Raw genomic sequence first — 46,355 nt, 5'->3', positions numbered from 1 at the left:
GTAGAGCACTGTTAAGGCTAGGGGGTCATCCCGACTTACCAACCCTTTGCAAACTCCGAATACCAATGAGTACTACTCGGGAGACAGACGGCGGGTGCTAACGTCCGTCGTCAAAAGGGAAACAACCCAGACCGTCAGCTAAGGTCCCAAAGTTATTGCTAAGTGGGAAACGATGTGGGAAGGCTTAGACAGCTAGGATGTTGGCTTAGAAGCAGCCATCATTTAAAGAAAGCGTAATAGCTCACTAGTCGAGTCGGCCTGCGCGGAAGATGTAACGGGGCTAAGCAATACACCGAAGCTACGGGTTTGCACTTAGGTGCAAGCGGTAGAGGAGCGTTCTGTAAGCCGTTGAAGGTGAAGGGGTAACCCACGCTGGAGGTATCAGAAGTGCGAATGCTGACATGAGTAACGATAAAGGGAGTGAAAAACTCCCTCGCCGAAAGACCAAGGGTTCCTGTCCAACGTTAATCGGGGCAGGGTGAGTCGACCCCTAAGGTGAGGCCGAAAGGCGTAATCGATGGGAAACAGATTAATATTTCTGTACTTCCGCTAACTGCGATGGAGAGACGGAGAAGGCTAGGCTAGCGCGGCGTTGGTAGTCCGCGTTTAAGGTAGTAGGCGGTGTTCTTAGGCAAATCCGGGAACACATAACGCTGAGAGCTGATGACGAGTCACTAAGGTGATGAAGTAGTTGATGCCATGCTTCCAGGAAAATCTTCTAAGCTTCAGGTTAGCGGGAATCGTACCCCAAACCGACACAGGTGGTCGGGTAGAGAATACCAAGGCGCTTGAGAGAACTCGGCTGAAGGAACTAGGCAAAATGGTACCGTAACTTCGGGAGAAGGTACGCTCCTGGTGGTGATGAGACTTGCTCTCTAAGCTGCTGGGAGTCGCAGATACCAGGTGGCTGCAACTGTTTATCAAAAACACAGCACTGTGCAAAATCGCAAGATGACGTATACGGTGTGACGCCTGCCCGGTGCCGGAAGGTTAATTGATTGGGTTATCGCAAGAGAAGCTCATGATCGAAGCCCCGGTAAACGGCGGCCGTAACTATAACGGTCCTAAGGTAGCGAAATTCCTTGTCGGGTAAGTTCCGACCTGCACGAATGGCGTAATGATGGCCACGCTGTCTCCAGCCGAGACTCAGTGAAGTTGAAATTGCGGTGAAGATGCCGTATACCCGCGGCTAGACGGAAAGACCCCGTGAACCTTTACTATAGCTTGGCACTGAACATTGACCCTACATGTGTAGGATAGGTGGGAGACTTTGAAGCATGAACGCTAGTTTGTGTGGAGTCGTCCTTGAAATACCACCCTTGTAGTGTTGATGTTCTAACTCTGGCCCCTAATCGGGGTTGAGGACAGTGCCTGGTGGGTAGTTTGACTGGGGCGGTCTCCTCCCAAAGAGTAACGGAGGAGCACGAAGGTTGGCTAAGTACGGTCGGACATCGTACGGTTAGTGCAATGGCATAAGCCAGCTTAACTGCGAGACATACACGTCGAGCAGGTACGAAAGTAGGTCATAGTGATCCGGTGGTTCTGAATGGAAGGGCCATCGCTCAACGGATAAAAGGTACTCCGGGGATAACAGGCTGATACCGCCCAAGAGTTCATATCGACGGCGGTGTTTGGCACCTCGATGTCGGCTCATCACATCCTGGGGCTGAAGTCGGTCCCAAGGGTATGGCTGTTCGCCATTTAAAGTGGTACGCGAGCTGGGTTCAGAACGTCGTGAGACAGTTCGGTCCCTATCTGCCGTGGGCGTTGGATGATTGAAGGGAGCTGCTCCTAGTACGAGAGGACCGGAGTGGACGAACCGCTGGTGTTCGGGTTGTTATGCCAATAGCATTGCCCGGTAGCTACGTTCGGAATCGATAACCGCTGAAAGCATCTAAGCGGGAAGCGAGCCCTAAGATGAGTCATCCCTAGGTCTTTAAGACCTCTAAAGAGCCGTTCGAGACTAGGACGTTGATAGGCATGGTGTGTAAGCGTTGTGAGGCGTTGAGCTAACATGTACTAATGACTCGTGAGGCTTAACCATACAACCCAGATGGGTTTTACTTAAAACGTTCCAGACGTTTAAAGCACTTCCTCCTTCCGTGGAGGTCGTACTGATACTTAGTATTAGGATAAAGCACTTAAGCAGTGTGAACTCAAATCAGCTTTCCGAATTATTATTTAATGCCAAGGCGTTAAATAGACAAATTTGTCTGGAAACCATAGAGCTGTGGTCCCACCTGATCCCATTCCGAACTCAGAAGTGAAACACAGTATCGCCGATGGTAGTGTGGGGTCTCCCCATGTGAGAGTAGGTCATTTCCAGGCGTCAAATAAAGCAAAAAGCCCGTTACTAGCGTAACGGGCTTTTTGCATTTTGATTTTTCATATCGAATAGTGCTTATCAAATGGTAAGTGTCTGGGCAACTACACCTATCGTTTAAAATTCTAGGGTAACAAGCTGTCGATATCCGATGCTGGTTGACACAGTTCATTAAGGTAAGCCAAGATGTAGTCAAATGACGCTAGACTATTTAGCTTTGCGGTTTCTCCTATGTATAAAGTGATCTTCCAGCAAACTATGCACACCATTAATATAAGCAAGTCTCAAATTTTGGCTCATTTTTAATGCTCTGTTTATCGCATCATTCTAGATATTTATCAGGTGAAGCTTTCGTTTTCGCTGGTGCATAATGTTATCTGTGTTTGGGCCTTCTCAGATGTCGTAATGAATATGTCGGGGGTATGCTCCTAGGGTTTTGACCTAAGATTTTAAGTTGCCATTTCCTGTATTTTTGATTTGATATTTTTCCGAGGTTTTTATGAACTGTCGTTTGGGATGTGGTGCTTGTTGTATTGCGCCTTCAATTACCAGTGTGATTCCAGGGATGCCAAATGGTAAACCTGCTGGCATTCGTTGTGTTCAGTTGAGTGATAAAAATTTATGCTTATTATTTGGTTCACCATCACGGCCAGATGTGTGTAGTGAGTTCACTCCCAGTATTGATGTATGTGGAACTTCTGATGAGCAAGCTTTATGGTTGATCACTGAATTAGAATCTTCTACATGTTAATCTAGCATGTCTTTTAGCTATATATGGCTTTGTTATGCAACTAACTCGCTACACAGATTATGGTATTCGTATATTGATGTATCTCGCTGTTCAGCCTGAGCGGGAGGAATTATTTCGTATTTCGGAAATAACGGAAGTATTTAATTTATCATCAAACCATGTGGCAAAAATTATTCATCAACTCGGCAAGCTTGGTTATATAGAAACCTTGCGCGGAAAGAGTGGTGGCTTCAAGTTAGCAATGAGTCCAAATGTGATCTGCATTGGTCAGCTTGTTAGACAGTTAGAGCATTCTTTGTCGCCGGTAAATTGTCAGGAACCGGTATGCCACTTTACGCCTGTTTGCAATTTAAAAGGTGTACTAACTAGGGCTGTAGCGGCTTATTTAGCGGTACTTGATGAGTATAATCTTATTGACATAGTAGGTAATAAAACAGAGTTAATTAGTACTCTTCCTAACCTGTCTATCTCAGTACTTGATTTGAGCTAGTTGGATAAATTCTCGCTATATCAACAGCAAGTAGCTCTGATGTATGCACTAACTCTATACCGTTTGCTTTGAGTCTGGGTAGGTTTGCTGTTAAAAATGCGACAGTCTCAGGGTAAGGATGAGCAATGGCGACTAGGTTACCTTCTTGCTTAGCAAATTGGATTATTTGCTTAAATTGTTTTTCAAGAGCTTGGTGATGAACATCATTGTCTAAAAACACCTGTCTTTGCAGTAATGGAACACCCACATCTCTGGCTGCTGTACTTGCTTTACTGTAGCTGGTTGTCACGCTATCAACAAAGTAGGCTTGCTGTATTTTTAAACTCTGCATAACCCATTGCATTGGCTCTGTTAATTGGGTTAACAAACTGCCCATATGATTATTAGCTCCACGAGCAAAGGGTATGTTGTTAAATGCTGATGTTATCTCACTTTTAACTTGCTCCTCGCTCATATCGTTAGTCAGTCCCCCTGGTCCAAGTTCATTACCGCTTAACGCTTGCATTGGAATATGCAGCATTATTTCGTGGCCTTTTTGATGTCCAGCTAATGCTAATCTTTGGCCTAGTGGGGTATGTGGTAATACTGATAAAGTGATGCTGGGTGGGAGAGACAGCACAGCTTCATCGGTTTGACGATACCCAATATCGTCAATGATGATCGCTAAGTTGGCTGCATATAATGGAGATAAACAGACTAATTGTAATATTATAAATAAGAAAAATCGCACGATGTTATTAGATTTATATGTCTATTCTTGTTGAGGTTCTCGGTGATTAAACCACTTTATAGCTGAGTCTATTTGTTGGTCGTAATCTTGTTCAAGCATATTATGTGAATCGATTATAGACATATTGTTGTCTTCTGTGACAGCAGAAATTGCAATTTTTATGTCTGGCTCGATACCTATGCTGTTAATGTTGTTACCATTAGGGGTGTTACATTGGGCTATAGTCAGCTTTATTGCATTGCTTTGCCCTAACATGGGGATAAGGCTTTGTACTGTGCCTTTACCGAAGCTAGTTTCACCTATTAATATTGCGCGCTGGTTTTCTTGTAGGGCGGCGGCCAATACTTCTGAGGCAGAGGCTGATCCCTTATTAATTAGTACTACCATAGGCAGGCCAGTGAATATGTTGGCTGCCGATGCATAATAATCTTCATTGGCATCAAAAAATCGCCCTGATGTAGACACAATTCTACCTTTGGATAAAAATAGGTCTGCAATTTGAACGGCTTGATCTAATAAACCGCCTGGATTATTTCGGATATCTAAAATAATTCCTTTTAAGGGTAAGTGTTGCCATGCTGCGGCTTGTTGTGCAATGGCTTCAGTTGCATCTTCTTGAAAATTTGTGAGGTGAATATAGCCAATATTGTCTGCGATGATTTCACTATTAATTGATTCAATATGAATGGTATCTGGCTGTAAAAAAACCTCTTTAATTACATCAGTGTTAGCTGGCTTTAAGGTCAAGCTAATAGCTTGGTTGTTGATACTGTGTCGCCGAATGTCAGTTAAAATACCTTGTAAGTTTTGCGCATTTACTTGGGTGTGATTAAAGCTGAGAATTGTATCACCAGGTTTGATATTCGCTCGCTCTGCTGGGGAGTTTTTAAAAGGTGTAATAATGGTAATTTGGCCATTATCTGATGCAACCTCAAAGCCAAAGCCAAAATACTCCCCTTGGCTGGATTCTGTGATAGCTTGAAAATCTTGCTGATTTAAAAACACGGAGTAGGGATCTAGTTCGGTAAATATGCCATTAATTGCAGCATGAATAAGTTGTTGCCTGTCGACCTTATCGACATAGTAGGTTTCGATTGTATCAATCACATCCATCAGTAAAGGGTAGTCATAATCTTGATATAGTGGTCGAATTTGTTGTGTGTGCTCTGAGCTAGATAAGCTGATAGAAAGTGCCGTACAAACACCAAGGACAAAACAGCCAATATTACGGATAGTATGATGCATAACTGCCCCTTCATTTATGGGCAGTTGGCTCGATAATCAGCGGCAGTATTTCGCCGGATCGACAGCTTGCCCTTTATGTCTTATCTCAAAGTATAGGCTAGGTTCTGTCTGTCCACCCGAGCGACCGACTAAAGCGATAGATTCGCCATCTTTTACCGTGTCACCGGCTTCTTTAAATAGCGTTTGTGCGTGACCATATAAACTCATATAGCCTTCACCATGGTCGACAACCATTAACATGCCAAAACCACGCAACCAATCAGAATAAATGACTTTGCCAGCTGCAACCGCTTTAATATTTTGGCCTTCAGGGGCGTTTAATATTGTTCCGTTCCATGTAATTTTACCTGAACGAGTGCTGCCAAAACGGGCACTAACTTTACCTTTGGTTGGCCACTTTAGTTTACCGCGCAAATTGGCTAATCCATTCATGCTTGGGTTAGATTTAGCGGCAATGACAGCTTGATCAACAATATGCTTTAAACTGGCTTCTTCTATTTGTAATTGTTCAAGTTGGGCACCTTTATCTGATAGGGTGCGTTGAATTTGGGTTAAGGTTTTTTGGCGTTGTTCTTGCTCATTGGTAAGCTGTTTTGCTTGTTGCTGCTGGTTAATCATCACAGCGTTCAGTTCTTGCTGCTTGGTGAGTTGCTGTTGCTGAATTTTTTCTAGTTGTTCGCTGGTATGCTTGAGCTCAGTGATGGCTTTGATACGTGCATTATTCAAATATTGGTAATAGGCCAGCATACGTTCGATGGTTGACGGTGTCTGCTGATTTAACAGCATTTTGCTGTAATCATGATTTCCTGCCAAATAGGCGCTTGATAGCTGTTTGGATAACGTTTGTTGTTGGCCTGTTTTGCGTTTGTTTAGTTCAATTTGTTGCTTATCAAGTTCGGCGAGCTGTTTATTAATCTGCTGAAGAGATGCTTTTGATTCGGTAACTTTTTGAGCTGCCTTAGCAATGGCTTGCTCATCTTTCTTGAGTAAAGCGATTAACTTTTCACGTTGTTTGGATGTATTTTTTAAATCATTTTGCTGCGCACTTATTTGAGCTTGAATAGATTTAAGCTCAGATTGACGCTGATTAAGATCGGCCGCAAAGGCTTGGAATGAGATGATTATAAAGCCAGCAAATATGCTGGCTTTAACAAACAAACGTGTACTCACAGGTAATTCATTACTCTTTTAAGTCGATGATGCTGTGGCCTGTCATTTCAGCTGGCACACTGTCACCCATCAAGGTTAACATTGTTGGCGCAATATCACATAAGCGACCGTTATCCTTGATAGTAGCATCACGACCGACATAGATGAAAGGAACTAATTCACTGGTATGTGCGGTATGTGCTTGGCCTGTTATTGGGTCTGTCATTTGTTCGGCATTACCATGGTCGGCAGTAATGATACATTCGCCGCCAACTTTACCTAATGCTTCAACAACACGTCCAATGCACGCATCGACAGCCTCACAGGCTTTAACTGCGGCATCAAACTTACCAGTATGACCAACCATATCACCATTAGGATAATTACAAATAATGACGTCATACTCAGTAGATTCAATGGCGGCAACCAGTTTGTCGGTTAACTCTGTTGAGTTCATTTCTGGTTGTAAGTCATACGTTGCCACTTTTGGAGACTCAATCAAAATACGATCTTCACCTTCAAATGGGGTTTCTTTGCCGCCATTAAAGAAGAAGGTAACGTGAGCATATTTTTCAGTTTCAGAAATGCGTAACTGCTTTTTACCCAGTTTTTGTAGTGTTTCACCTAAAGTGTTAACTAGATTGTCTGAAGGGTAGGCAATGGCAGCATTAATATCGGCTGCATACTCAGTTAACATAACAAAGTTAATTGTAGGGGTTTTAGCCCGAACAAAGCCATCAAAATCAGGGTTAACGAAGCTACGGGTAATTTGACGAGCACGGTCTGCGCGGAAATTCATAAAAATTAGCGCATCATTGTCATTCAATGTCGCAGCATTACCTTGATCATCAATAATCGCTGAAGCGGCAACAAACTCATCATTTTCATCGCGGGCGTAAGCGGCTTCTAGTGCACTAACCGCATCGGTATATTCAAACTTACTTTTACCTTCTGTGATGAGCTCGTATGTTTGGCTAACACGATCCCAGCGATTATCACGATCCATCGCATAATAACGACCAATAAGTGAGGCAACGCGTCCTGTACCTAGATTTTCAAATAGCTCTGTAAAATGAGCCAAACTACCTTTAGCGCTTCTTGGTGGTGTATCGCGGCCATCTAAAAAGGCATGTAAGTATACTTGCTTGGCGCCGCGGGCCACAGCCATACGACACATTGCTTCAATATGCTCTTCATGGCTGTGTACGCCACCAGGTGACAATAAACCCATAATGTGCACCGCGCCATTGGCTGCAATTGCTTTATCAACGGCTTCGCATAGTGCAGGGTTTTTATCAAACTCTTTATCGGCAATCGCTTTGCTGATGCGAGTTAACTCTTGGTAAACAATACGGCCTGAACCAATATTGATATGACCCACTTCAGAATTACCCATTTGGCCATCAGGTAAACCCACATCAAGCCCCGAACCTGAAATTAAGCTGTTGGCGTAAGTGGCGGTTAACTTATCTAAAACCGGTGTATTAGCATGAAAAATCGCATTATCTTGCGTGTTTTCACGATAGCCCCAGCCATCAAGAATAAGTAATGCCAGCGGACGTTTAGTTGTCGTCATGGTAGAACCCTTAAATTATTAAAAGATGAAATTAAAAAACGAAATTGAATGAATATTACTACTTATTGCCTGCGGGAAATAGACCTTGGATAGATATGATATTAGCAGGTGATAAATTTTCATTAATCTAGTCATAATGCATAATGAGCAAGTTGTTATGCATGCCATTGTAAAACATGATGTTCAACATCATGTTAATGGCTGGTTAGACGTTATGAGTTTTGACGGTTAATTTTTCATTATCTTGTGTTAACAGACGTATTCTCGGTGCTGTATCTTGATGTTGTTTGGTATATACTCTTGGCCTAATTTATTTAGCGCAAAGCGTTATGGGCCTTGAATATGCAAGAATATATGGAATTTTTTAAAGCCAACCCAATGTTGTCATTGGCTTGGGTGGGTTTATTTGTAGCTTTGATTGTGACCGTGTTCAAATCAAGTACATCAAAAGTGAAGAATGTGAATCATCAAGAACTCACCTTGATGGTTAACAAGCAAGACGCAAAAGTAGTTGATGTGCGCTCTAAAGAAGAGTTTAAAAAAGGTCACATTGTTGATGCATTAAATGTGACTATGTCTGAAATCAAAAATAATCAGACAACAAGTCTTGAAAAGTATAAAACCAGCCCCATTATAGTAGTATGTAATGCTGGCATGACATCTGCGCAAGCCGCTGAACTTCTTGTTAAACAAGGGTTCGAAAACATCCATAACCTTAAAGGTGGCATGGGTGAGTGGCAATCGGCAAATATGCCCGTAGTGAAAAGCAAAAGGTAGTCAGTTAACGACTTGTAATGATGCAGTTTATTGGCTGCATCATTAACATATTGGTCCTACTTGCGATATCAGCTTTTTAAGTTTTAAGCGGTGAGATCGAATTTAGAGGGGCAGCGAGTTAATCAATCGCTCAAGTTACCCCATCACAGTAATTAGTTTCATAGAAAAACTAAAATAACATTTTATAGGTAGGAAATTATGGCTGAAGAAGTAGCAAACAACGAAGCAAACGTCCCACAATTCAACATTCAGCGCGTATATACAAAGGATTTGTCTTTTGAAACGCCAAACAGCCCTGCAGTTTTCCAAAAAGAATGGACTCCAGAAGTTAAATTAGACTTAGATACTCGTAGTGCTAAATTGTCTGATGACACATATGAAGTGGTTTTATCATTAACTGTTACCGCTAAAAATGGCGAAGAAACAGCTTTCCTTTGTGAAGTGCAGCAAGCCGGTATTTTCTCTATCTCTGGTTTAACTGAACAACAGTTAGCACATTCTTTAGGCGCATACTGTCCTAATGTATTATTCCCATATGCTCGTGAAACAGTTGCAAGCTTAGTGGCTCGTGGTACTTTCCCACAGTTAAACTTAGCGCCAGTTAACTTTGATGCGCTATTTGCACAATATGTTCAGCAACGCCAAGCAGCTGCACAAGCGCCTGCTGAAGCAAACGCATAATATATGAATAGCACTGCCGAAATAACGGTTTTAGGGGCGGGGTCTTATGGCACCGCCCTTGCCATTTCTTTAGCAAGCAATGGCCATAAAACTCTACTTTGGGGCCATGATCCTAAGCACATGCAAGCCCTGACTGAGTCACGAAGCAATCAAGCATATCTGCCAGGGATTCAGTTTCCTGATTGCTTGCAGATTGAAGCAGATCTTAAAGTCGCATTAGCGGCAAGTAAGAACATCTTGGTTGTGGTGCCCAGCCATGTATTTGGTGATGTTCTAAAACAAGCTAAGCCGTTATTACGCAGTGATGCTAGGATTGTTTGGGCAACGAAAGGCTTAGAGCCTGAAACCGGTCGCCTATTGCAAGATGTTGCGCGTGAACAATTGGGTGAGCAATATCCCTTAGCGGTTTTGTCTGGGCCTACATTTGCTAAAGAGCTTGCCGCAGGATTACCAACGGCTATTTCGGTTGCTGGCACTTGCCCGCAGTTTACTCATGATCTAGTTGAGTTATTGCATAGCCCTAAGCGTCTACGAGTTTATGCCAATGATGATTTTACCGGCCTACAGTTAGGCGGAGCCGTTAAAAATGTTATCGCGATTGGTGCGGGTATGTCAGACGGCATTGGCTTTGGCGCCAATGCACGAACAGCATTAATTACCCGAGGTTTAGTTGAGCTTTCTCGCTTAGGCGCAGCATTAGGAGCAGATCCATCCACCTTTATTGGTATGGCTGGCTTAGGGGATTTAGTGTTAACTTGCACCGATAACCAGTCGCGTAATCGCCGCTTTGGTTTGGCTCTTGGTCAAGGTAAAGATGTTAATACCGCCCAAGATGAAATCGGCCAAGTGGTTGAAGGTTATCGTAATACTAAAGAGGTGTTTACTTTAGCCGCTCGCCTAGGGGTAGAAATGCCAATCACTGAGCAAATTTATCAAGTGCTTTACCAAGGTAAAGCTCCGGTTGAAGCCGCTAAAGAGCTTTTAAGTCGCGATAAAAAGTCTGAAACCTTAAAGTAGCTCGACATTATCAAAGTCAAATAAAGGGTGCTAAAATAGCGCCCTTTTTTATGGCTAACATTTAACCTAAATGGTCGATTTGGAGTATTAGCGTGAAACATCATGATGTCATCATTATCGGCGCGGGTGCCGCAGGATTAATGTGTGCCGCCACTGCCGGCTACAGAGGTCGTGATGTATTAGTGCTGGATAATGCCAAACAGGCGGGGCGCAAAATATTAATTAGCGGTGGCGGCCGTTGTAACTTTACTAATCAAAAAGTTGAGCCGCATCAGTTTATCTGCGGCAATCCGCACTTTGTTAAATCAGCCATAGCAAGATACCGTTCAACTGACTTTATTGAGTTAGTTGAGCGACATGGTATTGAATACCATGAGCGAGACCATGGCCAGCTATTCTGTAATGACTCAGCTAAAGAGATAGTGACCATGCTGCTCACTGAATGTGAATGGGCTGGTGTCAGTATTAAACTACGCACAGATATAACCCGTGTTAATAAAACGGATAGTGGCCAATTTACATTGTCGACTTCAAATGGCGATTTAAGTTGTGATTCGTTAGTTATCGCAACCGGTGGATTATCTATGCCCAAATTGGGTGCCACCCCATTTGGTTATCATATTGCCGAACAATTTGGTCTTAAAGTATTGCCAACCTACGCTGGGCTCGTGCCTTTTACATGGCACAGTGAACAAAAACAAAAGTTTGAGTCTTTATCGGGGATTGCGGTGCCGAGTACGATTACCGCCAAAGATGGCACTCAGTTTACTGAGGCATTGCTGTTTACTCATCGTGGCTTATCTGGCCCAGCTGTGCTGCAAATTTCTAACTATTGGAAGCCCGGTGAGACCATTTCAATCAACTTATTACCTTCTGAAAATGCACTAGAAAAAATAGAACTTGCATTGCAGCATCACCCCAAACAAAGTTTACGCAATACCCTAAGTCATTGGTTGCCTAAACGCTTGATTGAAGCATTATTTGAAGCTCCCCAGCTTGATAAAGCGCTCAACCAGCTTGGACATGGCGAGCGTGAACACATCGCCAATGCCTTAAATGATTGGCAACTGATGATGAATGGCACAGAAGGTTATCGTACCGCAGAAGTTACCTTAGGCGGGGTTGACACCAATGAACTGTCATCAAAAACCATGGAAGCTAAAAACGTCTCAGGACTTTATTTTATTGGTGAGGTAATGGACGTAAGTGGTTGGTTAGGAGGGTTTAATTTTCAATGGGCATGGTCATCTGGCGTGGCTGCAGGTATGGCGGTTTAGTGATTTTACCCAAATATATTCGAAATTGTGCCAGCTAATTTGATGTAAAACGGCAGGCTTGAGTGTGTTGATTAAAGGCATCAAGAAACTGCGGGTTTTGTTTTAAAAATTGATCACCAAAGTAAACGCCCAATGGTTTCTCGATGTTATTTACCACGTTAAACTCTGATATGGGTATTCCGGCTCTATCAATGGCGACTTGGAAAAGCAGGGAGTTTTCCATAATTGCGCCAATTCGTTTTTTTTGTAGCAAGGGAATTAATTCATCTAAGTTTGTGGTTTCGTATATTACTTTATAGCCATTTTTATTGAGCCAATAGCTCGTATTTGAATGCAGTCGACTACCAAATTCAACATTGGTTTTTATGGATTCAGCATCTAGTGGCGTGATGAAGTCTTTAGCTAGAAAAAACTGCCACTTTTGTTCAATAAATGTGTTTGATAACTTGGCGTACGTGTCACGATGATTATTTTGTGATGCAGCAAAAAATCCATCATAAACGTTTGTTTTCACATCATGTTGCGCGCGCCCCCAAGGCAAAAATATTATCTTATAAGGTTGCTCTAAGCGTTTCATTACGCAATCAAGTGCTTCAATGGCAAAGCCTGAATGATAATTACCATGATTAATTTGATAAGGCGGCCATTCTTGGGTCGTGATGGTAACGGTTTTGTTTACCACAGCAGCCATAGCGATTTGGATAACAAACAAGCTGGTTAAACATAAACCAATGAATAGCAGTAACACTTGTTGTTGAATGCGAACTTGCCAAGTTGCTAATAGATTCATTTACCACCACATTAATAAGCGTTGTCAGCCCTTGTTAAGGTTAGTCTATGCTAAGGGGAAGTCAAAAACCGCCACCTTAATCCTTGAGTTCGCTATTGTGGTAATTATTTATGTTTGAGTGGGAACTTTAGTCACTATCGACTATCGAACATAATGTATTTAATCGTGCAAAGGTGTCTGTCTGCCAGCGCAACTCGTGCTCACGGGTTAATTCATATTTAAGGAAGAATAATGATGAAAATGAAGTGTCTAGTAAGCGTTGGTTTAGTTGTACTTTTTTGCACGGGTTGCTCACATTTGGCCAGTCGAGGCTTGTGTCACTCGCAAACAGACGCTATTGGAAATGCAGAAAAATCAGAGTGTCGAGCTGATGTCGAACAATCGATACGTGATTATAAAAAAGATAAACAGCGTCGCCATGACGAAGATACCACTGAACAGCTAAATCGAGCGTTAGAGTCATCTCTTAGTAAACAATAGTGTTTGATTGCTCACAATTTTATTCAATAGTTTATCCCTTTAATTCATAGCTTGATTTTGGTCACTTTTTGACACTTTTCTTGTGATATACCAAGGTTTCAAATTATTAAATGTTGATACCAAGCCATGTTTTATATTCATATGCTTTTATTGCTCAGCGTGATTTTTGTCGGGATTAAACACGGCGGAATTGCGTTTGGTTTGCTGGGCGGATTAGGGGTTTCTGTTCTCGCGTTTGTGTTTGGTATTGCGCCAGGCACACCACCAATTAGCGTAATGTTGATTATTCTTGCTGTGGTGGCGGCTTCTGCTACGTTAGAAGCAACTGGCGGCCTAAAGTTACTGGTTAATTATGCTGAGCGCTTATTGCGCAAACACCCGGAACATATCGTATTTCTTGGCCCTTTATGTACATACTCATTAACCGTTTTAGTGGGTACCGGGCACTCGGTATATCCTTTATTACCAGTTATTTACGATGTGGCTTACAAAAAAGGAATTCGTCCTGAACGTCCACTAGCGATAGCCACTGTTGCGTCTCAAATGGGGATTACAGCTAGCCCAATTGCAGCGGCTGCAGCGGTCGTGATTGCGACTGCGGTTGATAATAATCTTGATATTGGCTTAGTGGATGTATTGATGGTAACCATTCCATCAACTTTAATTGGTGTGCTGGTGGGCAGTGCTTGGAGCTTACATCGCGGTAAAGATCTCGATAAGGATGAGGTGTTTCAAGCGCGATTAGCCGATCCAGAGTTTAAGAATTCTTTGATTGATGAAGATATTGAGGGTGGGCAAACACCTGAATCGGCCTCAATGGCTAAAAGAGGCTTAATAGTCTTTTTATTGGGAATTTTGTCAGTCATTTTGATTGCGATGTTTAGCAAGCAAGTCTTACCCGATGGCGTGAAAATGTCGGTGGCGATTCAATTTATGATGTTGTCAGTTGGTGGTATTATTTTGCTGGCGACAAATGTTTCTCCGAAAAAAATTGTTCATAGCAATGTGTTTGTTGCTGGTATGACGGCTGTGATAATTATTTTTGGTATTGCTTGGATGAGCGACACCATTATCGGGCATCATAAAACGTTTTTAGTGGCGGCAGTTAGCGACATTGTTAACGTGTATCCGTGGACCTTTGCGATTGCAATGTTTGTGGTGTCGATTTTTCTTAAAAGTCAGGCCGCGGTATTAACCATTATGTTGCCTTTGGGTTTTTCTTTAGGGATTCCTGCGCCAGTGTTAATTGGTGTTTTACCGGCATGTTACGCTTACTTTTTCTTTCCATTTTACCCAAGCGATCTTGCGGCAATTAGCTTTGATAGAACCGGCACAACGAGTATCGGTAAGTATGTTTTAAATCATAGCTTTATTGTTCCAGGGTTTATTGGTGTGATAACGGCGACTGTGATTGGTTACTTTATTTCAATCACCATTAATTGATAAATAGTGAGTGAAAAAATGGCAACCTATGGGTTGCCATTTTTGTTGCTGTTTAGTAATTCTTTGTACTTTGGGTTTGGTATACAGATATAAAGCCATTTTATTTCATCACTAAAGCGTTTATTGTTTAATCAATACTCTAGAAAGTGATGGCAGTCGCTATAAGTGAGGGCAGATTAATTTGATGAAACAAAGTTGTGTTTTTGGTTTTTGCTTATTTTTGGCAGCTTGTGCAAGTCAGCCACCACTTGTGGTTGATGATGTCGCTAAACCCGCTGTTATGCCCAAATTAATCCCTCAGCTAGAATCATCTAATTGGACAGAATCTAATTTACAAGAATTTCATTCAAAGTGGCAGGGCACGCCTTATCGTTTGGGGGGATCAGTAAGCAGGGCGTCGATTGCTCGGGGTTTGTATATCTTGCTTATTTGGACATAGTGGGTGAAAAATTACCTCGCACCGTGATTGCTCAGCGAGATCTGGGTAAAACCGTGCCAAGAAATCTACTGCAAGTAGGTGATTTGGTGTTCTTTAAAACAACAAATCGCACTCGTCATGTGGGCATTTATATGGGTGATGAAACCTTTCTGCATGCCTCAACTAAAAAAGGGGTGATCATCTCTAGTTTGAATAATCCCTATTGGGCCTCGAAATATAAAATGGCAAAACGTTTGCATTAAAAGTGTTTCTATTGGGATGTAGCGGTAAACTCATCGTTACTTAGATTAAAAGGTAAAAGGGATCTTATCGTGAAAAAAATCATTCTATTTGGCATATTGGCGATTATTTTAGCAATAGGCGCTGGTGTATATTGGTTATTTGCTAATTTAAACGACATTGTTAAAGCGCAGGTTGAAAAGCAAGGCAGTCATTTTTTACAAACGCCCGTCAGTTTAGCCAGTGTGGATTTACAGCCCTTAAAAGGTTATGGCGATTTGAAAGGTTTTGCGATACAAAACCCGGATGGGTATAGCGACAATAGTGCCTTTGCCTTTGATGAGATCAAGCTTGATATTGACGTTAAAAGTGTTAGCCAGCAGCCGTTTGTAATGAATGAGTTATTGGTGTCTGGGCCTAGCGTATTATTTGAATTGAGTGCCGATGGTAAAAATAACTTAACGGTTTTAAAAGATAATCTAAGTGCTCAATTACCTAAATCTTCCCAGCCAGAGCCTGAAGCCTCCTCTGACAAACAAGCTCCATCCAGCTCAACAGAGCCGTTTTTAGTGGCGGTAAACAAAGTCACTATTGAAGGGGTTAAGCTGACTTTAGATATGAGCGCCATGGGGTATGAAGCCTATCAGTTAACTTTACCAGCATTTAATGCCGATCCAGTTGGTATGCCTAATGGATTACCAGCCGAACAAGTGGGCGGAGCGATTGTAAAATCCATGTTGGATAACATTATTAAGCAAGCTAAAAAAGCGGTTGAAGATAAAATAAAGCAACGCGCCAGAGAAGAAGTAAAGCTACGAGCAGATAAAGAACTAGGTGGTTTGCTTGAAAAGCAGGGTAATTAAGTTCGCACGAGAGTAAAACATGCTAGCCGATTGTGGTAAGGGAAAATGATGAGTAATGGAAAAACGTGGACATTAAAAAGTATTGCTCAAGAGTTGGGGGTGTCGAATGCGACTGTTTCCAATGCTTTTAATCGCCCTGATCAGCTATCAGAAAAGCGACGAGTAGAAATTTTGGCTGCCTGCAACAAATTAGGATATTTTGGGCCAAATAAAGCCGCTCAGTCGTTGCGTAAAGGTAAATTTAACACCATCGCGTTAGTGCTTTCTGACAGTGTAGCTTATATGGTGTCAGATCCGGTTGCGAGTCGTTTTATGAAAGGTGTTGCGGCCGAATTAGAGCAGCACAAAGTCAACCTGCTGTTGTTTTCAGGTAGTGCTGAAAGTGTTAATGACGTTATTGATTTTGTTGATGGTTTTATCTGTTATGGCCGCCCTCGCAATAGCGCTTTAGTTGGGCAACTAAAGCAAGTGAAAAAGAAAGTGGTGACAGTTGATTTTAACATTCACCGTAGCGCTTCTGTTGAAGTTGATAATCAAACTAGCGCTTATGATGTCGCTAAGTTAGCAATTCATTCTGAACAAGATCAGTTAGCTATTTTGGGGTTACGGCTACTGGATACCTCACTCATTTGCCGTGTGTATGATATCCATCAGATGGAAATTGATACCTCTGTCGCACATCAACGCTTACAAGGTTATCTAGATGCCATTGCAGATAGCCATGCAACATTAGGCAATGACCGAATTTGGAATATACCTGAAAGTAATGTTGAGCTTGCTGCCATTGCCGCCAAAGAGGCCCTTAGTTGTAATCCTCGTCCCAATGTTTTTTTGTGCATGAGTGATTTGATTGCCTTAACTGTGATGAGCGAAGCACAGCAATTAGGCTTACGAGTACCTGAAGACGTGCGAATTGTTGGTTTTGATGGCATTGATGAAGCATTGCGCTCTGTGCCACCATTAACCACAGTTTATCAACACTCTGAAAGCAAGGGGCGTAAGGCGGCCGAGATGTTTATGGCTGATGCTCATCATGCAGAGGTGTTAGATTATGAACTTATTCGTGGTGGTAGTTGCTAGGGAAGTACAATAGGCGATTATTATAGCAATCGCCAATTTTTATTGCGGTTGGTATTATGGCTTCTCATAACACAAAGCCCCATTTAGCTTAGCTAAATGGGGCTTGATTGTTTTTGGCGGTGCGAATTAACGTATCACGACTAATTTACTAATAAAGAGTCGAGTTCAATACGGCGGTTACTGCCTTGTTCCGTAAGCTCAATAACCGCTTGTTTAGTGGTGAAGTTGACACTTAATGTTGCGGAATCCTGCTGCAATTGCCAGTGTAATTTAAGCTCACTGTGCGCCGCTTGCATTGAAAACTCACCGTTAAACGCTGGGCTGTTATTGCGTAATGCAATTAATTGGCACAGACCTTTAACAAAAGGTTTTTGCATTGCAGCCTGAATATCCTGTTTATTGAGATAAGGACGGTTAATATCTCTGCCGACTTGAGTATCGCTAAGGAGTTTCATGGCATTTGGGGTAGCAAATAAGCCTGCGTAGTAGACTTGTGGGATCCCCGGTGCAAAGAATTGTATTGCTCTGGCAATCAGGTAGTCTAAATCTTGTTGTCCAAGTGCGTCGTAATAAGTGCTGTTAATTTGATATAAATCGACATTATTTGCCGCCGCACCTGTTGCTTGCAGGCTTTCACCTTTGGTGTTGGCGTGAATAGTTTCAACCAGTGAGTCAATTTGCGCTGCAGTTAATAATCCCGCTTTACCATCAATTGGGCCTACATCAATAATGCCAATACCGTCGTGAGTATCAAGCACTGTGACACAGTTGCGCGGTGCAATGGTTAACCAATGCTGTAAAGCGCTGACATCTTTGCTAAATAGGGTGTGCAAGATCAGCGGCGGTAGGGCGAAGTCATAAACCATATCGACTTTTCTGGCCACTTCAACTTGCGTTAGATGGTGGGTATGAATTTCAGCTAAGGTTGTCATGCCTTTAGCATTAGCTTGCTTGGCGAGTTGGTCAATAAAATCGAATGATTCTTTAATCATAAAACAACTGGTGCCAGGTTTTTTTATGGCATAGCCAGCAGCGTCTAAACGGATAAGATTAACTTTACTGTCTTCAAAATGTTGCAGCACATTTGCTAAATAAGCTTGACCCGCTTCCGAGTGGACATTGATATCAATTTGATTCGCGGTGAAGGTTGTCCAAAAGTCGACTTTACTGCCATCAGCTAAGCTGTATTCGGTGAAGAAACTACCAGGGCGAGGGCGGTAAATTTTCTTTCTGTCGCTTTCGCTTAGTCCATTTGGAAATACACTTTCTTTGGTGAGAAATAAATCCCAGTAGGCTGACGCTTTACCCTTAGCAAGGACGTCTTTAAATTCTTTAGATTGAGCCGACATATGGTTAACGATGAGATCTGCCATAATGTCGTAGTCTTCGCCAATATTTTTGACATCGTTCCAGTCGCCTAAGCGTTGATCTACCTGTACATGATCGATTGGGTCAAATCCTGCATCGCTGCCATCGATAGGAAAATAAAAGGGTAACAGATGCACTCCACCAAACAGGGTGTCGAGCTCGTTATCGAGGATTTGTTTTAGCTCTTGCAAGCCCGAGGGCGCAATGCGATCTACATAGGTGATCAACTGAACTTGATTTTTCATATCTGCACTCACTCAAAATAAAAAATTAAAAAAACTTAATCGATTAAGTTGTATATTTAACCAATATGAAACATTATTCAAGGGGTTTGTTGAATTATTAATCGTGTTTTGTGAGCGGTATGATTATTTAAGCGGGGATCATAGCGTGGCATTGGGGTGTTAAAACAAAACAATAAAAAGGAAAATGTTATGTCTAAAGAATTGAATTTAAATAAAAATGCATCTGAATCTAATATCAGAATGCTGACCTATTTGATGTTTTTTATGTTCGCAATGACCTCGGATGCCGTTGGTGTAATTATCCCTGAGTTAATTGAGACTTTTAATTTATCAATGTTACAGGCCAGTGCATTTCACTATATGCCGATGATTTTTATTGCGCTGAGCGGGCTTTTTTTAGGGTATTTAGCAGACAAGTTGGGGCGCAAGTCGACCATTATCATTGGTTTGTTACTTTTTTCCGTTGCTAGCTTTATGTTTGCTTTAGGTGAGTCATTTTATTTTTTCCTCTTTTTACTGGCTGTTATTGGTACTGCAATTGGGGTCTTTAAAACAGGAGCGCTTGCGCTGATTGGTGACATTTCTACTAATGCTAAACAGCATTCAAGCACCATGAACACTGTGGAAGGCTTTTTTGGGGTGGGGGCAATTGTTGGCCCTGCTATTGTTAGCTTTTTACTTGTATCTGGTGTGTCGTGGAAGTTTCTGTACTTTGGGGCGGGTTTATTTTGCTTAATATTATGTTGGTTGGCATACCGTGCTGATTACCCTGCCTTAAAGCGTTCATCTAACCAGAGCATTAATCTAGCTAGTACCTTTAAAATGATGAGAAACCCTTATGCGTTGGGATTTTCATTTGCCATTGGCTTGTATGTGGCAACTGAAGTGGCCATTTATGTGTGGATGCCAACACTGTTACTTGATTACCAAGGTGACTATATTTTTCTGGCCACTTACGCCTTAACCATCTTCTTTACTTTACGCGCGGCAGGTCGCTTTTTAGGGGGGTGGATTTTGCATCGTTTCCCTTGGCAGCAGGTTATGATGTGGTTTAGTTTGGCTATTTTCTTATGTTATTTAGGCACCATGTGGTTTGGCATCGATGCCGCTATTGTATTATTACCCCTTTCTGGTTTGTTCATGTCCATGATGTATCCGACACTTAATTCTAAAGGCATCAGCTGTTTTTCTGTTGACCAACATGGCTCTGTTGCGGGCGTCATATTGTTTTTTACTGCGCTATCCGCGGCTTTAGCACCGTTATTTATGGGCTGGGTGAGTGATATTTTTGGTCATGTTAAATATGGATTTTATTTAGCAACAGGATTTGCTTTTTTATTATTTTTATTAACGCTTTTCAATTTGTTGCGTGATCCAGCGGCGCATTTATTGGCATCTGAGTAATTAATCTAAACCTAAAGGCATTAACGTTAAAATGTGAGCGGGTTAAAAAATATACTTGCATTTTGCTTTTATGTTGCTACATTGTAACTTAATCGATTAAGTATTCGGTTTAAGTGATTTAGATGCTCGGTTGGAACAGTAAGTTGGTGGTGTTGTCTTGGGGGTAATGGGCGACATCGACATTATGATGTGGGGACATAAAAATGATGATAAGCACAACTAAGAAATTTGTATTAAGTTCATTAGCGGTAATGGTGAGTGCCAGTTTGTGGGCAGAAGAAGCTCCGACAGAAGTTGAACCAGCCGATGGTGTAGGTCTTGAGCGCATTGTGGTAACGGGGGTGGCTCGTGGTACGCGAGTGATGGACTCAAGTGTGTCTGTCAGTAGTATTTCACCAGCACAATTAGAGGTAAGTTCGCCTCGTTCATCTGCTGAGGCATTTCGCATTATCCCAGGTGTAAAAGTTGAGTCAACGGGCGGCGAAGGTAATGCTAACATCGCAATCCGCGGTTTGCCTGTCGCATCTGGTGGGGCTAAGTTTTTACAAATTCAAGAAGACGGTTTACCTATTCTGCAGTTTGGCGATATCGCATTTGGTAATGCTGACATCTTCTTACGTATTGACTCAACCGTACAAATTATCGAATCTATTCGTGGTGGTTCCGCATCAACCGCAGCCAGTAATGCACCCGGCGGTATCCTTAATATCATTAGTAAAACAGGTGATACTGATTCAGGTAGCGTGTCTGCAACTGTGGGTTTAGATTACGATACCTATCGCACAGACTTTGAATACGGTACTGATATTAATGACACATTACGTTTTCATATCGGTGGCTTTGTTCGCACTGGTGAAGGCCCTCGTGAGGCGGGCTATACCGCCAATAAAGGTGGACAAATTAAAGCTAACATCACCAAAGAATTTGACTCTGGTTATGTGCGCCTGTATTTCAAACATTTAGATGACAAAAGCATTGGCTATTTACCTATGCCAATGTATTCCGATGGTGGTTCGCTTCCGGGGTTTGACTCAAGTTCTGACACCACTCAGTCAGCTTATTTCCTTTCTACGTTAAGCTTAGGGGCTGACGGACAACCGCGTCGCGGTGACATGCGTGATGGCATGAACCCTGTTGTTAACTCATTTGGTTTTGAAGCGTCATTTGATTTGAGCGATGACTGGACAATCGAAAACCGTTTCCGTTTTTCTGATGTTAGCGGCAACTTTATGTCTCCGTTTCCTGCAGAAGTAGGTAGCAGTTCTGCCATTGCGCAAAGCATAGCCGGCACGGGGGCGAATTTAGTGTATGCCAATGGGCCAAAAGCGGGCGAAGTATTAAGCAGTGATTTAGCCATGCGTATTCACACTTTTGATGTCAGCATGAATGATTTCGGTTCAATTGTTAACGACATCAAGCTTACTAAAACCATTGATGATACTAACATTACTTTTGGTTATTACACCGCTTTACAAAACATCAGTATGTCTTGGATGTGGAATTCATATCTGATGGAAGTTAAAGGTGACAATGCCGCGTTACTTAATGCTGTCGCTGCCGATGGCACATCTTATTCCGATAATGGCTTGTACGCCTATGGTGTTCCATTTTGGGGCAATTGCTGTCAGCGCAATTATGATACGGAATACAAAATTGATGCGCCTTATATTGCCGTAAGCTCTAAGTTGGGTGATTTATCATTGGATGCCAGTGTTCGATATGACTCAGGTGATGCCAGTGGTTACTATGCAGGTAGTGTGCAATCTGCAGTAGATATGAACCGTGATGGCACAATTTCTATTCCTGAACAAAGCGTATCATCAATCGATAACAGTAACCCTCAGCCGGTTAATTATGATTGGGGCTATACCTCTTATTCTGTTGGTGCAAACTACCAAATTAACGATGACTTAGCTGCATTTGCTCGTGTGAGTCATGGTGGCAGAGCTAATGCTGATCGTTTGTTGTTTGGTAAAGTGAGACCTGATGGCTCGGTAGCTGATGAAGATGCAGTTGATAAAGTTGATCAATATGAATTGGGCGTCAAATATCGCTATGACAGCTTATCAGTATTTGCAACGGCATTTTATTCTGAAACTGAAGAGCAAAACTTTGAAGCCACCAGTCAAAAATTCTTTGACCGTAAGTATGAAGCCACAGGTCTTGAGATTGAAACGGCTTATTACATTGGGGATTTTGACTTCAGAGGTAATGTGACTTGGACTGATGCTGAAATTGCAAAAGACGCATTAAATCCTGACGTTGAAGGTAATACACCTCGTCGCCAAGCTGATTTCATCTATTCCTTATCTGGACGTTATAACTACGACAAAGGCTCTGTTGGGGTTAACGTGATTGGTACCACAGACACCTATGCTCAAGACAATAATGATTTAACTTTTGACGGTTATGCGCAAGTTAATGCCTTTGCAAATTATATGATCACTGATGGATTATCGATTGCTGTGAATGTAAACAATCTATTCGACACTGTGGGCATTACTGAGGCAGAAGAAGGCTCTATACCGGACAATAACATTATTCGTGCCAGAGCAATCAATGGCCGTACAACAACGGCAACCTTAAAGTACGAGTTTTAATCCTTTTGGCTTAGCTTCCGCAAGCAACTTAGCCCATGCAAATGGGCTTTTTTTGGAGCGTATTATGAGTAAATTACTTTGTTTTGGTGAAGTGCTTGTCGATTTAATCCCCATTGATCGGCAAGGACTGAGCCACCAAGCTATTGCTGGTGGTGCTCCTGCAAATGTCGCCGTAGGCTTTGCAAAATTAGGTGGTTATAGTGGTTTTGCTGGTGGGGTGAGTACCGATAGTTACGGTGCTATGCTAGAACAAGCGCTAGCTGACTATGGCGTCAATACGCAGTGTTTAGCCAAAATAGACGCGCCAACAGCCACAGTTTTGGTGACCTTAGATGAACAAGGCGAGCGAACCTTTAGCTTTAATCGACATAACACTGCAGATATGAGTTATACCAAGGCGCATGTTGAGCGTCTCGATTGGTCGCAGTGGAACATGTTTCATTTTTGCTCAAACACCTTTACTGACACAGCTATGTTTGAAGTTAGTTTGATTGCTATTAAAAACGCTTTCAGACAACATAAACTGGTGAGTTTTGATGTTAATTTACGTTTGTCATTATGGTCTACTGAGTCGTTAATTAGCGAGCGTGTAGAACGTTGCTTGCCTTATACCCATGTATTAAAAATGAGCCGTGATGAAGCCAAATATCTTGCCGATGCCAAAGGGCTCAGTATCACTCAATATATACAATTTTGTTTGGTTACAGGTGTTGAAACCATCGTGCTCACCGATGGGGGTAATCCGGTTGAATGCATTAATACTCACTATCAATTTAAAGTTGCAGCGCCTGCCATACAGGCTGTGGATACTACCGCAGGCGGTGATAGTTTTATCGCCGGTTTCTTGTATGCTTTGGCTGATTTAGAAGGCAGTCACATTCATCTTATTCAAAGCTTATCGAATGCCAAATGGGTAAAGTCTGCTGTGCAGTTTGCGATTCAATGTGGTGCTTATACTTGCCAACATAAAGGCGCGTTTCCTGCTATGCCCACAATGGCACAGCTTAATTGGGTAGAGGAAAAAGAGTTAGTCATGGCTTTTGCCTAGGCGTAGATTGATTATTGCGCGAGCTTTATCACGTTTTAAATGCTTATCGACACTGAGTTTTATGTTATTTTAGATGCCACTAAAATTGGCGTTTTTGGGATATAAACACTGAAAATAGCTAATATTATTAATCTAAATAGCCTAAAGAGTGGATTATGAGCAAAGCAAAGATTGGTATTGTGACGGTAAGTGATCGAGCAAGCGCTGGCGTGTATGAAGATATTTCTGGTAAAGCGATTATCGATACCTTAAATGACTACCTAACCTCTGAGTGGGAGCCTGTTTACGAGGTGATTCCTGACGAGCAAGATGTGATTGAAGCCACCTTGATAAACATGGCTGATAAGCTCAATTGCAGCTTAATTGTAACCACTGGCGGTACAGGCCCTGCAAAGCGTGATGTTACCCCTGAAGCGACCGAAGCCGTGTGCGACCGTATGATGCCTGGTTTTGGTGAGCTAATGCGCGCTGAATCATTAAAGTTTGTGCCAACCGCTATTTTGTCTCGTCAAACGGCGGGTTTACGTGGCGATTCACTGATTGTTAATTTACCCGGCAAGCCTAAGTCGATTCGCGAGTGTTTAGATGCGGTATTTCCCGCTATTCCTTATTGTATTGACTTAATGGACGGGCCATTTTTAGAGTGTGATGAGGCGGTCATTAAGCCTTTTAGGCCTAAAGCCAAGTAATTCAATTCAGGTTAGCCCTATGGGGTTAACGCAATTAAGAAGCCAATAAACGTTATTATAGGTTTATTGGCTTTGTTATTTTTTGCCTCTCAAGTTCGCTTCAATTGTTCATGTTATTCCATTGTGATCATAATTTAGTACTACACTTAATTTGGTTATGGTGTGGAATGGCGTCTTATGACCTTAAGAAGTTTCTCATTAGCTCTATTGTCATCTTTGCTGTTAAGTTTGATGCTGCTGTTGATGCTGATTTATTACATTGTTTATTTGCCCAACATAGAATCAGAAATTATTGATCAACAGCAGCAAGAATATCAGTTACTGCAATCCGCCTTTGCTTTATCTAAGCAAGGGGTGTCTAGCTTGTCTTTCGATTATGCGGTTTGGGATGAAATGGTGAGTTATGTGCAAAACCCTAACAATGAGTTCATCCATGAAAATATGGTATCGAGTTCATTTGAAGCGACTAATATTCATGCTGTTTTTATTCATAATGTTGATAGACAACTGGTTTGGAAATATCAGAATGAAGTGCTAAAAGGGGTAAAGGCAACTATTCGCCAAGGTGATGTTGATTTGGCCATTTTACCTAGCCAAGCAGACATAGCATTGCAGAAAGTATCAGAAAGAAGTGGATATATTGTGGTAGCTGGGCAGCTGGTTTTTTACAGTAATCATACCATTGTGCCTTCAAGTGGGGTGGGTGAGGTTGCTGGTAGTTTGACTATGGTTAGGTTAGTCACTGAAAAGCTGGTTGACGAGTTAAGTCGGTTTTCTTTGGTTAATTTTTCTTTGTTGCCGGTCGATCCAAATAGCATGGCTACATTTGAAGAGTTTTTTACCGCTAAACCCATCAGTGTTATGGCCAAAAGTCATACATGGGTGCTAGTAGATCCTTTTGACCAACAGCAGCTTTTATTAACCATTTATCACAAAAAGTTTGCCGCTAACCAATTACCTTTGACTACAGTTTTGCTGATCTTCTTGTTTTTGGGTTTGATTGTGGCGTTAGGAATGCAAGTCTTATCGCTTTTGTTAACTGAGCCAATTAATCAATTTAATGAATCGATTAAATCTTTGCCTGAAAATAACTACATTAATAAAGTGCCTTCAGAATATTTTATTAAAGAATTGGTCAGTGTTTCGCATTCGTTTAATCAGCTATTGAATAAATTTAATGCTCAGCAAAATTATTTAGAAACCTTAACCGTGCAAGATGCTTTAACTGGCATTGCTAATCGCCGTGGTTTAGAAGCATTTGGCAATAAAACAATCTCAAATTGGCAAGACTTGGCCGTGGGTTTTAGCGTGATAATGATTGATGTGGATCATTTTAAGCACTTTAACGACACACAAGGACATTTAGCGGGTGATGAAGCGCTTAAAACGGTCGCCAAAAACTTACAGCAAACCGCTACCGAGTTTCAGGATGATCGCGTTTTTGTTGCCCGTTATGGTGGCGAAGAGTTTTGTGTTATTGCACTGTTCGATGACCCATTGCTTGTCGGTAAAATGGCTGAAAGCTTGCGTGCTAAAGTTGAGAGCAATAAAATTGCCAACACCTTGCCAGATAAGCAATGGTTAACGATTAGTGCTGGTGGGGTGATCATTTCAGCTCAAACGAGCGACAAAGCCTATCGTTTTAACGACTTTCTGAAACTGGCAGATGAGCAGCTTTATTTGGCTAAAAAAGCGGGCAGAAATCAGGTTAAGCTAGTTGAATTTAATAAAAAACCTACGGATATGACTCCGTAGGTTTAGCGATTAAGGCGGTTAACTTAGTTATAGTCCAAAGACTACTTTTTCACTTTTAAGTGATTTTTCTAAGCTAAACATCAAGCCTAATGAAATCACGACCGTTGCGACAGATGACACCACTAATTGCAGCATGGGGATGTCTTTACCCTTGATAAAATCCATTAAAGCTTGCTGCTGACCAGAGACTGGCAACCACTGTAATGCTTCGGGAGCAATGTTGTAACTGGCAGCCATTGATAACGCTAATGGCACAAATAACACCATGGTTAAATAAGACTGCGCTTCCTTAAAGGTTTTTGCCATAAATGACACAAACAGCTGTAGTGTTGACGCCAACAATGCCACAGGAATACCGACTAGTAACATGAGCCCCATAAAGTCGGTTGAAATATTGATGCTAAAGCCTAACTCTTGCCAAGGTACAAAGGCGTAAGCAATTTTGGAAATCAATAGAATTAAAACCAACCCCAATAAGGCAAAAGTGGTGACGGCAATCACTTTGCCCAAGACCAACTGACCAGTACTAATGGGATGACTTAGCATTAATGCCAATGAGTTACGCTCTCGCTCACCCGCACTGGTATCAATAGCGAGGTTCATGCCAGAAATAAACACCGAATAAATCATGGTGAAAATGGCAATACCTAAAATCATGCCGCCTTTTGAATCTGGGGTGGCTTGATCTTTCATATTTACTTTAAGAGGTTGCATCACTTGTGGGTTAATACCACGGGCAATGAGACGCAAACTGCCCATTTCGCTGCTGTAGGCCTGTAATTCACGCTGTAAACGGCGAATGGAGTTTTGGAGTTTTTCATCCGAATTATCAGCTTCTACAATAATTTCCGCCGGCTTGGCTTTAGCCATATTTTCGGCATAATCATCGCTGATGGTTAGGCTAATGGCTTTTACATCTTGATTGGGATCACTTGCATCCGCGGCGTTGATACCGTTGCGCCCAAGGTAGCGTACTAAGTCTGGGGCGTTGTGGGCTTTATTGATGGTGATATTGAGATCTTCAGGGCTTGATAGTTGACCAATCAATACCATAAACATGCCGCACATCAACAGTGGGGTGCCGATAGCATAATATAAACCGGCCATTACCGAACGTTTGTCGCGCGCAGCATCTATCAGTTCTTTGCGCACCATGGCGAATATCTTTTTCATTAGGCTGCAATCCCTTCGTCAGTTCCGATTAGTTTTATAAATGCCTCTTCCAATGAGGTTTCACCAGTTTGTTGGCAAAGCTCGTCAGGACTGCCTGTGGCAACCACTTGGCCGTTAGCCATCACTATAACGTGATCACACAGCGCCGCAACTTCCTGCATAACATGGCTTGAAAACAATACACAGTGACCCCGCGCTTTAAGATCGAGCAATATATCGCGTAATAAACGGGTGCTCATAACATCTAGCCCGCGAGTGGGTTCATCTAAAATAATATTGGTTGGTTGATGCACAATGGCCTGGGCTAACGCGGTTTTCATTCGTTGACCTTGTGAAAAACCTTTGCAACGTCGATCACTAATATCGCCTAAATTAAGTTGCGCAATGACATTTTCAGTAGCCTGTTTGGCATTTTTAGCCGACATGCCGCTAAGCTCTGCAAAAAACTGAATGTACTCTCTTGGCGTTAGGCGTTCATATAATCCAAATGGATCAGGAAATAAGCCTAACTGTTGTTTAGCTTCAATCGGTTTTTCAGCAACATTGATGCCGTCAACTTCAGCGATGCCCTCATCGGGCTTAAGTAAACCAAATAAGGTGCGTAAACAGGTGGTTTTGCCCGCACCATTAGGGCCAAGTAGTCCCGTGATATGACCATCTTGAGCGGTGAAACTTAGATCGTTTAGCGCCTGCACTTCACCAATTTTTTTTGATAAATGGGTAACTGATATCATGATTATTCCTTATCTGTGCTGGTGGCACTGTCCGTGGTGTCAACTGGGGTGGCGATAGGTTCAACGGAATTGGCATTTAAATAAAAGCTGCGGCGCACATCTTTTTGTAAGCAACTTGGATCGAGTTTTTTCACGCTGCCACTGTTAACTAAATCTGCAATTAAATCATTGGCGCAAGTCTGCGCCGCTACGCCATGGGTCGCGAACGGTGAAATGAAATGTTTCGCGTTAGTGAGTTCTTTTTCGGCCAGCGCCCCCAGTTAGGTGGGGTGGCAGGATCTAACTCGCCCGATAATAATAAGGTTGGAATATTGCTGCTGATTGGTTGGCTAAAGCTGTCGTCCACAGGTGGCACTTGCCATACCTCACAGGTTTTTTCTAAGCCTTCAATCATATTGGCACTCACGTATGAGTCTTTAGCATCTTGGCGCATTTGATCTGATATGCGGTGAATATCTTCAGCACATACTACTGAAGCATGCATTCCCATGGCTAAACCCGCTCCGTCAGCGGCTAAAGCGTAAATACCTAAAATGGGTTGATAATCGCCTTGAGCGGCTTGATGAATGGCGTGAGGTAATAGTGCTCGTACAACGGGCGTGTATAAGGCCATACGAATGGCACCGGTAAATTTACTACGGGTTAATAAGAAGGTGCTGGGCTGATTAGTTAGAGGATCACGCACACTTTGTTTAACGGGCTTTTTCGCTAATGCGTCATTCACTTGAGTAAAGTCAGCCAATAAATTAGGAAATTGTTGCTGACAGGCTGCATTGTTGCTGCAATCACGCATGAGTAATTCAAAGCCGCGTTCAATGGCGCTACCAATGGCTATAACGCTTTGTTGCATTGGCACTACGCCATCTAGCGTGACGGTTGCTAGCGCTTGTGGATAATGGCGCATATAAAGCTGAGCCATGCGGGTGCCATAAGACACACCATAAACATGTAATTTTTCATAACCTAAATATTGGCGTACGGCTTCGAAATCCGTTAATGCGGTTTGGCTGTCATATTGCGCAATATCAACATCAATTGAGGCGAGACACTTTTCAGTTTCAGCGATGATGTCAATTGAATCATCGTTAAATTCAAGTGGCGATATGAGGCTATCATCCTCGCAATTTAATATATTCGATTGACCGGTTCCGCGTTGGTCAATAAGTAAAATATCTCGTTGTTCACGTACTTTGCTGAGTAACTTATCAAAGCCTGCTGCGTGCTCTATGGCTGATTGACCCGGGCCGCCAGCAATCGCTAATAAGGCTTCTTGAGGATGAGTGTCTTTAATCGCAGGTAAAATTGCAAAGTGAATATCAATCTGTTTCCCTTCGGGCTTTTCAGGGTTTTCAGCCACAGCGATTTTGCCGCATTGAAGTTGCTCTGCCATCCCCTCTAAATAACATGTTTGGGTTTTAGTTACTGGCGCGGTGGCATTAACAGTAGCATTAGTTTGAAGGGCGCTGGCTTGTGTTGGCGCTTCTTTGACTGCTGTAGCTTGTTCCACCTCTGTTGTGGGGGCTGTATCACTTGCCATTGCCGCAGGTGTGATTGCGATGCCAAACACAAGGCTAGCGATTGCACGGAATTTGGTTAAAGCTAAATATGCTTTCAATCGCTTGAGGCGTTTTTCGCCGCGCATTGAAGATAACTTCCTGTTGTTCATGTTATCGGTTCCTTGTTGCATTTGTCTTTGTATAAGCATGAGGGCATCAATGTCTTTAGCGTGTTAATGCTCTGTGGGCCATGGTTTAACTGTTTGCATTATCATGCATTTTTATCAATATCGAAAGGTTAACATGATTATCCACCTAGCGGTTCAAAGTGGTCGAACAGAACAGGATCTTATGAAGTGCAAGCAAGCATTTTGACCATTATCGATATCGGGTTGTTAATGTAGAGTAAAAAACGTTTGTGTAATGAAGGTGTTGTTGATCGCTAATTGTGTTTATCACCGTGTAAAAAGTGATCTAAAGCACAGGGATAGAGCAAAAACTCTTATGGTTTGATATTGCTTCAGGTAGAATGCGATAAAAAGCAGTACACCTGTAAGCTAAAAGGTATTAAGCCATGTCCCTAGAAAATTATCATATCGTTAGACTTTTGCAGCAGCAAAGCCATGTTTTGGGCGAAAAAGTTGCCCTTGAAGGTTTTGAAATGGCTGCGCCATGGAATACCGTTTCTTGGAAGCAGTTTGATGCTATAACCAACAAAGTCGCACAGCTGTTAATTGACTTTGGTTTGCAGGTGCAAGATAAAGTGGTGATTGTGGCGCAAAATAGCCCGCAATGGAGCTGCGCAGATATTGGCGCTTTAAAAGCTCGTAGTGTTGTTGTGCCGGTTTATCCGACTAGCCCATTAGAACAAGCTGTATTTATTGTTAATGATGCTCAAGCAAAAATCATTTTTGCCGGTGATGCCAATCAATATGCTACGGCGTGTAAGATTCAAGCTCAGTGTCCTACTGTTGAGCAGGTCATCGTGTTTGACCGTCAAGTAGAACTTTGTTCTGATCAGCATTACCATTTTGATGACCTTTTAGCCGCAAATGCAACCCCAATTAGCGAGCAAGAGTTAGCTCAGCGCTTATCGCAAACAAGTCTTGATGATTTGCTTACCCTTATTTATACCTCGGGCACCACGGGCGATCCTAAAGGCGTCATGTTAGATTATCGTAATATGGCTTCAATGGTTGAGCAGCACGATGCCGAAATTGCTTTTCAAGCCGGTGATGTCTCTTTGGCCTTTTTACCCTTAAGCCATGTGTTTGAGCGTGGCTGGAGCTTCTACGTTCTATGCCGTGGTGGCCATAATGTTTATTTAAATGACACCAACAGAGTAAAAGAAGCCATTGCCGCAGTTAAGCCACATACTTTATGTGTGGTACCACGCTTTTTAGAAAAAGTGTACAGTGCAGTTCACGACAAGGTGCAAACAGCTCCTGCGATTCGTCAAAAATTATTTAACTGGGCAATAGGTGTCGGTTCACGCCAATTTGAAGTTAATCAAGGCCGCAAAAAAGCCAGCTTAGGCTTATCGGTGCAGTGGAAGCTGGCGCACAAACTTGTGTTCAGCAAGCTACAAAATGTATTGGGTGGACGCTTAAAGTTTATGCCTGTGGGCGGCGCGGCCCTTGATGTGAATGTTGGAGGTTTCTTTCACAGTATTGGTGTACCAATTTTATCGGGTTACGGCATGACAGAAACTTGCGCCACTGTGACTTGTAATACCTTAAGTAATCGTGTGCCGGGGTCAAATGGTAAGCCATTGCATGCAATGGAAGTGAAAATTGGTGATAACAACGAAATTTTAGTTCGTGGTGAAACGGTTATGCGTGGTTACTATAACCGCCCACAAGATACTGCAGAAGCCTTTGAAGATGGTTGGTTAAAAACCGGTGATGCCGGCATGATAGATGCCCAAGGTAATTTATATATTACTGACCGAATTAAAGAGTTAATGAAAACCTCAAACGGTAAGTATATTGCGCCGCAACGGGTTGAAGGCAAGATTAATTGTTGTCCTTTTGTCGAGCAAGTCGCGATTGTGGCAGATGCGCGTAATTACGTGTCGGCCTTGATTGTTCCCGCCTTTGAGTCGTTAGAGCTTTGGGCAAAAGAGAAGGGCATTAAGGTCGAAAATCAAATTGATCTTCTGCGTCATAGCCAAGTTGTAGAACATTTTGAGCAGCGCTTAAAGGAATTGCAGCATGAGCTAGCTGGTTTTGAAAAAATCAAAAAGTTCACCCTATTGCCAGAAGCGTTTTCAACCGAATCAGGTTTGATCACCCCAACGATGAAGCTGCGCAGAAAAAATATCTACGCCAAGTACATGCGTGAGATTAATGCCATGTATGGAAAGACTTATTAGGCCGTTTTACTCGGCAAGTAAGCGAGTACTTCACCTCTTCTCACTTTGCGTGAGAGGAGGTTTTTTGTATAAACATCGCCTGAAGTGACTGCGTTAGGTTGCATTATCACCAACACACAAAAGTGGTTGTGTGATAAACACGGCTTTGATGATATTGCTAGGCTGCTTTAGAATGGCGTAATGAATATGGCTCGTGGGTGTTATTAGTTTTAGTAATGCTCCCAGAAAACAATAATAATAAGGAATTTTTTGTGTCTGATACTCAGTTTTTTCTCGATTTAACGCCACGATTTTGTGAAACCGATGCTTTAGGCCATATCAATAATACAGTGATCCCTGTGTGGTTTGAGGCGGCGAGAGATCCTATCTTTGATATTGTTAATCCCGGACAAGATTTAACTAAGTGGAACATGATTATTGCGGGTTTTACCATTGCCTTTAATGCACCCACTTTTTATGGCAAAACGGTGACCATTAAAACCCATATTAGTCGTATTGGTAACAGCAGTTTTGAGATTGCTCAAAGTTGCTGGCAGCAAGGTAAACAAACCGCTGAAGCGAAAACCACTATGGTGCATTACGATTACCAATCCAAAAAAAGCCAACCCTTATCTGATGAGATCAAAGCACAATTAGCAGCGTTAACCGGTGAATAGCTAACTCGGTAGCTAATCTTTCAAGAACTTCTGCACATAACTACAGCTGGCCTTAATGGTCAGCTGTTCTGCTTTTGCCCAAGCTAATCCGCTACGGACTAATTTTTCAGCAATGCCTTGACCTCGCAGGCTAGGCGGGACAAAAGTATGATGAAAATCAACCGAGTGACCAGTTAAATGATATTCCAGAATTGCTTCATTGTTGACGCTAAAGCGTGTTAAATCAGCTTGATGTTGCACTATTGGTGACTGTGGTAATGATGTCATTGGTCATTCTCGATTGCAGTTAATTAAATAAGATTGTCGCGCATAAAGCGGTTAAAAGCATGCTACAAGCTAACAACCGATGTTAAAACAGGCTATGTTATTGGTATATCTTTGAATTTTAGTATTACCTTACTTAAGTCAGCAAGGATGATTGAAATGGTATTAGCAAGACTTAAAGCGTTCAAACTACCCGAGGCAAGCTCATTACCCGTATTAATGTGGCAGCGCGTTATCGACAAGGTTAAGGCGTTTAGAGATAAGCTTTCATTTGCGCAAAAATTGTATTTAGTGGCGATAATGTTGCTAGTAACAAAGCAATCTCTTGCTTTGGTTGCATTGATCAGCGTCATCGCCATTTTATTAGAGTTTTGGCCTGTGTTTGAAAAGGTATGGAACAGCCTTGCGGGTAAGGCGGTATTACTGCTTTTTTATGCCATCATTGCTAACTTTGCATTGGCCAATGCCAGTGCTGTGGTGAATGAGGTGGTTGGGGTTTCGGCAAGCCATTTTAACTATACCCATAACTTCGCCATTTTGCTGTATATCCCAGCGTGGTGCATTATTGTTAGTGGCATTATTATGGCCATGGTGCAGATTTGCGCGCCATTTTACTTTATCTTTATTCAGCTTTTAAAACCCTTAGGTATTAAACCTAAGCGGATAATTGAACATCCCGCTTATCATCGCACCACCTTTATTGTGCGGGTAATCTTATCGCTGGTGGTGCTTTATCATGTATGGATGTTGCTTGGTCTGGATGTAAAGGTGGAAGATGATGCCGAGATCCAGCAAATCGCTCAACAATGGGTTGACAAACAAGTCCCCGGAGCCGAAGAAACCTCTAATGAACTGCTAGCACAAATTGCTGCCGCACAAGCCAAAAAGCAAGCGCAAGTTAAGCAAACGGGTTTGGGGGCCTTGAAAGAAAACTCATCCCAAACTAAGTCCGATACCTTAAAGACTGAGCCATCGCTGAATGCCGATGCTAGTGTTGATCCGACAATTGAGGATGATGTTACCGCTGATGATTATCAGCAGTTACATGATAACTATGTTAATGGGGTGCGTAAGGCTGTGGCGTTATTTGCATTTTATTTTGAGGCGGATAGCCGATCTCGTTGTGAAAAACACCCCGATGCCCATGTGGTGGAATTAAATGATTATGAGATCTTAGAAGTCTTGCCCGACGCGAATACTACTATGGGATACCGTTTTACCGTACGTCAATGTGTATCAGCGGCGTTTCCCCTTGATGCTAAGGCGGCTAGGACTACAGCAGCAAGTGGAATGTAAGCCTCGTCATAGTCACTTTGCTGTGTTGGTCGCCTTGGCATTTGAAGACAAAAAAACGACATCCATGATGCCGTTTCTTATGCGTAATTGTCTTGAATATTAATTAAATTCTAACTCGTTAAAGCTAGTAATTACTTTAAATTTAGCGGTTTTTTGATCAGGGTTACGTACCATTTGGGCGGTAAGTAGGCCTGCGGCATCAGCTGCTTTTAGTTCTTCAATCACATCAGAGATAAACAGCATTTGCTTTGGCTTTAAACTGATGGTGTTGCAAATATTACTGTAGGCTTGTTTATCTAACTTGTTACCGGTGCGGGTATCAAAGTGACCGCTGAATTTAGGGGTTAAGTCGCCTGCATCTGAGTGACTAAACAATAATTTTTGCGCATCAACCGAGCCTGATGAAAAGCTATAAATACGGATGTTAGCTGCCAGTATTTCATCAATGCTATCAATAAAGTCAGGGTAAATATGGCCCTTAAATTCTGCTTGGTTGTAACCTTGCTTCCAAATTAACCCCTGTAGGGTTTTTAATGGGGTGACTTTACGGTCTTCATCAATCCATTGGCTAAGAATTTCAATCACGCGTGGTAACGAGGCATCGGGCTCAAGGGCAATGTCTTTTACATCACTAATACAGTAATCAACTAATGCATTGTTTTGATTTTTTTCAAGAAACTCGCCAATAACTCTTTTTGAATATGGAAAAAGGACATCTTGAATAAAATTCAGATCGGTTGTTGTGCCTGCTGTATCAACAATGATTGCTCGAATACTCATAATGCTTTGTGACTCCAAGGTGAAGCGAAACTAATGGCCTGATCCTAAGCTACATTGGTCATCAAGGCTAGTCCCAAACAGTCAAGAAAGAAATATTTGTGGCGCTATTTCGATGTTTTTTGCGTTGAAACACATCAATTAGCCAGTGATTAACTTGCAGTTGTGATCGATTCAAGGGCTGATTTATTGTCACTGAAATAAGTTGCTGTTGGAGTATTCAGTAAAATAATGCTGATAAGTTAACCTGATTGAGTTAAGTTATAAGATAAAACGTATCAGTTAGTTACCTTGTTTTAGTGGGTTTAATTTAGGATTGTCATTATGATTTTAAAATGGGCAAAACGATTTTTTCAAATGGCTGAACTGGTGGGGTCATGGAGTAAAGATCCTTCGACTCAAGTTGGCGCGGTGATCACTAAACATAATCGCATTGTGTCGGTGGGTTTTAATGGTTATCCCCATGGGATTTCAGATAGTGCAGAAACCGATGACCGTGAGATGAAGCTACTGAAAACCTTACATGCAGAAGAAAACGCCATTCTATTTGCTAAGCGTGATCTTGATGGCTGTGATATTTGGGTGACCCATTTTCCGTGTCCAAACTGTGCAGCCAAAATTATTCAAACTGGGATCACTGGAGTGTTTTGTCCTGAGCAAAGTGAAGACTTTTTGTCTCGATGGGGGGATAAAATTAAAATCAGTCAAGATATGTTTTTACAAGCTGGCGTTAAAGTGAATTGGCTGCCTATCAATGAGTTAACCGATAAATAGCCCGCGCTTTTGAAAGTTAAAAATCGCCATAATTGGCGATTTTTTGTGTATTAGAAAGTCGTCGCGAAAGGTGATTAACCACAATGATTACTGCTGTATGATTCTGCCTGATTTGATCACTTGCTCGCATGGATTAACACCGTAGGCATAAGCTAACTCTGCGGGTGAGTGAATATCCCATAAACAAAAATCAGCTTGTTTACCTATCGCCAAGCTGCCAACCTTGTGCTCGATGCCTAAGGCTTTAGCGGCATTGATGGTAACGCCTTTTAAGGCTTCTTCTGGGGTTAACCTGAATAAGGTACATGCCATATTGAGCATCAACAGTGTTGAGCAAATAGGCGATGATCCTGGGTTAATATCACTGGCGATCACCATGGGCACTTGATATTGGCGTAATAAATCAATGGGTGGCAATTTTGTTTCCCGTAAAAAGTAAAACGCCCCCGGCAGCAATACAGCACAGGTACCACTTTGACTAATGGCCTTAACGCCAGCTTCGTCTAAAAACTCTATATGATCGACCGATAGCGCGCCAAGTTTGGCTGCCAGCTCGCTTGCGCCAATATTAGATAATTGTTCAGCGTGTAATTTAATTGGCAGCCCAGCACGCTTAGCCGCCTGCAACACTCGCTCTGTTTGTTCAAGATTAAAGGCTATCCCTTCACAAAATACATCGACAGCATCGGCAAGATTTTCTTTCATTACAGCTGGTAACATGTCGTTGATAACCAAGTCAACATAGGCATCTGGATTGTGTTTATATTCTGCGGCAATAGCATGTGCGCCCAAAAAGGTGGTTTGTACCTCAACATGGTGATGTTTACCTAACTCCCGCGCAACACGGAGCATTTTTAGTTCAGTTGCCGTATCTAACCCATAACCCGATTTTATCTCAACCGTGGTCACGCCTTCTTTCGCTAAAGCATTCAAACGCTTGCGGGCTAAATTAAATAGCTCAGCTTCGTCGGCTTCTCTACACGCTTTTACTGTTGAGATAATACCGCCGCCAGCATTGGCTATGTCTTGATAACTTGCACCTTGTAAACGCATTTCAAATTCGTTGGCACGATTACCGGCATAAACCAAATGGGTGTGGGCATCTATTAAGCCGGGAGTGAGCCATTTTTGATAGCCGCGATAAACAGGGGTCGCTAGCACATCAAAGTCAGGCAGTTCGCTACGCGGGCCTAACCATGCAATTTGGCCGTTTTTTACGGCAATGGCTGCATTGGTTATTGCGCCATAAGGTGCAGCAACCTTGCTATCCATGGTGGCAATGTTCACATCAATCCAAACGTGATCCCAACTCATTGCAAATACCTTTGATTCAGTTTGATAAATAAATTAACTAAACATTACTTGATAAGGCTTGTATATACAAGCTAGGATAAAACACAAATATTCAGCAACAGTGATTGGTTTTTTAACGATGGCATTAGCAAAGTTTGCCCAGATCAAACAGTTTATTCTTGCTCACATTGAGTCAGGGCAATGGCAAGAAAACGCCCGTGTGCCCTCTGAAAATCAATTAACTGAACTGTTTCATTGTAGCCGCATGACCGCGAGACGCGCATTAACCGAGTTAGTTGAAGCGGGAATTTTAGAGCGCACCCAAGGGTTAGGCACATTTGTCGCAGGGCTAAAATCGCAATCATCTTTACTGACTATTCGAAATATTGCTGATGAAATTAAAGAGCGTGGCCATGGCTATAGTGTTAAACAATTGGAGTTAGCGGCTGTCGAGGCGAGCGCACCAATTGCAATTGCCTTAGGGCTCGATATCGGCAGCCAAGTATTTTATTCCGTACTAGTGCATTGTGAGCAGGGCTTACCGTTACAGGTAGAAGAACGTTTTGTTAACCCTAAGCTGGTGCCAGATTACCTTAAACAAGATTTTAGCCAACAAACTCCCCACGAGTATTTATCCCTAGTTGCCCCACTAACTGAGGCGCGACATACCGTTGAGGCCATTGTGGCCAATGAGCAAATTCAGCAGCGTTTAGGGATCAACGCCAGCGAACCTTGCTTGCAAATTATTCGCCGTACTTGGTCAAAGCTTGGGGTGGTGAGTTTTGCCCGCTTGGTGCATCCGGGTAGTAAATTCAGGTTAGGTGGCCATTTAACCTTTAAGGGATAATATACATATTTATATCCATAAATTTATTTAAAACAAAAGATTAACTCAACAACACAATCCATCTAAATATAACAAAAACCGCTAAGGTTGAAGAGGAAAGTATGAATAATCGACACGACCCAAGCCGCCGTATTATTGCCCCACATGGCAGTAAACTCAGCTGTAAAAGTTGGTTAACTGAAGCGCCAATGCGCATGCTCATGAATAACTTACATCCAGATGTTGCTGAGCGCCCAGAAGATTTAGTGGTTTACGGTGGTATCGGCCGCGCAGCACGTGATTGGCAGTGTTATGACAAAATTATCGAAGTGCTGCAACGTCTTGAAGATGACGAAACGTTATTAGTGCAATCAGGTAAACCAGTTGGTGTGTTTCGCACTCATGCAGATGCGCCAAGGGTATTAATTGCTAACTCTAATTTAGTGCCGCACTGGGCCAATTGGGAACACTTTAATGAACTCGATAAGCAAGGTTTGGCAATGTATGGCCAAATGACGGCGGGTTCATGGATTTATATCGGTACCCAAGGCATTGTACAGGGCACTTACGAAACCTTTGTATCTGTTGCTAAACAGCACTTTGATGGTGTAGCTCAAGGTAAATGGGTATTAACGGGCGGTTTAGGCGGTATGGGTGGCGCGCAGCCTTTAGCGGGCACCATGGCGGGCTTTTCAGTATTGGCTTGCGAGGTGGATGAAACTCGTATCGATTTCAGATTACGCACCCGCTATGTTGACAAAAAAGCCACTAGTTTAGATGAAGCGTTAGCCATGCTTGAGCACGCTAAAAAAGAAGGCAAACCAGTATCTGTAGGCTTGCTGGCCAATGCGGCTGATATTTTTAGCGAGTTAGTAGAACGTGGCATTACGCCTGATGTGGTCACAGATCAAACTTCAGCTCATGATCCACTTAATGGTTATTTGCCACAAGGTTGGACGCTGGCACAAGCGGCGCAAATGCGTAAAACCGATGAAGCAGGGGTAGTTAACGCTGCTAAAGCCTCAATGGCTGTGCAGGTTAAAGCCATGTTGGCCTTACAAGCCAGAGGTGCAGCAACCTTAGATTATGGCAACAATATTCGTCAAATGGCATTTGATGTTGGGGTTGAAAACGCATTTGACTTCCCTGGCTTTGTGCCTGCTTATATTCGCCCGCTGTTTTGCGAAGGCATTGGTCCATTCCGTTGGGTCGCATTATCAGGTGATCCTGAAGATATTTATAAAACGGATGCCAAGGTGAAAGAGTTAATCCCTGATGATAAGCACTTACATAACTGGTTAGATATGGCGCGTGAGCGGATTGCCTTCCAAGGTCTGCCTGCTCGTATTTGTTGGGTTGGCTTAAAAGACCGTGCCCGTCTAGCGGCTGCTTTTAATCAAATGGTTAAAAATGGTGAGTTATCTGCCCCAGTGGTGATTGGCCGTGATCATTTAGATTCTGGCTCGGTTGCCAGCCCTAATCGTGAAACAGAATCTATGATGGATGGCTCTGATGCCGTGTCTGATTGGCCATTGCTTAATGCTTTACTCAATACCGCTAGCGGCGCAACATGGGTGTCACTGCACCATGGTGGCGGCGTTGGAATGGGCTTTAGTCAGCACTCAGGTGTGGTGATTGTGTGTGACGGCTCTGATGCTGCCGCTAAGCGTGTTGAGCGCGTGTTATGGAATGACCCTGCTACCGGAGTGATGCGCCATGCGGATGCGGGCTACCAAATCGCTAAAGATTGTGCCAAGACACAAGGCTTAGATTTACCCATGGTTGGAGCATAATCATGACAGCAATAACCTTTACGCTTACACCAGGGACTTTAACGCTGGCACAACTTCGTCAAATCAGTCGTCAAGCTGTGCAGTTAAATCTTGATGATTCAGCGATTGAGTCGATAAACCAAAGCGCTGAAATTGTGCAGCAAGTATTACGTGATGGCCGTACGGTTTACGGTATTAATACCGGTTTTGGCTTATTGGCAAACACTAAAATTGCCCCACAAGACTTACAAATTTTACAGCGTTCGATTGTGTTATCTCATGCGGCTGGTATCGGGCAGTACATGCAAGATGCCACGGTGCGTTTAATGATGGTGTTAAAAATTAACTCCCTTAGCCGAGGTTTCTCGGGGATTCGTTTAGAGGTGATTAACTTTCTGATCCAACTGGTTAATGCGGGTGTTTATCCCTGCGTGCCTGAAAAGGGGTCTGTTGGCGCATCGGGTGATTTAGCCCCATTAGCACATATGTGTTTGCCGTTACTAGGTGAGGGCGAGATGAGTTACCAAGGGCAAATTATATCGGCCGCACAAGGGCTTGAAATTGCCGGTTTACAGCCCATTGAACTAGCTGCAAAGGAAGGTTTAGCCTTACTAAATGGTACCCAGGCATCAACGGCATTAGCGCTTGAAGGGTTATTTAATGCCGAAGATTTGTTTGCCGCGAGTTCAGTTATTGGAGCAATGAGTGTTGAGGCGGCAATGGGTAGTCGAAGTCCATTTGACCCTCGTATTCATGCGGCTCGTGGTCAGCAAGGGCAAATTGATTCAGCAGCGATTTTCCGTCATTTGCTCGGTGAAAGCTCTCAAATAAGCGATAGCCATGCAAACTGTGAAAAAGTACAGGATCCATACTCTTTGCGCTGTCAGCCACAAGTGTTGGGGGCGTGTTTAACCCAAATTCGTCAAGCTGCGGAAGTGCTAGGCGTTGAGGCCAATGGGGTAACAGACAACCCGTTAGTTTTCCAAGACACTGGCGATATTATCTCTGGTGGTAACTTTCATGCTGAACCTGTCGCGATGGCGGCTGACAATTTAGCCATTGCTATTGCCGAGTTAGGTGCGATTGCAGAGCGCAGAATCGCTTTGTTAATTGATTCAAGCTTGTCAAAACTGCCGCCATTTTTAGTGGATAACGGCGGGGTCAATTCAGGCTTTATGATTGCGCAGGTTACTGCTGCGGCACTTGCATCAGAAAACAAAACCTATGCTCACCCTGCATCGGTTGACAGTTTACCAACATCGGCAAATCAGGAAGACCATGTTTCAATGGCGACTTTTGCCGCCAGGCGCTTACGTGACATGGCTGAGAATACACGTGGCGTGTTGGCAATTGAGATGTTAGCTGCGGCGCAAGGGCTAGATTTTAGAACCCCGTTACAGCCTTCCGCTGCGGTAGCGAGTGCTAAAGCTGAATTACGTGAAGTGGTGAGCTTTTATGATCAAGACCGCTATTTTGCCCCAGATATTGAAAATGCGGTCGACTTATTAGATAAAGCCAGTTTAAATGCTTATTTACCAGCAGGTATGCTGCCAAGCTGCTAGTGTTGACTGTGAGTAATACTGACAAGTAAAAAAGGACCGCGAGGTCCTTTTTTAATATTGGCCATATAGACATTACAATAACGGTTGTAGATTACATGCTAAAACCAATACTGATAACTGCTGCTTGATTGCGAGTATCGTAACCTGCTCCTAACACAAACCCTTTGTAAAGGTTGTAATGTAAGCCAACTTCACCGCCCCATTCGCGGTCGCGGTCACTTTCCCATCTAGGCTTACCGTTCACATCCCTAGGTGAGATGTTATTGGTGTAATTGGTTTCATAAGTGTAGGCTGTTGCGCCGCCATAAATACTTAAATCTTGAGTAAGGCTGTAACTTAAACCAAATCGCCACATGTATTCTTCCATGTTAGCTTCAGCAGGCTTTTCTACATCAAGTTGGTATTTATCTCCCCAAGAATAACCAATGTAGTAACTCCAACTTGCATAATCAGGATCAAAATGTTTTGCCGCAAGTGTTACGCCCCACATGCCTTCATCAGTAGCGATATAATCAACAAGCAAAGCGACAGTGGGCTTAAATGCTGGTTTTGAGTCTTCTTCGTTCAAGGTATTTGCAAACACAGATGCTGATAACATCGAAAGACCGGATAAGGTTGCCAAAGATATCACATTTGATTTCATACATAGCTCCAAAAGGTTAAGCCTTTATTGTTGATTCTTTCATATATGTGGTCAAACATAGATGCTAAAATCTTCGATAAAATAGTAACTTGTAATTGAGCTGCTGGTAGCTTGTAATGGTTCTATTAGGCGAATGTAAATGAAGGTGAATAAGTGGAAACTCTAAGACAGGAAATAGCACTCTGGTTGTCCAGTATGGGGTTAGATAGTCAATCAAATGAACCCGCTGCCACGTGGATTTTGTTATTCGGTAGTTTGATACTGGCTGCTATTAGTTATTACATTACTCGCCGTTTTGTGGTCCGAGGAATGAATGCGGTGATTAGTCGCTCAAAAGTGACTTGGGATGACGTGTTCATGCGCTTTCATGTATTAGAGCGCTTGGCCATGCTGGTGCCTGTTATTCTACTGGATAGTTTGCTGCCGCTGATTTTTGCAGAGCAAACTTTGCTAAGTGGTTTTATTGATCGCAGCTTCAGTGCCGTCTTGGTTTTTCTGATTATTCGTGCTGTTTATGGTGCCTTGAATGCGGTTAATGAAATTGCCGACATCAACCATATCAACCGCCGCTTACCCGTTAAAAGCTTTGTTCAATTAATTAAATTATTCCTGTTTTTTATAGGGGTGATTTTAATGATTGCTGCGCTGACCGATGAATCACCGATTATATTTTTCAGTGGGTTAGGTGTTGCAACAGGTTTAGTCATGTTGGTGTTTCGTGACACCATTTTGGGCTTTGTTGCCGGAATACAGTTAGCCGCTAATCGAATGGTTAGTAAGGGGGACTGGATCCAAATGGACAAATACGGTGCCGATGGTGCAGTAGAGGACGTCACCCTAACCACTGTGAAAGTGCGTAACTGGGATAACACGATCACCATGATCCCAGCATATGCTTTGGTATCTGATGCGTTTAAAAATTGGCGCGGTATGTCTGAGTCTGGTGGGCGTCGAATTAAGCGTGCGGTAAATATCGACGTAAACAGTATTAAGTTTTTATCTGAAGATGAGCGTAATCGGCTAGCCAAAGTTAACTATTTGACAGAATACTTACCGAAAAAGTTTTCTGAGATAACAGAAGCTAATCAGTTAATTAGTAATCTTGATATGCCCGTTAACGGACGTCGATTAACGAACATCGGTACTTTTAGAATTTATCTGCAAGAGTTTTTGCGCCAACACCCTAAAATTCATAAAGATATGACCCTTATGGTACGCCAACTTGCGCCAACCACAGAGGGCCTACCGATAGAGTTATATATATTTACTAATGATGTTCGCTGGGCGTATTACGAAGAAATTCAGTCAGATATTTTTGATCATATCTTTGCCGTGTTGCCTGAGTTTGGGTTACGTGCGTTTCAAAACCCAACAGGTAATGATATTCGTTATATCAAGCCTGATAGCTAAGCTCTCTAAGGGGTCACTTAGTGTGTGACACATACTGCGGTATCACTTTAGGGTGTTTACCAGTGATACCGCGGAAAAAATCCATCAATTGGTTCATATCTGATTCAATTTCGCCTGAAGGTGTTAGAGCCGGGGCAATAACGATAGTTTTATGCTTAAAGTCGAGTCCTACGGGGACAATATCCACTTTGGCTTTGAGCGCGATATGATAAAAACCACTTTTCCAGCGTTTGACGGGACTGCGAGTGCCTTCAGGTGCTAGGGCTAATTTATAGTGGGGATTTTGTTGAAATAACCGCACAGCGGCATCGACAAGATTGTTACTTTTGCGCCTATCGACAGGGCTGCCGCCCATTGCTTTAAAAAACCAACCCCAAGGTGGAATAAACAACTGATGTTTACCTAGAAAGTGAATTGGCATATTTAGGGCGCCGCGGGCAATCACCCCAATAATGAAGTCCCAATTACTGGTGTGAGGCCCAACAATAATAATGCAGGATTGCTCTGCATGAATTTGGCCTTTAAATTGCCAGCCTAACTTTGCTAGCAGCCAACTACAGAATCGCTGAAACATTTTGCATCCTTAAGAGACTAAACAGTCATTTATTATTGTTTTAATAAGGTAGCAACTCAGTCTTTGTCGAGCAAGTTTTGCACTTTCATCAGATTTAATTTATTGAATTGTTATGGCTGTTAATGATTTTTAGCCGCTTTAAATTCTGCAATTTGTTTGGCTTCTTCCAATATGGCTTCTCCCAAATCGGCCTCAGAGCGCATACGAGCAAAGTCAAGTTTCATGCGCTGCTGTTTTGGTAAAGCTTGGCGTGCTTCCATGATGGGATGTGTTTTGATGACATCATAATGAGTGAATAGCTGAGGGAATAGCGGCGTGACTTGCTCTGTCATCGATAAAATATCAAACAGCTTACCAATACGCACAACGCCTTCAGAAAGCTCGCAGCGGTCTTCTAGCATGGCTGTGGCGATATAGCGAATGTCGGTGAGTATTTGCTGGCGTTTTTCATCTGCCTTGGCATCACGTTCTGCCTGTGCCTGCAATTTTTTTTCTGTTTGTCGTTTTACTTGTAGTAACAGTTTGGTGGCATATGCACTAAGGCCAATTATGATAAGTATGCCGATAACGATAATAGCAGTTGTCACTTGGGTTCCTTGTCGATTAAGCGTTATTTTTTACTGATAGAAATAACAAACTGGCGCATTAAGCGCCAGTTTGGGGTGAGGTTTAATCTTTCGAAAAATAATCTTTTAGTAAGTCTTCACCTGATTCAAAACGCGCTAATAAATCATCATCAGAATCGGTTTTAGGTGTTTTCTTGTTACTTGTTGATTTAGGCGCTTCTTCGTTTAAGCCTAGGCGATCCATTAATCTTTCAATTTCATCAAGTTGAGAATCTAACCACTTTTGATCATTTGCAGATAAATCTCGGCCTTCTTCCAGCATATCTAATAAGCTGTTTAGGCGAGGGTCTTCTTCAATTTTTAGCAGTTTTTGCTCATCGGTCATTTTTGGCTGTTTTGGCTTAGTGCTTTGTGGCTCTTTGGTTGCAACAGGCGTTAAAGCAACAGGTTTTTTACTACCATGTCTAGGGTCTGTCGATTTACCTGCATTACCAGAGGCATTCTGCTTGAGTAAAGCTTCATTGTGGCGGCTGCCAGGTTTGCGACCGTTTTCGGCACGTTTGCCTTCAACTGTCTTGCGATCAGCTTTCTTGACTCTTGGTGCGAATTTAGGGCCGTTTTCTCCGCCCTTGCGAGTTTTTTTACTGCGCGCCATGATGTTCTCAGTGTTTGTTAAATCTGCACATGCCGATTAAGCACCAACATGCATTAAATAAGGTTGCGCTTTATATCAGATCCTGATGCTTTTTGCATCAAAATCAGCGTTTGTGATGCAAATAATAGCTTAAAATCACTATGAGCGGCTAAATATTCAAAAGTTTGTTGCTGATAAAAGCTAACATGAGTTGGATTGTTCTTGTAATGCCACTTACTAAAATGAGTCAAATCCGTTAATAAAGGCGTACTAATGGCTAGCCATCCGTTAGGCTTAACCAAGCTCGATATAAGTTGCCACTCTTTATACGGATGGCGAAAATGCTCAAACACTTTATAACTGCAGATGAAATCATAACGATTTTGTAAAACGTGGTGATCCGCAGCAAAAAAAGGGTCGTATTGATAAACAGTATGACCAGCATGGCTGATGGTTTCTATGCACTTTTCGTCCAATACTCGGCCAAAATTTAGCCCCAATAGACTTCCGGGCTGCTGTTGATTAATTTGATGTAATAAAGGCAAAATAAATTGGGTTAGCTGACGCTGCTTAGTCGCTTTTTGACTGCGACCATAACGTTGTTTTTCAACGTTTGGCATAACATGTGATTTAGGATCCGCTGCGACTAAGCCGCACAACTTACATGCATAGAAAGCACGTTTTTTATCTTGCAGAAAAAAAGTGCTCGGCTTACGGCATAGTGGACAGGATATCATCAAATAAATTTGAACCTAAATGAGTGTTTTACCAGTATATAGTGAATGAATTAGCTTGAGAATAGTGAAAAAAAGGCAAGAAAAAAGGTGGCAGTAAACTGCCACCTTAGAAAAGAGTGCAAAATGCACTTTATTCTGATTCCAAGTTTCCATACTTGCTATGCGACTATCCCGGTCGGATCCTTCTTCTTTTTACAGCTTTCCATGCACTTTTAGTTGTTATTGGTCATAAATGACACTTTATGGTCTAGCAGTCATCCTGACTACAGCTTCCGTAGATGGTCTTCTGTGACTCATCATTATCCTAACTCGTCTTCAGTGACGACAATGTACCATCCGTGTAGAAGTACCTTCC

Annotated in this window: 40 protein-coding genes, 2 rRNA genes and 1 pseudogene (1 of these 43 only partly in view); 26 read left to right on the top strand and 17 right to left on the bottom strand. The window is 42.5% G+C overall.

What is annotated here, in order from left to right:
* The 4 genes from HBH39_RS17290 to HBH39_RS17270 form a co-directional block, all read left to right on the top strand.
* A 23S ribosomal RNA gene (locus HBH39_RS17290) occupies positions 1-2,044 on the top strand (it extends 848 nt beyond the left edge of the window).
* 168 nt (positions 2,045-2,212) lie between these two features.
* Positions 2,213-2,328 (top strand): 5S ribosomal RNA (gene rrf, locus HBH39_RS17285).
* Between the two features lie 494 nt (positions 2,329-2,822).
* Positions 2,823-3,074, top strand: coding sequence for a YkgJ family cysteine cluster protein (locus tag HBH39_RS17275; RefSeq protein ID WP_167679862.1), 252 nt, complete (start codon positions 2,823-2,825; stop codon positions 3,072-3,074).
* 34 nt (positions 3,075-3,108) lie between these two features.
* The gene (locus tag HBH39_RS17270; protein ID WP_167679861.1) at positions 3,109-3,564 is read left to right on the top strand and encodes an Rrf2 family transcriptional regulator; all 456 of its coding nucleotides are present in this window, start codon (positions 3,109-3,111) and stop codon (positions 3,562-3,564) included.
* Here HBH39_RS17270 and HBH39_RS17265 read toward each other — a convergent pair.
* From HBH39_RS17265 to gpmM, 4 genes are read right to left on the bottom strand one after another with little or no spacing between them, the layout of a single operon-like run.
* On the bottom strand, positions 3,539-4,294 hold the full coding sequence (locus tag HBH39_RS17265; protein WP_167679860.1) for a divergent polysaccharide deacetylase family protein: 756 nt from the start codon (positions 4,292-4,294) through the stop codon (positions 3,539-3,541). The genes HBH39_RS17270 and HBH39_RS17265 overlap by 26 nt on opposite strands.
* Positions 4,295-4,315: 21 nt before the next feature.
* Entirely contained in the window at positions 4,316-5,539 is a 1,224-nt protein-coding gene (locus HBH39_RS17260) for a S41 family peptidase (protein ID WP_167679859.1), read from the bottom strand.
* A 36-nt stretch (positions 5,540-5,575) separates the two neighbouring features.
* Positions 5,576-6,709: a murein hydrolase activator EnvC family protein gene (locus HBH39_RS17255; RefSeq protein ID WP_167679858.1), complete on the bottom strand. Its 1,134-nt coding sequence runs from the start codon at positions 6,707-6,709 to the stop codon at positions 5,576-5,578.
* Positions 6,710-6,719: 10 nt separating this feature from the next.
* Positions 6,720-8,264: a 2,3-bisphosphoglycerate-independent phosphoglycerate mutase gene (gpmM, locus tag HBH39_RS17250; protein WP_167679857.1), complete on the bottom strand. Its 1,545-nt coding sequence runs from the start codon at positions 8,262-8,264 to the stop codon at positions 6,720-6,722.
* A 342-nt stretch (positions 8,265-8,606) separates the two neighbouring features.
* Here gpmM and HBH39_RS17245 point away from each other — a divergent pair, with 342 nt between their 5' ends.
* The 4 genes from HBH39_RS17245 to HBH39_RS17230 all read left to right on the top strand — a co-directional run bounded on the left by HBH39_RS17245 (position 8,607) and on the right by HBH39_RS17230 (position 12,016).
* Positions 8,607-9,041 carry a rhodanese-like domain-containing protein gene (locus HBH39_RS17245; RefSeq protein WP_167679856.1) on the top strand — a complete coding sequence of 145 codons (435 nt, stop codon included), beginning with the start codon at positions 8,607-8,609 and terminating at the stop codon, positions 9,039-9,041.
* Between the two features lie 198 nt (positions 9,042-9,239).
* Entirely contained in the window at positions 9,240-9,722 is a 483-nt protein-coding gene (gene secB / locus HBH39_RS17240) for a protein-export chaperone SecB (RefSeq protein ID WP_167679855.1), read from the top strand.
* Positions 9,723-9,725: 3 nt separating this feature from the next.
* A complete protein-coding gene (gene gpsA, locus HBH39_RS17235) occupies positions 9,726-10,739 on the top strand; it encodes an NAD(P)H-dependent glycerol-3-phosphate dehydrogenase (RefSeq protein ID WP_167679854.1) in 1,014 nt (337 codons plus the stop codon).
* A 92-nt stretch (positions 10,740-10,831) separates the two neighbouring features.
* Positions 10,832-12,016, top strand: a complete 1,185-nt coding sequence (locus tag HBH39_RS17230; RefSeq protein ID WP_167679853.1) for an NAD(P)/FAD-dependent oxidoreductase — start codon at positions 10,832-10,834, stop codon at positions 12,014-12,016.
* A 34-nt stretch (positions 12,017-12,050) separates the two neighbouring features.
* Here the strand turns inward: HBH39_RS17230 and HBH39_RS17225 are convergent, their stop codons facing one another.
* Positions 12,051-12,806: a substrate-binding periplasmic protein gene (locus tag HBH39_RS17225; protein WP_167679852.1), complete on the bottom strand. Its 756-nt coding sequence runs from the start codon at positions 12,804-12,806 to the stop codon at positions 12,051-12,053.
* 231 nt (positions 12,807-13,037) lie between these two features.
* Here HBH39_RS17225 and HBH39_RS17220 point away from each other — a divergent pair, with 231 nt between their 5' ends.
* The 5 genes from HBH39_RS17220 (at position 13,038) to HBH39_RS17200 (ending at position 17,330) form a co-directional block, all read left to right on the top strand.
* A complete protein-coding gene (locus HBH39_RS17220) occupies positions 13,038-13,286 on the top strand; it encodes a hypothetical protein (RefSeq protein ID WP_167679851.1) in 249 nt (82 codons plus the stop codon).
* 126 nt (positions 13,287-13,412) lie between these two features.
* Positions 13,413-14,729 carry an anaerobic C4-dicarboxylate transporter gene (locus tag HBH39_RS17215; RefSeq protein ID WP_167679850.1) on the top strand — a complete coding sequence of 439 codons (1,317 nt, stop codon included), beginning with the start codon at positions 13,413-13,415 and terminating at the stop codon, positions 14,727-14,729.
* A 351-nt stretch (positions 14,730-15,080) separates the two neighbouring features.
* Positions 15,081-15,410, top strand: a complete 330-nt coding sequence (locus tag HBH39_RS17210; RefSeq protein WP_244325703.1) for an NlpC/P60 family protein — start codon at positions 15,081-15,083, stop codon at positions 15,408-15,410.
* 69 nt (positions 15,411-15,479) lie between these two features.
* A complete protein-coding gene (locus HBH39_RS17205; RefSeq protein WP_167679849.1) occupies positions 15,480-16,250 on the top strand; it encodes a hypothetical protein in 771 nt (256 codons plus the stop codon).
* A gap of 48 nt (positions 16,251-16,298) precedes the next feature.
* Positions 16,299-17,330, top strand: coding sequence for a LacI family DNA-binding transcriptional regulator (locus tag HBH39_RS17200; RefSeq protein ID WP_167679848.1), 1,032 nt, complete (start codon positions 16,299-16,301; stop codon positions 17,328-17,330).
* 140 nt (positions 17,331-17,470) lie between these two features.
* On the opposite strand, the gene gtfA is transcribed toward HBH39_RS17200, so the two are convergent.
* Complete coding sequence (gene gtfA, locus HBH39_RS17195; RefSeq protein WP_167679847.1) at positions 17,471-18,943, bottom strand: sucrose phosphorylase; 1,473 nt, start codon at positions 18,941-18,943, stop codon at positions 17,471-17,473.
* A 189-nt stretch (positions 18,944-19,132) separates the two neighbouring features.
* Between gtfA and HBH39_RS17190 the strand changes: the two genes are divergently transcribed.
* The 5 genes from HBH39_RS17190 to HBH39_RS17170 all read left to right on the top strand — a co-directional run bounded on the left by HBH39_RS17190 (position 19,133) and on the right by HBH39_RS17170 (position 26,439).
* Positions 19,133-20,347: an MFS transporter gene (locus HBH39_RS17190; RefSeq protein WP_167679846.1), complete on the top strand. Its 1,215-nt coding sequence runs from the start codon at positions 19,133-19,135 to the stop codon at positions 20,345-20,347.
* A gap of 203 nt (positions 20,348-20,550) precedes the next feature.
* Complete coding sequence (locus HBH39_RS17185; RefSeq protein ID WP_167679845.1) at positions 20,551-22,947, top strand: TonB-dependent receptor; 2,397 nt, start codon at positions 20,551-20,553, stop codon at positions 22,945-22,947.
* 64 nt (positions 22,948-23,011) lie between these two features.
* Positions 23,012-23,995 (top strand): carbohydrate kinase family protein, encoded by a 984-nt coding sequence (locus tag HBH39_RS17180; protein ID WP_167679844.1) that lies wholly within the window; start codon positions 23,012-23,014, stop codon positions 23,993-23,995.
* A gap of 155 nt (positions 23,996-24,150) precedes the next feature.
* Positions 24,151-24,684, top strand: a complete 534-nt coding sequence (gene mog, locus HBH39_RS17175; RefSeq protein ID WP_167679843.1) for a molybdopterin adenylyltransferase — start codon at positions 24,151-24,153, stop codon at positions 24,682-24,684.
* A 177-nt stretch (positions 24,685-24,861) separates the two neighbouring features.
* Complete coding sequence (locus HBH39_RS17170; RefSeq protein WP_167679842.1) at positions 24,862-26,439, top strand: diguanylate cyclase; 1,578 nt, start codon at positions 24,862-24,864, stop codon at positions 26,437-26,439.
* A gap of 27 nt (positions 26,440-26,466) precedes the next feature.
* Here the strand turns inward: HBH39_RS17170 and HBH39_RS17165 are convergent, their stop codons facing one another.
* From HBH39_RS17165 to HBH39_RS17155, 3 genes and pseudogenes are all read right to left on the bottom strand, one after another.
* A complete protein-coding gene (locus HBH39_RS17165; protein ID WP_167679841.1) occupies positions 26,467-27,612 on the bottom strand; it encodes an ABC transporter permease in 1,146 nt (381 codons plus the stop codon).
* Complete coding sequence (locus HBH39_RS17160; RefSeq protein ID WP_167679840.1) at positions 27,612-28,346, bottom strand: ABC transporter ATP-binding protein; 735 nt, start codon at positions 28,344-28,346, stop codon at positions 27,612-27,614. Before HBH39_RS17160 ends, HBH39_RS17165 begins: the two co-directional genes overlap by 1 nt.
* A 2-nt stretch (positions 28,347-28,348) precedes the next feature.
* Positions 28,349-29,883: pseudogene (locus HBH39_RS17155) on the bottom strand (alpha/beta hydrolase).
* Between the two features lie 533 nt (positions 29,884-30,416).
* Here HBH39_RS17155 and HBH39_RS17150 point away from each other — a divergent pair.
* Positions 30,417-32,216 (top strand): AMP-dependent synthetase/ligase, encoded by a 1,800-nt coding sequence (locus tag HBH39_RS17150; protein ID WP_167679839.1) that lies wholly within the window; start codon positions 30,417-30,419, stop codon positions 32,214-32,216.
* A gap of 251 nt (positions 32,217-32,467) precedes the next feature.
* Positions 32,468-32,872: an acyl-CoA thioesterase gene (locus tag HBH39_RS17145; protein ID WP_167679838.1), complete on the top strand. Its 405-nt coding sequence runs from the start codon at positions 32,468-32,470 to the stop codon at positions 32,870-32,872.
* A gap of 12 nt (positions 32,873-32,884) precedes the next feature.
* Here HBH39_RS17145 and HBH39_RS17140 read toward each other — a convergent pair whose 3' ends face one another.
* Positions 32,885-33,139 carry a GNAT family N-acetyltransferase gene (locus HBH39_RS17140; RefSeq protein WP_167679837.1) on the bottom strand — a complete coding sequence of 85 codons (255 nt, stop codon included), beginning with the start codon at positions 33,137-33,139 and terminating at the stop codon, positions 32,885-32,887.
* Between the two features lie 111 nt (positions 33,140-33,250).
* Between HBH39_RS17140 and HBH39_RS17135 the strand changes: the two genes are divergently transcribed.
* Complete coding sequence (locus HBH39_RS17135) at positions 33,251-34,432, top strand: hypothetical protein (RefSeq protein WP_167679836.1); 1,182 nt, start codon at positions 33,251-33,253, stop codon at positions 34,430-34,432.
* A 99-nt stretch (positions 34,433-34,531) separates the two neighbouring features.
* Here HBH39_RS17135 and mtnC read toward each other — a convergent pair whose 3' ends face one another.
* Positions 34,532-35,212 carry an acireductone synthase gene (gene mtnC, locus HBH39_RS17130; RefSeq protein ID WP_167679835.1) on the bottom strand — a complete coding sequence of 227 codons (681 nt, stop codon included), beginning with the start codon at positions 35,210-35,212 and terminating at the stop codon, positions 34,532-34,534.
* Positions 35,213-35,533: 321 nt separating this feature from the next.
* Here mtnC and HBH39_RS17125 point away from each other — a divergent pair, with 321 nt between their 5' ends.
* Positions 35,534-35,983 carry a dCMP deaminase family protein gene (locus HBH39_RS17125; protein WP_167679834.1) on the top strand — a complete coding sequence of 150 codons (450 nt, stop codon included), beginning with the start codon at positions 35,534-35,536 and terminating at the stop codon, positions 35,981-35,983.
* Between the two features lie 87 nt (positions 35,984-36,070).
* On the opposite strand, the gene hutI is transcribed toward HBH39_RS17125, so the two are convergent.
* Positions 36,071-37,297 (bottom strand): imidazolonepropionase, encoded by a 1,227-nt coding sequence (gene hutI, locus HBH39_RS17120; protein WP_167679833.1) that lies wholly within the window; start codon positions 37,295-37,297, stop codon positions 36,071-36,073.
* Positions 37,298-37,415: 118 nt separating this feature from the next.
* Between hutI and hutC the strand changes: the two genes are divergently transcribed.
* The 3 genes from hutC to hutH all read left to right on the top strand — a co-directional run bounded on the left by hutC (position 37,416) and on the right by hutH (position 41,436).
* On the top strand, positions 37,416-38,123 hold the full coding sequence (hutC, locus tag HBH39_RS17115; protein ID WP_167679832.1) for a histidine utilization repressor: 708 nt from the start codon (positions 37,416-37,418) through the stop codon (positions 38,121-38,123).
* A gap of 101 nt (positions 38,124-38,224) precedes the next feature.
* Positions 38,225-39,895 carry a urocanate hydratase gene (gene hutU / locus HBH39_RS17110; RefSeq protein ID WP_167679831.1) on the top strand — a complete coding sequence of 557 codons (1,671 nt, stop codon included), beginning with the start codon at positions 38,225-38,227 and terminating at the stop codon, positions 39,893-39,895.
* Between the two features lie 2 nt (positions 39,896-39,897).
* The gene (gene hutH, locus HBH39_RS17105) at positions 39,898-41,436 is read left to right on the top strand and encodes a histidine ammonia-lyase (protein ID WP_167679830.1); all 1,539 of its coding nucleotides are present in this window, start codon (positions 39,898-39,900) and stop codon (positions 41,434-41,436) included.
* A 91-nt stretch (positions 41,437-41,527) separates the two neighbouring features.
* On the opposite strand, the gene HBH39_RS17100 is transcribed toward hutH, so the two are convergent.
* Entirely contained in the window at positions 41,528-42,079 is a 552-nt protein-coding gene (locus tag HBH39_RS17100; protein WP_244325702.1) for an outer membrane beta-barrel protein, read from the bottom strand.
* A gap of 195 nt (positions 42,080-42,274) precedes the next feature.
* Between HBH39_RS17100 and HBH39_RS17095 the strand changes: the two genes are divergently transcribed.
* Positions 42,275-43,489: a mechanosensitive ion channel family protein gene (locus HBH39_RS17095; protein ID WP_167680142.1), complete on the top strand. Its 1,215-nt coding sequence runs from the start codon at positions 42,275-42,277 to the stop codon at positions 43,487-43,489.
* 13 nt (positions 43,490-43,502) lie between these two features.
* On the opposite strand, the gene HBH39_RS17090 is transcribed toward HBH39_RS17095, so the two are convergent.
* The 4 genes from HBH39_RS17090 to HBH39_RS17075 form a co-directional block, all read right to left on the bottom strand.
* The gene (locus tag HBH39_RS17090) at positions 43,503-44,063 is read right to left on the bottom strand and encodes a lysophospholipid acyltransferase family protein (protein ID WP_167679829.1); all 561 of its coding nucleotides are present in this window, start codon (positions 44,061-44,063) and stop codon (positions 43,503-43,505) included.
* Positions 44,064-44,182: 119 nt separating this feature from the next.
* On the bottom strand, positions 44,183-44,650 hold the full coding sequence (locus HBH39_RS17085; RefSeq protein WP_167679828.1) for a DUF2489 domain-containing protein: 468 nt from the start codon (positions 44,648-44,650) through the stop codon (positions 44,183-44,185).
* Between the two features lie 82 nt (positions 44,651-44,732).
* Positions 44,733-45,284, bottom strand: coding sequence for a Der GTPase-activating protein YihI (gene yihI, locus HBH39_RS17080; RefSeq protein ID WP_167679827.1), 552 nt, complete (start codon positions 45,282-45,284; stop codon positions 44,733-44,735).
* Between the two features lie 53 nt (positions 45,285-45,337).
* Positions 45,338-46,000 (bottom strand): class I SAM-dependent methyltransferase, encoded by a 663-nt coding sequence (locus tag HBH39_RS17075; protein WP_167680141.1) that lies wholly within the window; start codon positions 45,998-46,000, stop codon positions 45,338-45,340.
* Positions 46,001-46,355: the final 355 nt, after the last annotated feature.

Source organism: Shewanella aestuarii, assembly GCF_011765625.1.
Classification (GTDB): domain Bacteria; phylum Pseudomonadota; class Gammaproteobacteria; order Enterobacterales; family Shewanellaceae; genus Shewanella; species Shewanella aestuarii_A.
Note: the sequence above shows the minus strand (reverse complement) of the source record. Positions and strands in the feature narration are given on the sequence as shown.

Bases quoted from the DNA above. Each gene is read 5' to 3' on its own strand.
- HBH39_RS17215 (WP_167679850.1), top strand. From the start codon at position 13,413: ATGTTTTATATTCATATGCTTTTATTGCTCAGCGTGATTTTTGTCGGG.
- HBH39_RS17140 (WP_167679837.1), bottom strand. From the start codon at position 33,139: ATGACATCATTACCACAGTCACCAATAGTGCAACATCAAGCTGATTTA.
- gpsA (WP_167679854.1), top strand. From the start codon at position 9,726: ATGAATAGCACTGCCGAAATAACGGTTTTAGGGGCGGGGTCTTATGGC.
- HBH39_RS17165 (WP_167679841.1), bottom strand. From the start codon at position 27,612: ATGAAAAAGATATTCGCCATGGTGCGCAAAGAACTGATAGATGCTGCG.
- HBH39_RS17245 (WP_167679856.1), top strand. From the start codon at position 8,607: ATGCAAGAATATATGGAATTTTTTAAAGCCAACCCAATGTTGTCATTG.
- gpmM (WP_167679857.1), bottom strand. From the start codon at position 8,264: ATGACGACAACTAAACGTCCGCTGGCATTACTTATTCTTGATGGCTGG.
- mtnC (WP_167679835.1), bottom strand. From the start codon at position 35,212: ATGAGTATTCGAGCAATCATTGTTGATACAGCAGGCACAACAACCGAT.
- HBH39_RS17275 (WP_167679862.1), top strand. From the start codon at position 2,823: ATGAACTGTCGTTTGGGATGTGGTGCTTGTTGTATTGCGCCTTCAATT.
- HBH39_RS17190 (WP_167679846.1), top strand. From the start codon at position 19,133: ATGTCTAAAGAATTGAATTTAAATAAAAATGCATCTGAATCTAATATC.
- HBH39_RS17150 (WP_167679839.1), top strand. From the start codon at position 30,417: ATGTCCCTAGAAAATTATCATATCGTTAGACTTTTGCAGCAGCAAAGC.
- mog (WP_167679843.1), top strand. From the start codon at position 24,151: ATGAGCAAAGCAAAGATTGGTATTGTGACGGTAAGTGATCGAGCAAGC.
- hutI (WP_167679833.1), bottom strand. From the start codon at position 37,297: ATGAGTTGGGATCACGTTTGGATTGATGTGAACATTGCCACCATGGAT.
- hutH (WP_167679830.1), top strand. From the start codon at position 39,898: ATGACAGCAATAACCTTTACGCTTACACCAGGGACTTTAACGCTGGCA.
- HBH39_RS17095 (WP_167680142.1), top strand. From the start codon at position 42,275: ATGGGGTTAGATAGTCAATCAAATGAACCCGCTGCCACGTGGATTTTG.
- hutU (WP_167679831.1), top strand. From the start codon at position 38,225: ATGAATAATCGACACGACCCAAGCCGCCGTATTATTGCCCCACATGGC.
- gtfA (WP_167679847.1), bottom strand. From the start codon at position 18,943: ATGAAAAATCAAGTTCAGTTGATCACCTATGTAGATCGCATTGCGCCC.
- hutC (WP_167679832.1), top strand. From the start codon at position 37,416: ATGGCATTAGCAAAGTTTGCCCAGATCAAACAGTTTATTCTTGCTCAC.
- HBH39_RS17160 (WP_167679840.1), bottom strand. From the start codon at position 28,346: ATGATATCAGTTACCCATTTATCAAAAAAAATTGGTGAAGTGCAGGCG.
- HBH39_RS17220 (WP_167679851.1), top strand. From the start codon at position 13,038: ATGATGAAAATGAAGTGTCTAGTAAGCGTTGGTTTAGTTGTACTTTTT.
- HBH39_RS17075 (WP_167680141.1), bottom strand. From the start codon at position 46,000: ATGATATCCTGTCCACTATGCCGTAAGCCGAGCACTTTTTTTCTGCAA.
- yihI (WP_167679827.1), bottom strand. From the start codon at position 45,284: ATGGCGCGCAGTAAAAAAACTCGCAAGGGCGGAGAAAACGGCCCTAAA.
- HBH39_RS17170 (WP_167679842.1), top strand. From the start codon at position 24,862: ATGACCTTAAGAAGTTTCTCATTAGCTCTATTGTCATCTTTGCTGTTA.
- HBH39_RS17125 (WP_167679834.1), top strand. From the start codon at position 35,534: ATGATTTTAAAATGGGCAAAACGATTTTTTCAAATGGCTGAACTGGTG.
- HBH39_RS17180 (WP_167679844.1), top strand. From the start codon at position 23,012: ATGAGTAAATTACTTTGTTTTGGTGAAGTGCTTGTCGATTTAATCCCC.
- HBH39_RS17100 (WP_244325702.1), bottom strand. From the start codon at position 42,079: ATGAAATCAAATGTGATATCTTTGGCAACCTTATCCGGTCTTTCGATG.
- HBH39_RS17090 (WP_167679829.1), bottom strand. From the start codon at position 44,063: ATGTTTCAGCGATTCTGTAGTTGGCTGCTAGCAAAGTTAGGCTGGCAA.
- HBH39_RS17225 (WP_167679852.1), bottom strand. From the start codon at position 12,806: ATGAATCTATTAGCAACTTGGCAAGTTCGCATTCAACAACAAGTGTTA.
- HBH39_RS17200 (WP_167679848.1), top strand. From the start codon at position 16,299: ATGAGTAATGGAAAAACGTGGACATTAAAAAGTATTGCTCAAGAGTTG.
- secB (WP_167679855.1), top strand. From the start codon at position 9,240: ATGGCTGAAGAAGTAGCAAACAACGAAGCAAACGTCCCACAATTCAAC.
- HBH39_RS17185 (WP_167679845.1), top strand. From the start codon at position 20,551: ATGATGATAAGCACAACTAAGAAATTTGTATTAAGTTCATTAGCGGTA.
- HBH39_RS17260 (WP_167679859.1), bottom strand. From the start codon at position 5,539: ATGCATCATACTATCCGTAATATTGGCTGTTTTGTCCTTGGTGTTTGT.
- HBH39_RS17270 (WP_167679861.1), top strand. From the start codon at position 3,109: ATGCAACTAACTCGCTACACAGATTATGGTATTCGTATATTGATGTAT.